54 protein-coding genes and 1 rRNA gene (1 of these 55 running past the window's edge) are annotated in these 57671 nt (G+C 37.0%); 27 read left to right on the top strand and 28 right to left on the bottom strand.

Going from position 1 to position 57671, the window contains the following annotated elements; genetic code table 11:
- Nucleotides 1–248: the 5' end (the start) of a protein-L-isoaspartate(D-aspartate) O-methyltransferase gene (locus G530_RS0111990; protein WP_026934768.1), read on the bottom strand. 394 nt of this gene lie to the left of the window's left edge; 248 of the gene's 642 nt are visible here — the first part of the coding sequence; the start codon lies at nt 246–248; the stop codon falls past the left edge of the window.
- Nucleotides 249–383: 135 nt separating this feature from the next.
- Here G530_RS0111990 and G530_RS0111985 point away from each other — a divergent pair, with 135 nt between their 5' ends.
- The 8 genes from G530_RS0111985 (at nt 384) to miaA (ending at nt 9569) form a co-directional block, all read left to right on the top strand.
- Complete coding sequence (locus G530_RS0111985) at nt 384–1349, top strand: Gfo/Idh/MocA family protein (protein ID WP_026934767.1); 966 nt, start codon at nt 384–386, stop codon at nt 1347–1349.
- A 117-nt stretch (nt 1350–1466) separates the two neighbouring features.
- Nucleotides 1467–2357: a 3-hydroxyacyl-CoA dehydrogenase family protein gene (locus G530_RS0111980; RefSeq protein WP_026934766.1), complete on the top strand. Its 891-nt coding sequence runs from the start codon at nt 1467–1469 to the stop codon at nt 2355–2357.
- 140 nt (nt 2358–2497) lie between these two features.
- On the top strand, nt 2498–3733 hold the full coding sequence (locus tag G530_RS0111975; protein ID WP_026934765.1) for a DUF1015 domain-containing protein: 1236 nt from the start codon (nt 2498–2500) through the stop codon (nt 3731–3733).
- Nucleotides 3734–3803: 70 nt separating this feature from the next.
- Nucleotides 3804–4463, top strand: coding sequence for a YggS family pyridoxal phosphate-dependent enzyme (locus G530_RS0111970; RefSeq protein WP_026934764.1), 660 nt, complete (start codon nt 3804–3806; stop codon nt 4461–4463).
- Nucleotides 4464–4478: 15 nt separating this feature from the next.
- Nucleotides 4479–5852 (top strand): exonuclease domain-containing protein, encoded by a 1374-nt coding sequence (locus G530_RS0111965; RefSeq protein ID WP_026934763.1) that lies wholly within the window; start codon nt 4479–4481, stop codon nt 5850–5852.
- On the top strand, nt 5845–7815 hold the full coding sequence (locus G530_RS0111960; protein ID WP_026934762.1) for a DUF3857 domain-containing protein: 1971 nt from the start codon (nt 5845–5847) through the stop codon (nt 7813–7815). Before G530_RS0111965 ends, G530_RS0111960 begins: the two co-directional genes overlap by 8 nt.
- Before the next feature lie 43 nt (nt 7816–7858).
- The gene (locus tag G530_RS0111955) at nt 7859–8668 is read left to right on the top strand and encodes an ion transporter (protein WP_035716394.1); all 810 of its coding nucleotides are present in this window, start codon (nt 7859–7861) and stop codon (nt 8666–8668) included.
- Nucleotides 8661–9569: a tRNA (adenosine(37)-N6)-dimethylallyltransferase MiaA gene (gene miaA, locus G530_RS0111950; RefSeq protein WP_026934760.1), complete on the top strand. Its 909-nt coding sequence runs from the start codon at nt 8661–8663 to the stop codon at nt 9567–9569. The genes G530_RS0111955 and miaA overlap by 8 nt, the downstream gene beginning before the upstream one ends.
- On the opposite strand, the gene G530_RS0111945 is transcribed toward miaA, so the two are convergent.
- The 14 genes from G530_RS0111945 to G530_RS0111880 form a co-directional block, all read right to left on the bottom strand.
- Nucleotides 9559–13677, bottom strand: coding sequence for an HYR domain-containing protein (locus G530_RS0111945; RefSeq protein ID WP_026934759.1), 4119 nt, complete (start codon nt 13675–13677; stop codon nt 9559–9561). The genes miaA and G530_RS0111945 overlap by 11 nt on opposite strands.
- A 255-nt stretch (nt 13678–13932) precedes the next feature.
- Nucleotides 13933–14655 carry a response regulator transcription factor gene (locus tag G530_RS0111940; RefSeq protein WP_026934758.1) on the bottom strand — a complete coding sequence of 241 codons (723 nt, stop codon included), beginning with the start codon at nt 14653–14655 and terminating at the stop codon, nt 13933–13935.
- 3 nt (nt 14656–14658) lie between these two features.
- Nucleotides 14659–16236 (bottom strand): sensor histidine kinase, encoded by a 1578-nt coding sequence (locus G530_RS0111935; RefSeq protein ID WP_026934757.1) that lies wholly within the window; start codon nt 16234–16236, stop codon nt 14659–14661.
- A 64-nt stretch (nt 16237–16300) separates the two neighbouring features.
- A complete protein-coding gene (gene coaE / locus G530_RS0111930) occupies nt 16301–16894 on the bottom strand; it encodes a dephospho-CoA kinase (RefSeq protein ID WP_026934756.1) in 594 nt (197 codons plus the stop codon).
- Complete coding sequence (locus tag G530_RS0111925; RefSeq protein ID WP_026934755.1) at nt 16891–17838, bottom strand: YbbR-like domain-containing protein; 948 nt, start codon at nt 17836–17838, stop codon at nt 16891–16893. Before G530_RS0111925 ends, coaE begins: the two co-directional genes overlap by 4 nt.
- Nucleotides 17825–18841 (bottom strand): glycosyltransferase family 2 protein, encoded by a 1017-nt coding sequence (locus G530_RS0111920; protein WP_026934754.1) that lies wholly within the window; start codon nt 18839–18841, stop codon nt 17825–17827. Before G530_RS0111920 ends, G530_RS0111925 begins: the two co-directional genes overlap by 14 nt.
- A 79-nt stretch (nt 18842–18920) precedes the next feature.
- Nucleotides 18921–19742, bottom strand: a complete 822-nt coding sequence (locus tag G530_RS0111915) for an enoyl-ACP reductase FabI (protein WP_026934753.1) — start codon at nt 19740–19742, stop codon at nt 18921–18923.
- A 275-nt stretch (nt 19743–20017) separates the two neighbouring features.
- Nucleotides 20018–21670: a DNA repair protein RecN gene (recN, locus tag G530_RS0111910; protein ID WP_026934752.1), complete on the bottom strand. Its 1653-nt coding sequence runs from the start codon at nt 21668–21670 to the stop codon at nt 20018–20020.
- A 58-nt stretch (nt 21671–21728) separates the two neighbouring features.
- Complete coding sequence (porD, locus tag G530_RS0111905) at nt 21729–22619, bottom strand: type IX secretion system protein PorD (protein WP_026934751.1); 891 nt, start codon at nt 22617–22619, stop codon at nt 21729–21731.
- Nucleotides 22612–23820, bottom strand: a complete 1209-nt coding sequence (coaBC, locus tag G530_RS0111900; RefSeq protein WP_026934750.1) for a bifunctional phosphopantothenoylcysteine decarboxylase/phosphopantothenate--cysteine ligase CoaBC — start codon at nt 23818–23820, stop codon at nt 22612–22614. The genes porD and coaBC overlap by 8 nt, the downstream gene beginning before the upstream one ends.
- A gap of 14 nt (nt 23821–23834) precedes the next feature.
- Nucleotides 23835–24161 carry a DNA-directed RNA polymerase subunit omega gene (locus G530_RS0111895; RefSeq protein ID WP_026934749.1) on the bottom strand — a complete coding sequence of 109 codons (327 nt, stop codon included), beginning with the start codon at nt 24159–24161 and terminating at the stop codon, nt 23835–23837.
- A gap of 11 nt (nt 24162–24172) precedes the next feature.
- The gene (locus tag G530_RS0111890; RefSeq protein WP_240472157.1) at nt 24173–24982 is read right to left on the bottom strand and encodes an outer membrane protein assembly factor BamD; all 810 of its coding nucleotides are present in this window, start codon (nt 24980–24982) and stop codon (nt 24173–24175) included.
- A gap of 138 nt (nt 24983–25120) precedes the next feature.
- Nucleotides 25121–25996 (bottom strand): 4-hydroxy-tetrahydrodipicolinate synthase, encoded by an 876-nt coding sequence (gene dapA / locus G530_RS0111885; protein WP_026934747.1) that lies wholly within the window; start codon nt 25994–25996, stop codon nt 25121–25123.
- A complete protein-coding gene (locus G530_RS0111880) occupies nt 25996–26526 on the bottom strand; it encodes a DUF6913 domain-containing protein (RefSeq protein WP_156888629.1) in 531 nt (176 codons plus the stop codon). Before G530_RS0111880 ends, dapA begins: the two co-directional genes overlap by 1 nt.
- Nucleotides 26527–26780: 254 nt before the next feature.
- Between G530_RS0111880 and G530_RS0111875 the strand changes: the two genes are divergently transcribed.
- Both G530_RS0111875 and G530_RS0111870 read left to right on the top strand, forming a co-directional pair.
- The gene (locus G530_RS0111875; RefSeq protein WP_026934745.1) at nt 26781–27548 is read left to right on the top strand and encodes a 5'-nucleotidase C-terminal domain-containing protein; all 768 of its coding nucleotides are present in this window, start codon (nt 26781–26783) and stop codon (nt 27546–27548) included.
- 5 nt (nt 27549–27553) lie between these two features.
- Nucleotides 27554–28465: a bifunctional metallophosphatase/5'-nucleotidase gene (locus tag G530_RS0111870; RefSeq protein WP_026934744.1), complete on the top strand. Its 912-nt coding sequence runs from the start codon at nt 27554–27556 to the stop codon at nt 28463–28465.
- Here G530_RS0111870 and G530_RS0111865 read toward each other — a convergent pair whose 3' ends face one another.
- Genes G530_RS0111865 through G530_RS0111840 form a run of 6 tightly spaced genes read right to left on the bottom strand, consistent with a single transcriptional unit; the run spans nt 28466 to nt 33815 of the window.
- Nucleotides 28466–29143 carry a M15 family metallopeptidase gene (locus G530_RS0111865; protein WP_026934743.1) on the bottom strand — a complete coding sequence of 226 codons (678 nt, stop codon included), beginning with the start codon at nt 29141–29143 and terminating at the stop codon, nt 28466–28468.
- A gap of 22 nt (nt 29144–29165) precedes the next feature.
- Nucleotides 29166–31160: an NAD-dependent DNA ligase LigA gene (gene ligA, locus G530_RS0111860; protein ID WP_026934742.1), complete on the bottom strand. Its 1995-nt coding sequence runs from the start codon at nt 31158–31160 to the stop codon at nt 29166–29168.
- Between the two features lie 17 nt (nt 31161–31177).
- Nucleotides 31178–31849 carry a VOC family protein gene (locus G530_RS0111855; protein ID WP_026934741.1) on the bottom strand — a complete coding sequence of 224 codons (672 nt, stop codon included), beginning with the start codon at nt 31847–31849 and terminating at the stop codon, nt 31178–31180.
- 2 nt (nt 31850–31851) lie between these two features.
- On the bottom strand, nt 31852–32454 hold the full coding sequence (locus G530_RS0111850) for an LOG family protein (protein ID WP_035716362.1): 603 nt from the start codon (nt 32452–32454) through the stop codon (nt 31852–31854).
- A gap of 3 nt (nt 32455–32457) precedes the next feature.
- On the bottom strand, nt 32458–33306 hold the full coding sequence (gene prmC / locus G530_RS0111845) for a peptide chain release factor N(5)-glutamine methyltransferase (protein ID WP_026934739.1): 849 nt from the start codon (nt 33304–33306) through the stop codon (nt 32458–32460).
- Between the two features lie 14 nt (nt 33307–33320).
- Nucleotides 33321–33815: a GNAT family N-acetyltransferase gene (locus G530_RS0111840; protein WP_026934738.1), complete on the bottom strand. Its 495-nt coding sequence runs from the start codon at nt 33813–33815 to the stop codon at nt 33321–33323.
- Nucleotides 33816–33843: 28 nt separating this feature from the next.
- On the opposite strand from G530_RS0111840, the gene ribD reads away from it, so the two are divergent.
- The 4 genes from ribD to G530_RS0111820 are packed head-to-tail and all read left to right on the top strand — an operon-like array spanning nt 33844 to nt 36962.
- Nucleotides 33844–34902 carry a bifunctional diaminohydroxyphosphoribosylaminopyrimidine deaminase/5-amino-6-(5-phosphoribosylamino)uracil reductase RibD gene (gene ribD / locus G530_RS0111835; RefSeq protein ID WP_035716360.1) on the top strand — a complete coding sequence of 353 codons (1059 nt, stop codon included), beginning with the start codon at nt 33844–33846 and terminating at the stop codon, nt 34900–34902.
- Nucleotides 34880–35488 carry an HAD family hydrolase gene (locus tag G530_RS0111830; RefSeq protein ID WP_026934736.1) on the top strand — a complete coding sequence of 203 codons (609 nt, stop codon included), beginning with the start codon at nt 34880–34882 and terminating at the stop codon, nt 35486–35488. The genes ribD and G530_RS0111830 overlap by 23 nt, the downstream gene beginning before the upstream one ends.
- A complete protein-coding gene (locus G530_RS0111825) occupies nt 35485–36357 on the top strand; it encodes an EamA family transporter (protein WP_026934735.1) in 873 nt (290 codons plus the stop codon). Before G530_RS0111830 ends, G530_RS0111825 begins: the two co-directional genes overlap by 4 nt.
- Nucleotides 36354–36962, top strand: a complete 609-nt coding sequence (locus G530_RS0111820; RefSeq protein WP_026934734.1) for an IMPACT family protein — start codon at nt 36354–36356, stop codon at nt 36960–36962. Before G530_RS0111825 ends, G530_RS0111820 begins: the two co-directional genes overlap by 4 nt.
- On the opposite strand, the gene G530_RS0111815 is transcribed toward G530_RS0111820, so the two are convergent.
- Nucleotides 36959–37357 (bottom strand): acyl-CoA thioesterase, encoded by a 399-nt coding sequence (locus G530_RS0111815; RefSeq protein ID WP_026934733.1) that lies wholly within the window; start codon nt 37355–37357, stop codon nt 36959–36961. The two genes, G530_RS0111820 and G530_RS0111815, sit on opposite strands and share 4 nt — an antisense overlap.
- Before the next feature lie 206 nt (nt 37358–37563).
- Here G530_RS0111815 and dnaA point away from each other — a divergent pair, with 206 nt between their 5' ends.
- From dnaA to G530_RS0111800, 3 genes are read left to right on the top strand one after another with little or no spacing between them, the layout of a single operon-like run.
- Nucleotides 37564–38991: a chromosomal replication initiator protein DnaA gene (gene dnaA / locus G530_RS0111810; protein WP_026934732.1), complete on the top strand. Its 1428-nt coding sequence runs from the start codon at nt 37564–37566 to the stop codon at nt 38989–38991.
- Between the two features lie 10 nt (nt 38992–39001).
- A complete protein-coding gene (locus tag G530_RS0111805) occupies nt 39002–39469 on the top strand; it encodes a low molecular weight protein-tyrosine-phosphatase (protein ID WP_026934731.1) in 468 nt (155 codons plus the stop codon).
- Nucleotides 39466–40194 (top strand): SAM-dependent methyltransferase, encoded by a 729-nt coding sequence (locus G530_RS0111800; protein ID WP_026934730.1) that lies wholly within the window; start codon nt 39466–39468, stop codon nt 40192–40194. The genes G530_RS0111805 and G530_RS0111800 overlap by 4 nt, the downstream gene beginning before the upstream one ends.
- Here the strand turns inward: G530_RS0111800 and G530_RS0111795 are convergent.
- The 4 genes from G530_RS0111795 to dapF form a co-directional block, all read right to left on the bottom strand.
- A complete protein-coding gene (locus tag G530_RS0111795; protein ID WP_035716356.1) occupies nt 40191–40859 on the bottom strand; it encodes a hypothetical protein in 669 nt (222 codons plus the stop codon). The two genes, G530_RS0111800 and G530_RS0111795, sit on opposite strands and share 4 nt — an antisense overlap.
- Nucleotides 40860–41055: 196 nt before the next feature.
- Nucleotides 41056–42099 carry an endolytic transglycosylase MltG gene (gene mltG, locus G530_RS0111790; protein WP_026934728.1) on the bottom strand — a complete coding sequence of 348 codons (1044 nt, stop codon included), beginning with the start codon at nt 42097–42099 and terminating at the stop codon, nt 41056–41058.
- Nucleotides 42089–42619, bottom strand: coding sequence for a GNAT family N-acetyltransferase (locus G530_RS0111785; RefSeq protein ID WP_026934727.1), 531 nt, complete (start codon nt 42617–42619; stop codon nt 42089–42091). Before G530_RS0111785 ends, mltG begins: the two co-directional genes overlap by 11 nt.
- Nucleotides 42613–43398: a diaminopimelate epimerase gene (gene dapF, locus G530_RS0111780; protein WP_026934726.1), complete on the bottom strand. Its 786-nt coding sequence runs from the start codon at nt 43396–43398 to the stop codon at nt 42613–42615. Before dapF ends, G530_RS0111785 begins: the two co-directional genes overlap by 7 nt.
- 133 nt (nt 43399–43531) lie before the next feature.
- On the opposite strand from dapF, the gene G530_RS0111775 reads away from it, so the two are divergent.
- The 6 genes from G530_RS0111775 to G530_RS0111745 all read left to right on the top strand — a co-directional run bounded on the left by G530_RS0111775 (nt 43532) and on the right by G530_RS0111745 (nt 51285).
- Entirely contained in the window at nt 43532–44935 is a 1404-nt protein-coding gene (locus tag G530_RS0111775; RefSeq protein WP_026934725.1) for a trypsin-like peptidase domain-containing protein, read from the top strand.
- Nucleotides 44936–45056: 121 nt separating this feature from the next.
- Nucleotides 45057–46505 (top strand): glyceraldehyde-3-phosphate dehydrogenase, encoded by a 1449-nt coding sequence (locus G530_RS0111770; RefSeq protein WP_026934724.1) that lies wholly within the window; start codon nt 45057–45059, stop codon nt 46503–46505.
- 199 nt (nt 46506–46704) lie between these two features.
- Nucleotides 46705–47298, top strand: coding sequence for a Z-ring associated ZapG family protein (locus G530_RS0111765; RefSeq protein ID WP_240472156.1), 594 nt, complete (start codon nt 46705–46707; stop codon nt 47296–47298).
- 41 nt (nt 47299–47339) lie between these two features.
- A complete protein-coding gene (gene trmD, locus G530_RS0111760; RefSeq protein WP_026934722.1) occupies nt 47340–48020 on the top strand; it encodes a tRNA (guanosine(37)-N1)-methyltransferase TrmD in 681 nt (226 codons plus the stop codon).
- A 117-nt stretch (nt 48021–48137) separates the two neighbouring features.
- A complete protein-coding gene (rplS, locus tag G530_RS0111755; RefSeq protein WP_026934721.1) occupies nt 48138–48494 on the top strand; it encodes a 50S ribosomal protein L19 in 357 nt (118 codons plus the stop codon).
- 562 nt (nt 48495–49056) lie between these two features.
- Nucleotides 49057–51285, top strand: coding sequence for an NADP-dependent isocitrate dehydrogenase (locus G530_RS0111745; RefSeq protein ID WP_026934719.1), 2229 nt, complete (start codon nt 49057–49059; stop codon nt 51283–51285).
- A gap of 51 nt (nt 51286–51336) precedes the next feature.
- Here the strand turns inward: G530_RS0111745 and G530_RS0111740 are convergent, their stop codons facing one another.
- Entirely contained in the window at nt 51337–51954 is a 618-nt protein-coding gene (locus G530_RS0111740; protein WP_026934718.1) for a DEAD/DEAH box helicase, read from the bottom strand.
- A gap of 207 nt (nt 51955–52161) precedes the next feature.
- Between G530_RS0111740 and G530_RS0111735 the strand changes: the two genes are divergently transcribed.
- From G530_RS0111735 to G530_RS0111720, 4 genes are read left to right on the top strand one after another with little or no spacing between them, the layout of a single operon-like run.
- A complete protein-coding gene (locus G530_RS0111735) occupies nt 52162–53388 on the top strand; it encodes a multidrug effflux MFS transporter (protein WP_026934717.1) in 1227 nt (408 codons plus the stop codon).
- A gap of 42 nt (nt 53389–53430) precedes the next feature.
- Nucleotides 53431–55806 carry a TonB-dependent receptor gene (locus G530_RS0111730; protein WP_240472155.1) on the top strand — a complete coding sequence of 792 codons (2376 nt, stop codon included), beginning with the start codon at nt 53431–53433 and terminating at the stop codon, nt 55804–55806.
- Nucleotides 55807–56616, top strand: coding sequence for a DUF4249 domain-containing protein (locus G530_RS0111725; protein WP_026934715.1), 810 nt, complete (start codon nt 55807–55809; stop codon nt 56614–56616). It begins immediately after the preceding gene.
- Nucleotides 56617–56838 (top strand): DUF6095 family protein, encoded by a 222-nt coding sequence (locus G530_RS0111720; RefSeq protein ID WP_026934714.1) that lies wholly within the window; start codon nt 56617–56619, stop codon nt 56836–56838.
- Nucleotides 56839–57388: 550 nt separating this feature from the next.
- Here G530_RS0111720 and rrf read toward each other — a convergent pair.
- Nucleotides 57389–57498 (bottom strand): 5S ribosomal RNA (gene rrf, locus G530_RS0111710).
- Nucleotides 57499–57671 lie beyond the last annotated feature (173 nt).

The raw sequence follows: 57671 nt of genomic DNA, 5'->3' as shown, positions 1-57671 counted from the left end.
TTCTCCCCTTTTTTAATTTCTAGCAATTCAGACTGAAAAGCCACCGTATATGGCTGGGATATGGTCTGATCTGCCGCAATAGGAAAAGCCTTATCCTGGTATGCATGATCCTCAAAACTACTATCCATGAACAGGTGGCGCGGAATCTTCCCAATAGCGGCTAGTACCTTCTCATCGGTGATCCCTTTTTTCTTCACGGTTCTCACCAATTGCTGCCTTTTCCCCTGGTGTCTGTAAGTATCTTTCAAGTTAGTATGCTTTATTCAGACTGTAAAATTAGGCATTCGTGCTGATTTATCCCAAGCAATTAGCCGCTGGGATTTGGCCCAATTTTATAAAGTATTTAATATCAAAATGCTATTTTTGTGAAAAATGCAAAAAATATGCTAAAAGCAGGAGTTCTGGGTGCAGGTCACCTCGGCAAAATTCATCTGAAACTTTTAAAGCAATCTGAAGAATATGAACTGGTAGGATTTTATGATGCGAATAAGAAAAATGCTGAAAAGATAGCATCAGAGTTCGGCTATAAAATGTTCGATGATCTTGATGAATTGATCGCTTCTGTTGACATGATAGACGTGGTAACTCCTACCCTTTCGCATTTTGAGGTAGCTAAGAAAGTGATCTCGGCCGGGAAACATCTTTTTATTGAAAAACCTATTACCAATACCTACGAGGAAGCGAAAGAACTTATAGAACTTGCCGTAAAACATGGCGTTAAAGGCCAGGTAGGTCACGTAGAAAGATTTAACCCTGCCTTCCAGGCGGTGGCAGATCGCATAGAAAATCCCATGTTCATCGAGGCACACAGACTGGCAGAATTCAATCCGCGTGGAACAGATGTTCCCGTGGTGCTGGATCTAATGATCCATGATATTGATGCCGTGCTTAGTGTAGTAAAATCTGATGTTAAAAAGATTAATGCCAGCGGAGTTTCAGTAATTAGTGACACACCAGATATTGCCAATGCCAGGATTGAGTTCGAAAATGGCTGTGTAGCCAATCTTACTGCCAGCAGGATCTCTATGAAGAACATGAGAAAATCGAGGTTCTTTCAGCGTGACGCCTATATTTCAGTAGATTTCCTGGAGAAAAAATGTGAAGTGGTGAAAATGAAAGACGCTCCGGAAGATCCTGATGATTTCGCCATGATCCTTCAGAATGCTGAAGGGATCAAAAAACAGATATATTTCGACAATCCTAATGTTTCCGCCAATAATGCCATTTTGGAGGAACTGGAAAGTTTTGCCGATGCTATAAATAATGATAAAGAACCTGTAGTTACTTTACAACAGGGTGCTAAAGCACTCCAGGTAGCTAACCAGGTGATCGCAAATTTTAATGTATAACACTTATAATTCTGAGACCTAAACCTGTCATCCTGAACTCGTTTCAGGATCTATTTAATGAGAAGCTGAAACAAGTTCAGCTTGACGAAAACTTCAGAATTCTTTAAATTTTATAAAATGAAAAACATTGCAGTTATAGGAGCAGGAACCATGGGGAACGGTATCGCACATACCTTTGCCCAGAGCGGTTACAAAGTTCAGTTGATAGATATTTCAGAAGAAAGCCTTAAAAAAGGGATGGATACTATTTCCAAAAACCTTGACCGTATGGTGGCTAAAGAAAAGATCTGCGAAGACCAGAAGAATGAAACGCTAGAGAATATCACTACGTTTACTGAAATTTCTGAAGGTGTTGAAAATGCAAGTCTTGTGGTTGAAGCAGCCACTGAAAATACCGACCTTAAATTAAAGATCTTCAGACATCTTGATCAAAGTACTTCTGAAGACACTATTTTGGCAACGAATACTTCTTCAATTTCTATTACTCAGATCGCTTCTGAGGTTTCTAATCCTGAAAGAGTGATCGGAATGCATTTTATGAATCCGGTGCCCGTAATGAAGCTTGTAGAGATCATCAGGGGTTATAATACTTCAGATGAAGTAACCAAAACCATCATGGACCTTTCAGAAAAACTGAATAAGGTACCGGTAGAGGTTAATGACTACCCTGGATTTGTGGCTAACAGAATTCTAATGCCCATGATCAATGAAGCTATTGAAACACTTTACAACGGTGTGGCCGGGGTTTACGAAATAGACACGGTAATGAAACTGGGAATGGCTCATCCTATGGGACCACTTCAACTAGCCGATTTTATAGGGTTAGATGTTTGTCACTCTATCCTTGAAGTAATGTACGACGGATTCAAAAATCCTAAATACGCACCATGCCCATTGCTAACCAATATGGTTAGAGCAGGAAAGATTGGTGTAAAATCTGGTGAAGGATTCTATGACTATTCTGAAAGTAGAAAAGCAGAAAAGGTTTCTTCTCAGTTTAATAGTTAGAAATTAGTATTTAGATATTAGTATTGAGTATTGAGATTTCTCCCTTTGCTCGAAATGACTACGGTAATAACCATAGTTAAGTCATTTCGAAGGAGTGTATAACCACAACTGAGAAATCTCTTTTAAGCAAAAGCATTAATTTGACCAAGATCCTCCCATTTAAAGCCGTAAGACCAGCGCCTGCTTATGCCGGCCTGGTTGCTTCACGTTCCTATGAAGATTATGGCGAAGAAGAGCTCAGGGCACAGTTAGAGTTCAACCCCTACTCTTTTCTTCATATCATAAATCCCGGTTACAAATTTCAGCATGAGATTGGCGGGGAAAAACGCTTTGGGATGGTGAAGAACCGTTATCTGGAATTTAAGGAGGAAAACACCCTTATCCAGGATAAACAACCTTGCTATTATATTTATAATATCAAGACCAGAGAAGCTTCCTGTTGTGGCATTATTGCGGCGACAAGTGTAGAGGATTACGAGAAAGATGTGATTCGCCGTCATGAGGACACTATTGCGCATCGCGAGGAACTCTTTAAAGAATACCTTAAGGTCGTTGGATTTAATACGGAACCTGTTTTGCTTACCTATCCAGATAATACGGTGATCAATGACCTGCTGCAGGAGCGTATGAAGACCAGGCCAGAATATGAATTTGCTACCAATAACAAGGAAACTCATTCATTGTGGCTTATAGATGATCCTGCGAATATTGAAAAGATAAAGGCAGAATTTGCAGCTATGGAGAAGCTTTATATCGCAGATGGGCATCATCGCAGCGCTTCCTCATGGCTACTGGCCAAAGAAAGCAGGGAGAATAATCCAGATCATACGGGGAGGGAATCCTATAACTATTTTATGAGTTATCTTATTTCTGAAAGTAACCTGAGGATATTTGAATTCAGCAGGTTAATTAAAGATCTGAACGGTCACTCCAAAGAAGAGTTCCTTATTCTGTTAGATGAATGGTTCCGAATTGAAAATAGAGGTTTAGAAGTTTATAAGCCCTCCAAAAAGCATCATTTTAACATGTATCTGGATGGTGAGTTTTACTCGCTCTACCTGCGGAAGACCAATTATGAATTTACCGATGCACTTAGTGAACTGGATTCTTATATTCTTTACGAGAAGATACTGAAACCTGTTTTAGGCATCAATGATCTTAGGTATGATAAACGCATTGCCTATATACATGGCCGGAATGATCTTATTGAATTGAAAACCCGTGTTGATACCGGTGAATTCAGGATAGGTTTTGGAATGATGCCCGCGGGAATTGAAGAAATCAAACAAATTGCCGATGAAAATTTGACCATGCCACCAAAAAGTACTTATATTGAACCTAAGTTGCGAAGCGGACTAACGATTTACGAATTCTGATTACCGTATCCTAACCACACCTGCCCAACTGGGTAATTTGAATCCTTAATTTAAAAAGCCAGAATAAAGGATGGATATTTCTGAAAATATTAAAAAATATAAAGACGAACTTCCTGAAAATGTGAAGCTCGTTGCCATTTCCAAGACCAAACCCAATGAAGATCTCATGGAGGCCTATAATGCCGGCCAGAGAATTCTGGGGGAAAATAAGATCCAGGAAATGACCGATAAGTGGGAAGAACTTCCCAAGGATATAGAATGGCACATGGTTGGCCATGTTCAGCGAAATAAGGTGAAATATATGGCCCCTTTCGTTTCATTGATACATGCAGTAGACAGCCTTAAGCTTCTGAAAGAGATCAATAAAAGAGCAAAACAGAACGAACGCACCATTAACTGCCTGCTCCAGATAAAGATCGCCGATGAAGATTCTAAATTCGGGATAACTTCTGAAGAAGCCAGGGAAATATTGAATTCTGAAGCCTATTCAAAAATGGAAAATGTAAAGGTGATCGGCCTTATGGGAATGGCTACTTTTACGGATGATGAAGACCAGATAAGATCTGAATTCAAATATTTAAAGTCAGTTTTTGATAAATTTAGAGACGAACATACAGACCTGGAGGAACTATCCATGGGGATGAGTGGTGATTATCAGATCGCTGTAGATTGTGGGAGCACTATGGTTAGAATTGGAAGTAGTATATTTGGGGCGCGAAATTATAATTAACGAAGGAGAGGATATTTGTACGCGATATTAGACATAGAGACGACCGGTGGAAAATATAATGAAGAAGGGATCACCGAAATAGCGATTTATAAATTTGATGGCCAGCAGGTGACCGATCAATTTATTAGCCTGATAAACCCAGAACAACCCATTCAGCCATTTGTAGTGAACCTAACGGGCATTAACAACAAGATGTTGACCAATGCTCCAAAATTCTATGAGATCGCGAAACGTATTGTAGAGATAACTGAGGATTGTATACTGGTGGCTCATAATGCTAAATTCGACTACAGGATACTACGTACAGAATTTAAAAGATTAGGTTACGAATATGAAAGAAAAAGCCTGTGTACGGTAGAATTATCAAAGAAATTAATCCCAGGACTTCCGTCCTATAGTTTAGGCAAACTGGTAAGATCTTTAGGGATTCCTCTAAGTGACCGTCACCGAGCTGCCGGAGATGCCCAGGCTACCATCAAATTATTCAAAATGCTCCTTATGAAAGATGTTGAAAAAGACATCATGAAAGAGCACGTGCGAAAAGTACCTAAACGAAATTTAGATACTAAACTGGTCTATATTCTAGAAGAATTACCTTCAGAAACCGGGGTTTACTATTTCCATAATGAGAACGGTGATATCATCTATGTAGGCAAATCGAGGAATATTAGGAAAAGAGTGAATCAGCATTTTACTAACGACAATCCCAAGTCGAAAGAAATGCAAAAAAAGGTCAATTCGGTCTCTTATGAACTTACCGGAAATGAATTGATCGCTCTCCTTAAAGAAAATCAGGAGATCAAAGAGATCAAACCTAGATACAACCGTGCTCTGAAAAGAGATATTTTCAGCCATGCGCTTTATCATTCAGTGGATGAAAATGGATATGTAAATTTCAATATTGGTCGGGCAAACAGGACAAAGAAAAACATCACCACTTTCAGCTCTCTAAGATCAGCTAAAAATTCCCTGACCAAATGGGTGGAGGAATACGAGTTATGTGAAAGGCTTTCGGGCTTGCATGGAGGAACAGGTAATTGTTTCGCTTACACCATCAAAAGTTGCCATGGCGCCTGTCTGGAAGAAGAAACCGCAGAAGAATATAATGATCGTGCAGAGAAACTCATTGAGAGATATTCATACGACAACCAGAATATGCTATTGATTGGCCGCGGTCGCGAAGTTGATGAGAAGAGCGCATTGCTTATTGAAGATGGCGAATTTAAAGGAGTGGGTTATTTTAATCTAAATCATCAGATCAATAACCTGGATATCATCAGGTCTATTATTACTCCCATGAACAATAACAGAGACGCAGAACATATTATTCAGAGCTTTTTGCGTAAGAAGCATAATTTCAAAATTGTACAATTATCTATACATGAGTAAATTTTATTTACGCTACCTACTACTATTTCTTCCCTACGTTTTTTTAGCTCAAGAATTTAAAACAGAAAATCTCACTCCATCAAAAGCTGATCTTGAAACCCAGGTTTATCATCAGGATACTACGGCGAATGCATTCTACATCCAGGAGAAGGGATTTAGTGAATTCGATAGAAATAGAGATTATAATATTGTTTTTAACTATTCAGCCCAAATAAAGATTTTGAATAAGAATGGTTTTGATGAAGCCACTATAGAGATTCCATTGGGCAAAAATGAAGATAGTAAAGAGAAAATTCTCAAACTTAATGCCGCGACCTATAATTTAGAAAATGGTGTTATAAAGAAAACACCTCTTTCTAAAACCGATATATTCACAAAGGAACTGGAGCATCATGACCTGGTTCGTTTCACCTTCCCAAACATCAAAGAAGGCTCCGTTTTGGTTTATTCCTATGAATTAGAAAGTCCATTTTTCTTCAATTTCACTACCTGGAAATTTCAGGATGATATACCAAAGGCCTATTCTGAATTTACCGCTCAAATTCCAGGGAATTATGAGTACAATATTAAAAAAACCGGATACCTGGAATTAACGGTAGACGAAATAGATATCGTAAAAAACTGTATAGATTTTGGAGCTAGTACCGAATCTGGGGATTGTCTAAAGTCTGTTTATGCAATTAAAGACGTACCGGCTTTTAAAACCGAAGACCATATAACCTCAGAGAAAAATTATTTGAGTTCCATCCAATATGAGTTAATGCAGGTTACTCGTTTGGATGGTTATGTTAGAAAATATACCAAAAACTGGGAGGATGTAGACCAGGAATTAAAAGCAGATAAAGGTATTGGAAGACAGTTAAGGAGAGGAAATATAGCTAAAGGGTTACTACCGGAAGATATTAGTTCTTTACCTAACAATATTGAAAAAGCAGGTTTGATCTATGATTTTGTTCAGAAAGAGTTTACCTGGAACCATAAGTATCATATCCATAGAGATATTAATTTAAAGGATATCCTGGTATCCAGAACAGGAAATGTCCTGGAAATAAATGCACTGCTTCATAACATCTATAAAAATGAAGGTTTTGAAGTTTTACCGGTATTGGCAGCGACCAGAAATAAAGGATTTCCCACGAAGGTTCATCCGGTTTTAAGTGATTTTAATTATTTCTTTATTCAGCTTTCTATCGGTGAAGAAAAGTATCTATTAGATGCTACAGAGAAAAATATTGATTTTGGGAGATTACCATTTCGAGCCTTAAACGGATACGCCAGGCTAATGGATTTCGAAAACGGTAGCTCATGGATCGATATTACTCCTAAAGATTATTCCCGTGTTATTTTCAACGACTCCATTAAGATAAATAAGGATGGTACTTCCACTGGATTTAGCCAACAGATTATAGATGGTTACCACGCATATAATATGCGGAATGAGCTTGAAAATACCAACACAAATGAAATCTTCAGTAAACTTGCGCTGAAAACTGAATCTACAAATGCCGTAAAGACCGAAGTCTCAGGAGTGAATGATCTTACTGAAGATCTAAAAATAAGATATGATCTTCAGAATAAAAGTCAGAAAATTGGAGATAAGATCTATTTTAATCCCTTCAATTTTAAATTTATTGACCGGAATCCCTTTCAACTTCAGGAAAGAAATTACCCGATAGATTTTGGCTACCGGGATGTATATTCTTACAGTTCTATTATCGAAATTCCAGAAGGATATAAGGTCACAGAGCTTCCAGAAACTAAAGCTATAGCAATGCCAGGGAAAGCTGGTCGCTTAATATTTTCTGTTAATAAAAAAAATGAGTCTGTGATCCACGTAAATTGCATGTTAAGATTTTCATATGCCTCATACCCACCAGAGTATTATGAAGCTATTAAGCTGTTTTTTGACTCCATTTTGGAAGTCCAGACCCAATCATTGATCATAATTGAAGAAAATAGTTAAATTTGACTAATTCCAAGTTTCAGATTTGAAAGAAAAAAAATCAATGCCCCACTGGAAATTCAAACTTCATGAAGTTATTTATGAGGCTGATACTCCTGCAGGTAAGGTATTTGACATAGCCTTACTCTTTGTTATTATTATTAGTGTAATCCTGGTAATGATGGAAAGTGTAAGCTCTCTCCTGGAAAAGTATTCTTATGAATTTTACGTGGCAGAATGGGTGATCACGGCAATTTTCACTGTAGAATACATTCTAAGAATAGTCGCTATTAATAAACCTAAACGATATATTTTTAGTTTCTACGGGATGGTTGATCTACTTTCAACTCTACCTAGCTACATAGGCTTTATTTTTGGTGGTGCGAATCTACTTTTCGCGATCAGGGCTCTTAGACTGTTGCGTATTTTCAGGATCCTGAAAATTACCAGATATATTGGAGAATCCCGCAAACTCGTGAATGCTTTAAACAATAGCAGGGCAAAGATCTTCGTCTTTCTGTTTGCGGTATTTATTATTTGTATCATCGCCGGTACCTTAATGCACCTCGTAGAAGGAGAAGGTGGTGGATTTGATAATATCCCACTAAGTATTTACTGGTGCATCGTGACCTTAACTACAGTTGGTTTTGGTGATATAGCCCCAATAACACCTTTGGGCAGGCTTATAGCTTCTTTTATAATGATCACCGGTTACGGTATTATTGCGGTACCTACCGGTATCGTTAGCGCTGAATATAGCAAAGCAACAGAGAAGCCAATTAAGAACACACAAGTATGCCCCAATTGTAATGAAAGCAGGCATTTAGATAATGCCGAATTTTGTCATAAATGCGGATATCTTTTAAATGAATAATTATCTTATTAATGTTATTGGTCCTACCGCAATTGGTAAGACCTCCCTTTCCATAAAAATTGCCCGGCATTTTAATACTGAAATTATTTCAGCAGACTCCAGGCAATTCTTTAAAGAGATGCAGATAGGAACTGCTGTACCAGATCCTCATGAATTGGAGGCTGCACCTCATCATTTTATTCAGCATATTTCTATAGACGATAATTACTCTGTTGGTGATTTTGAAAAGGAGGCCATTAATAAACTGGAAGAACTTTTCCAGGCGCATGATATAGCCGTAATGGTGGGCGGTAGCGGACTATATATTAAAGCAATTACCGAAGGCCTGGACAATTTCCCTGAAGTTGATCCTGAAATCCGTAAAAACCTCAACGGTCATCTTGAAGAAGATGGTATCGACTGGCTACAACAAAAACTCTTTGTCCTTGATCCTGAATATTACAAAACTGCTGATGTTCAAAATCCGCATCGCTTAATAAGAGCTCTAGAGATCTGCATTGAAACAGGTAAACCTTTTTCAGAATTTTTGAACCAGGATAAACCTGAGCGAAATTTCAAAATTATTAATATAGGTCTTTCTGCAGATCGGGAATTAATCTATGACCGCATCAATCGCCGGGTAGATATTATGATAGAAAATGGCCTGGTTCAAGAAGCAAGGACTCTATACCCAAAACGAGATCTTAACGCACTGAATACGGTTGGGTATAAAGAATTATTCCGGTATTTTGATGGTGAATGGGACCTGGAAATGGCAATTTCTGAAATTAAGAAAAATACCAGAAGGTTTGCCAAAAGGCAATTAACCTGGTTTAGAAAAGATGACGCTATTAAATGGTTCGACTATAATGAAAATCCTGAAGTGATCTTTAATTATATTGAAAGTAAGATCAATATTTAAAAATAAATCTTTTGGTAAATGTTTTTTCATTTGTCACGATCTTTAGCACATAAACTGCTTCCTGTAAAGGACCTAGATTCATCGAATATTCGGTTACCGTACTTTCAAAATCTTTAGCCGCGATAAATCTTCCGCGGTGATCAAAAACTTCAACTCTTTCAATCACTACATCTGCTGGGGTAGCAATTTTAAAGCTTCCTATATTCGGATTCGGATAAATAAAAATATATTCAGACCCAATTACAGGATCATCACAGAACCCCTGTTCATCAGTTATCGTAACTACGGCGGTACCGGTAGAAATGTTCCCGTTGCTATCTTCTGCGGTTATCTGGACTAAATTCTCTCCAAGGTTTTTACAGGTATATGTTAACTTACTTAAAACGTAATTTACTTCTGAATCACAATTATCAAAAGATCCATTGTCTATATCTGCAAAGGAAATTAAAGCGATCCCATCTGAATCTATTGCCGCACTGGTATTTTTCAAATTAAGAGCGGGAGGTGTATTATCTTCCAGAGACAGAATAAAACTACAGGAATCGTTAGAATTATTGTCACTTACACTAATAGTCACCTCGGTTTCTGCAGCAGTAATAATCGTACCCGGAGCCGGGGTCTGCATTATCTCAAATTCTCCATTGGAATTTATTCCAGCCTGGGCAGTATAATCTGGCAATACAAACTCACAGTTTTCATCCCAGGCTGCGGTAATATCCTCCGGACAACTAATACTAATTTCTCCCTCACGTACAATATTCACCTGAAAATCACAGGATGTTGTATTTCCTGCAGAATCCCTGGCGGTCACAACGACATCTACATCTTCGGTAATCTCCGTTCCTGCAACCGGCTGCTGGGTTATAGTAACTTCTCCGCAATTATCTGTAGCCTCTGTAATTGCAGTATAATCAGGAAGAATGTAACTTTCACCATCTCCTAAATTTATAGTTTCATCTGCTGGACATTCTATTACCGGATCTACTTCATCTTTTGGCGTAAGATAAATATCACAGAAAACAGATTCACCTTCAAAGGTTGCAGTCACTCTTACATACGGGTCGACATTATTGTCGAATATGGAATTGATTTCTAATGATTGTTCTATAATAGCCTCATCATTAGAAACGTTTATAGCTTCTGAAAGATCTGGTACTCGGTATTCACAATTCTCATCTGCGAAAATGGCAAAATCTCCCGGGCAATTAAGAATTAGATCATTCCCCTGAACTATAGTTACATCAATTGTAAAAAGACAGCTCCTGGTGTTATCTGATCCATCAGTCACTCTAACCGCAACATCTGTGGTTTCATTAATAGGCGTTCCCGGTTCTGGATCCTGCGTATATTCAAGATCTGCATCGCAATTGTCAGTTGCCGTAAAGTCATCCCTAAAATCCTGTAAATTCCAGAATGAACCTTCGGCGATCGTAATTGATAGATTGCGGTTGCTGCAATTTTCAAAATTTGGCGCGGTATCATCGATCGCTGGAACTTCAAATACACAATCCCCTACAAAATCACCATTTTCTCCGTCATACACTTCTAGAGAAACACTTAGAAAATCCTCATTTTTCACATATTCCGATGAAATAAATGGTGTATTACTAAAATTTTGAAAATTCGTGATTAATGAACTATAATCTAGAACTTCATAATCACATTCGCTATTTTTAATTATGGGATCGATTTCATTAACAACCGGGCACTCAAAACTTGGTTGTGCAGATTTAATGAGCCTATAAGTCACTTCACAGGTTTCCGTATTATTATAAACATCTGTTGCGGTTAGAACAATTTCATAATCTCCCTCTTCAGTATATTCGGTTCCTGGTAAAGGATCCTGGGTAAAAACGAGATCTTCATAGTCAGAACAATTATCAGAAATACTATATACTTCTGAAAAATCCGGTAGTTCATAAACTCCGCTTGCTGGTATTTCCCTGGTTTGCACACCTGCAGGACATATGATCAAGGGTTCACCAACATCTACAACTGTTACGTTTACGGTACATGAATATGGTTCACCAGTTTCCTTATCTGAAGCACGTATAGTTAAAGGATTAGTCCCGATATCTTCACAGGTAAATTGTAGAACTCTCAACGCCAGATCAAGGTTTGAAATGTCACTGGTAATAAATTCTGAAGTCTCAATTTCTGTGACATTAGAATTTTGTGCATCCTCTCCCAGTCTTACGGTGAGATCACCTATACATTCAAGTTCATATTGTTGTTGTTCTTCTAATGTCAATTGGAAAGTACAACTGTCTCTTAAACCTGCGGAATCTTCTACAGTTATGGTCACGACTTGACTCTCTGTTATGAAATCTCCTTCCTGCGGACTTTGAGTAATTATAAGATCATCGCTTGATGTACAATTGTCTGAAACTTCAACCTCATCAGTAAAATCTGGCACCTCATAACCTGTAGCGGAATCGAAACTTTCTACTTTATTATCTGGACAGATTATTTCTGGATCTTCTGCATCTATTACCGTAATGGTAAAACTGCAATAAACAGCATTATTAACTCCATCATTTGCTTCAAAAATTATAGTCGTCACACCAACTGGAAATTCATCTCCAGAATTTAGATCTGTATTACCATCAATCCGTGTAGGTGTCACAGATTCATTGTCATCAATAACCGTTGGAGTATCAAAAGTTACCACTGCTCCGCATTGTCTTGGATCGTTATTTCTAATAATATTTCCTGGGCAGTTTTTAAAGACTGGCGGAGTATCCTCTTCATCGGCAGGCTCTACGGTTATTTTGAAAGTGCAGCTTGTGGAGTTGCCAGCGGAGTCCGTCGCAGTAAATTCAACCATATTTTCGCCTACAGGAAACTGACTACCAGAAGCCAAACCTGATGTCCGGCTTACCGTTACTCCACATAAATCTGTAGCAGTAGCATTATTATAGGTAACCACAGCGTAATCCTTACCAGCGTTAGCCTGCACTGTAATATCTACAGGACAGGTAATAACGGGATCGGTGATATCAAATTGCGGTTTTCGTTCATATAACAAAAGATTAAAATCTATTCTAGAGTTATCAACTGGGAAAGACAAAATAGGATTTGCATTGTCTACATACATTTTATTTTGACAATAGCCAAAAGCAATATCAACAGGCAGTTTTAATTTGTCTTTTGAATAATCATAAAATGCTGCAACTAAGTTCCGGTTAGGATCAAAAATTTTAATATTAAATTCCTGAGCACTTACACCAGTAAATATACCAATGGCTAGACCAATAAATTCTGAATCACTTAGATCTTCATAATTTAAAATTTGCTCAAAATCAATATAGTCTGCATAGTCAATAATATGTATATATCCATAATTATCAATTTTAATACTACCTGGAGTTCCTAACGTTGATGTTTCACCGTTGATCTCTATTTCTCGATCATTTAAAGTTTCTAAATAACTGAAATTCGAGTCGAAAACTAGTACCTCCCCATCATTCCCGGAGTGACTAACATATAAATTTCCATTAAAATCGACCGCTAATCTATATGGTATTTCAAGTTCATGATTAATAGTTCCTTTAAAGGGAGGTTCTATCATATTCCCAATATTATCATAAACCCTAATTTCACTACTTTCAGTACTTTCTGTACCACCTGGAGAATTATAAAGAGCTACATAAATATTATCAGAATTATCCAAAGCTATGCCTAATGGTCTAAAATAAGAGGTTAGAATGGTTCTATCATTCAAAGACTGGCCAGCGCGATCGAAAACCCGAATTTTCCCATTGTTCTGCCAAGGCTCTTGATCTTCATAATCAATTATGAAAAAATTATCATTGCTATCGATAGCAAAATCCAAAGGAGCATCTAACTTATTAGCGCTAATAAATTCTTCTTTATTATTTCCCTCAGAATCATATTTAAAAACTCCATTTCCGAAAGTAAGTTGGTAGATATTCCCATTAGAATCTGTCTCAATTGCAATAGTTAGATTACTATTTTCGTCTTTGGTTACAGAACCTAAATCTTTAAAAGAATCGTAATAAAATTCAGGTACCGTATTAGCAGGATCCTGCCCAAAAACATTTCCTGAAAAATAGAAGAGAAAAAATATAAAGGTAACAGCCTTCATAAGAGAAGATCTCTTAAAATAACATGTATCGGCTGTGCTTATCAAGTTTGGGCGTATTTGGTGTACGCCATAAAGATAAGTATTGTAAGAAAACCGTTCTTAAATTTATGCTAAGATTACGGAATCAAAATTCATTTAAGAACTCTTAAAAAAATAACCTGGATTTATCGGGAGCTATAGATCCAAAATCGAGATATGATACTGCATCATGGTCTCTTCCATGATGCAGTACATCCCGGAAACTGAAAAATTAGATTATGCTCCGGTCTCTTCCTTATTCTTTACAACAAGTCTGAAACCTTCTCCATGGATATTCAAAATCTCCACGTTTTCATCTTTTTTCAGGTATTTTCTAAGTTTGGCGATATAAACGTCCATACTTCTGGAGGTGAAATAGTTATCATCTCTCCAGATCTTGGTTAATGCCAGTTCCCTTGGCATAAGATCGTTTTCATGCAAAGCCAGTAATCTTAATAACTCATTCTCCTTAGGAGAAAGTTTTTGTGGTTCCTCATCTCTAAAAGTCAGAAACCTTAATTTAGAATTCAGGTGGAAATCACCGATCTCAAATTCAAATTGTTTTGAATCTGCAACGCTATCTGTAGCCTTACGCTGCATGATCGCCTTGATCTTCATCAAGAGAACTTCACTATCAAAAGGTTTGTTCAGGTAGTCATCTGCCCCTACTTTATATCCTTTTAATACATCCTCTTTCATAGCTTTAGCTGTCAGGAAGATAATCGGGATTTCTTCGTTTTTATCACGAATTTCCTTGGCTAAGGTAAATCCATCTTTATAAGGCATCATTACGTCTAGGATACAAAGATCGAAATCGTCTTTCTTGAACTTTTCGAATCCTTCCATTCCATTCTTGGCGTGAGTTACCTCGTAATCGTTCATTGCGAGATAATCTTTAAGGACAGTTCCAAAGTTTGGATCATCCTCTACTAACAAAATTTTCTTGTTTTCAGTTTCCATATATTAAGATATTAGTGGTAGTTTAATTATAAAGGTACTTCCTTTTCCTTTTTCGCTAGATACGGTTATTTCCCCATGATGGTCATCAATAATTTGCCTTGCATACGCCAGACCTAATCCATGACCTTTTACATTGTGAATATCACCGGTATGTTCGCGATAAAATTTTTCAAATATTTTCTTCTGTACCAGCTTGTTCATTCCAACTCCCTGGTCTCTTATTTCACAATAAATATAGTTCTTTACATTTGTAGTGTAAATGTCAATTTTTGGAGCATCCTCAGAATACTTGATCGCATTATCGAGAATATTCACTACAACATTTGTAAAATGATCCTGGTTTGCCAGAATTGAAGATCTAAGCGCTCCAAAATGAGTTTGCACGTAACCTCCTCTATCTTCAATAATCAACTCCACGTGAGATACTGCATCATGTATGATATCGTGCAACTGATGTCTTTCCTTCTTTAGATCAAGTTCGTTCTTTTCCAGTTTAGAGATACGCAGCACATTTTCTACCTGTGCATGCATTCTTTTATTTTCGTCTCTTATCATTTGCAAATAACGAGAAACTTTTGTCTGATCATCAATAACCTTTGGGTTCTTAATCGCATCTAATGCCAGATTTATCGTAGCAATAGGGGTTTTGAACTCATGGGTCATATTATTAATAAAATCGGTTTTGATCTGTGATATCTGTCTCTGCTTGATCAATTGTGAAAGCGCACTGGAATATGCAATTACAATGATAAGCGTAAATATGATCGAAAGACATGCCATCAGGATCACCGATGATAATACCGCTTCTTTCTTATTCGTAAAATTAACCAGTAACTGGTACCCACTTTTCCCTGCATTATCCATAAATAAAGGTACGGCATATGTTGCAGGATGATCCAGACTAAAGTTTTCTGAATGGAGATTAGTCGCAAACGAGTTATTATAAATTCCAAACTCAAACTCTGTCTTAAGGTTTCTACTCTGCAGTTCTTCTTCCAGTAAATCTGAAATAGTTTCTTCTGATACTCTTTTATGTACTGGCAACCTAACTACGAGCTCTGAAATAGCCGATCGCAGAATGTCCTTTTCTACCTCCTCCATTCTGGACATTCGTTCTATGTGTTCTATTCGTTGCCTCGCACTTAAATTATCACCGTCAAGCTTGTTATTCCTTACAATATCAGTCACCCGTTTATTGATCATTCGGGTAAACTGTATACTATCCTGAGCAAACTGCAAAAATCCGGATGAAACCTTATAATCTTCCTCTAAAATAGTTTCCGTATTAAAATAGGTCTCGTTTCTATTTTCATCTCTGTTAGAATAAAAATATTCAGTCAAAGTTCTATCACTCAGCCTGCTATTTACGCTATCAGGATTTTTAAACTGGAAGTAATATCTTTCAAATTCCCTTTTCTGAATCTCTTCAGAAACGTTCATTAAAACTTGTTTAGCGTTATAAGAAAACTGTTGTTCACGATCATCTATAGTGCTTTTAATCCAATATCCCTGAACGAAAATAATACCGATAAGTGACAGGCTCATTAGGGCAACGAGAAGGACGAAAAGCTTCTTATTCATGCGGTCAAAAGTAATATTTTAACATTTAGACGTTAAAGTGTTTAACCAAATGTTAACAGAACTTCTAAGAATTTTTGCCTGCTTTTAAGATTTCGAAGTGAATATGTTCAACTTGTAGTTTTGTATCAGCCAGATCCTCGTTATTTATTATGAAATCTGCGAGTTGAGATTTCTTTTCATCGCTCCATTGATTGTCCATACGTTGCTGGATCTCATCCTGGGAACTTTTATCTCGCTTTTGGAGTCTTTTGATCCTAATTTCTAATGGTGCAGTAACCAGTATATTTAGGTCACATTTTTTATACCCCCCTTTTTCAAAAAGGATAGCGGCTTCGTAGATCACATATGTTGTATGTTGCCGTTGTAACCACAGCTTAAAATCTTCTTCTACTGCAGGATGGATTATTCTATTTAATTTATCGAGAAGCCTTTCATCGCTAAAGACTTTTGATGCGATAAATTTTCTTTGGGGAGTATTTCCGGAATAGGAGGATTCTCCAAAAATTGAAATTATCTCCTCCCTGATCTTTAGAGAGTTTTCCATCAATCTTTTTCCAGCCTCATCTGCTATATAAACAGGAATATCCAGCTTTTTAAAAAAACCAGCAACAGTGGTTTTTCCGCTGCCAATTCCTCCGGTAAGGCCTACTACCATCATCGCTTAATCACAAATTGAATACGCCGTTCATTTAAACGTATATTATTAATAAAATCAGGCTTCTCTACGATCTTGGCGATCATATAATCATCACCTTTTTTCACCTCCCTATAATTACAAATCACTCTAAAATCTGCAGCACTTACACTTTCAAATTGCTTAAGATTTACCTGGTAGTAAACGATCACTGTTTTAGGAAAATAAGCCAGATTGAGACCTTCAGGTACATTGGTCACCTCTACGGCAATCTCTGCACTTCCTTCAGTAAATTTCTCTACCTTCTGATAATAGCCTACACTGTTGTCATAAAAACTTAATTGACCAAGACCCGAGGTGTCTATATCTACTTCCCCGTTAAGATCCATGTTTACTTTATTTAACTTTAGAGACCTGGTATAAACGGTATTTATACTGTCAATGATCTTTTCCGGTCCGCTCACTTTTACCGAATCTGGCTTTAATCTAACAGATTCTTCCGCAGAAAAACCTACTGCATAGTTCACTTCAATTCTTGGCTCAACCTTAAGCATCTTTTCCTTTTTAAATTGAAAAGGCACCACGATCTCTTCCTGAACGATCAATGAATTCTCGAAATCTATCTTTAATTGCTGTTCTATGTCTGAAAGGTGATTCTGCAGTGTATAAACAAGTTCACCATTATTTTGTTTTGCTTTGGAAAGATCTACCTGAAGTTGCGGATTGAATATTTTATAGTAATAAATATTAAAGCCATTATCCTGTAGCTGAAGATCCACATGATCTGGCCGGTCGTCTGAAATACTCTTATCTAAAGGCGCATTTATATAATTAACCGGGATTTCTATAAGCTGGGTATAGGTTTTTGAAAATTGAACTAATACCCATACCACGGCAGAGAAAATCAGAAAAAAACTGAATGTTTTTATACTTGCTCTTTTAAATCTAGGTTTTCTACGCACCGACATTTCTTTTAAAGAATAATTGAGGAAACTCTTTTTCTGGCTGCTTATTCAAAATACTGGTTTTAAAGGTCGAATTTAAAAATCCGAAACCGTATCCCGTAAACTGAACCATCACCGCTCGTATGGCCAGAATTCCTATAAAAATACTTCTATTCTTAATACTAGCATCGATGCCTATAACCAGAAAATAGATCAGGTAGGCGCCAATAAAGAAGTACTCCCCGATAATTGCCATGAATATAGAAAATATCAGGCCAATTATGAATAATGACGGAAACCAATAAGTGATCTTTGAAGAACCGGGATGCCATTTGTTAAGAATTGGTCGCACCATTCCGAATTTTTTCACCTGAAGATAGAATTTACTCCAATCTATTCTTCGCTTATGAAATACTTTGGCTTCATTGATCAAACATATTCTGAATCCGGCTTTCTTTAATCTCAGGCTAAGATCTGGATCTTCGCCGGGATGGATCTGCCCGAAACCCTGACTGGCTTCAAAAGCTTTTCTGCTAATTCCCATATTAAAGCTACGTGGCTGGAATTCATCTACAGATTTCTTTCCACCTCTAATCCCACCGGTAGTGAAGAAAGAGGTCATCGTATAATCTATTGCTTTTTGCACATTACTAAAAGAAGGATGCGCGGCATCCGGGCCACCAAAACAATCACATTTTTCAGCAGAAAGAAAACTATGCACTTCTTTTAAATAATATTCAGGAAGAATAACATCTGAATCCAGGATAAGAAAATAATCTGCCCGGGCCTTTTTCATTCCGTAATTCCTGGAATCACCGGGTCCTGAATTCGACTTGAAGTAATAGCTAATATCAAGATCTTCTGAAAATTTAGTCACCACCTCATCTGCCCTAATAGTGGAACCATCCTCTACGATCACAACCTCAAAAGAAACCTTTGATATCAATTTCCTCATACTTTCCAGCAACTCCCGAATTTCATCGGGACGATTATATACCGGAACTATAAAGGAATACTCTGGTTGCATGTATAAGGTTTAAAAAAAGAAACTGCCGAAATCTGATCTATTAAGATACAGTTTTTCGGCAGTATAATATGATTTTTTTCTAGTCCTCGTCTGGAGTAAAAGCCTCCATCACTTCCTGGCTAACTCCCGTATTAGAGAATCCACCATCATGGAAAAGATTTTGTAAAGTCACCTTTTTAGTAAGGTCTGAGAATAATGTCAAGGTGTAGTTCGCACACTCTTCAGCAGTTGCATTTCCCAGTGGAGACATTTTTTCAGCAAAAGCGATAAAGCCATCAAATCCTTTTACTCCCTGTCCTGCAGTAGTTGGAGTTGGTGATTGTGAAATGGTATTTACTCTTACCTTTTTGTCTTTTCCGAAGAAATAACCAAAACTACGTGCAATAGACTCTAAATATGCCTTATTATCTGCCATGTCATTATAGTCTGGGAATACTCTTTGCGCGGCCATATAACTAAGGGCCACGATGCTTCCCCACTCGTTCATAGCATCTTTCTTGTAAAGAACCTGCATGGTCTTGTGGAAAGAAACTGCAGATACGTCCCAGCCTTTAGTGGTGTAATCGTAGTTCATATCTGTATAATGATTTCCTTTTCTAACATTTACAGACATCCCGATAGAGTGAAGAACGAAATCGATCTTACCTCCTAATATTTCAGTTGCTTTCTCAACAAGGTTTTCAAGGTCTTCAACTTTTGTTGCATCTGCAGGAATGATCTCTGATCCAGTCTTTTCAGCAAGATCCTTAATACTTCCCATTCTCATGGCGATTGGAGCGTTTGTAAGAACAAAAGTCCCTCCTTCTTCATGAACTTTTTCAGCAGTTTTCCAGGCTATAGAATTCTCATCTAATGCACCGAAAATTATTCCTCTTTTACCTTTTAGCAGGTTATATGACATGTGATTATTATTTTGTGGTTGTTAAGCCTGTAAATATAACAAAGTTGTTTGAATTCAGTAAGGAGTATTAAGTATTGAGATATTAGAATCTAGACTTTTGATCTATCTCGATATACTCTGCTAAAAATTTTTAACTAACATTTGCTTTTTCAAAATGGAAAATAGCAAAGCAATTTCAAAATAACTCCAACTATAAAGACGCCATTTTAGCTTTTTGCTCCTTTGCGGAAAGAATATCGACTCAATTTTCAATACCAAAATCTAACTTCTAAAGTCTAATTAAGCAAAGCCTTAGCATGTGCCCGGGCCGAATCACTTTTAGTATTACCACCAAGCATTAATGCCAGCTCCTCAATCCGGTCATTTTCTTCCAGGCGAACGATCTTGGTTTGAGTAGCGATCTCGTTATCTTCTTTAAAGATCTTGAAGTGAGTTGCTCCTTTGCCGGCGATCTGAGGTAGATGAGTAATAGCGATCACCTGCATGTTATTCCCCATTTTTTTAAGGATTTCACCCATTTTTTTGGCGATCTCTCCCGAAACTCCGGTATCAATTTCATCAAAAATTATAGTTGGTAAATTACTTTGTGCGGCAAGAATACTTTTTACCGCCAGCATGATACGGGATAATTCTCCTCCCGAAGCTGCTTTTTTGATCTCCTTAAAACTTCCTCCTTTATTAGCGGCCAGATACCATTCCAGTCTATCCAATCCGTTGGACAGGAATTCTTTTCCCATTTCCAGTTCAATATTCAATCTGGCATTAGGCATACCCAGATCTCTGAGGATCTGTTCTGTTTGTTCTATAAATGCAGGAATGATCTTCTCCCGATTCTGGTGAAGTTTACCAGCTGTAACTTGTAATTTCTCCTCCTGATCTTTTATAGCCTCCTGAACATCATTCAAAGCTGATTCTGCATTCTCTGTTACCGAAACTTTTTCCTGAAGGTCTTTGATGATAGCCAGAAGTTCTTCAATATTCTCGGCATTATGCTTTTTCTGAAGGTTATAAATAATCTGAAGTTTTTGATTAACCACTTCAAGCTCTTCCGGGTTAGCCTCTACTCTATCCAGAGCATCGGTCATTTCTGCCTCCAGATCATCAAGCTCAATGATCACACTTTGCACGCGCTCATGAAAATTCTCATAGTTTGCAGAAAACTGCGCAATTTTAGATAAACTAGACCTAACTGCTTTAAGATTATCAAGGCTACCTATCTCTTCCTGCTGCAGCAGGTTAACGGCTGCACTTAAATTCTCTGTTAACTCCTCAACATTGTTCAACTCCTCGTAACGCTCTTCAAACTCTTCCAGCATCCCCTCCTTTAAATTCGCTTCTTCAAGCTCATTTAGTAGAAAAACATTGTAATCATATTCTTTTGCTGCCTGAGACTGCTCTTCCTTGAGTTCTTCAAATCTATTCAAAAGAACCTTATATTCTTTCAGCTCCTTTTTATACTGAAGGATAATAGGTTCATTCTTTGCAATGGTATCTATTACATTAAATTGATATTCAGCATTCCCAAGGCTCAGGGTTTCATGCTGACTATGAATATCTATTAAGTAAGTTCCTAGTTTTTGAAGCGCAGTAACCTTTACCGGAGTGTCATTTATGAAAGCCCTGGATTTTCCTGATGGAAGGATCTCACGTCTTATGATACTTTGTTTCTCGTAATCCAGATCTTCCTTTTTAAAGAAGTTTTCCAGTTTATAATTGGAGATACTAAAACTCCCCTCTATGATACATTTCTTATCGGCATCACGAATAGAGCTAAAGTCTGCACGATCACCCAGAAGAAGTCCCAACGCACCTAGCATGATAGATTTACCAGCTCCGGTTTCTCCCGTTATAATGGTAAAACCTGGTTGAAGACCTATATTAATATCTTCAATTAATGCGTAATTTTTTATAGATAGAGATGTAAGCAAATCGGTTAAAATTTGTGCTAAATATACGTGAGAAAAAGATTGAAATCAACCTAAAAGACTACTGAATATTTCTCCAGTTTCTGGCATACCGTGGCGCTATGCTATTTAGAGTTTCTATAAGTTCTGCAGTGTCTTCATATGGAGGTCCTCCAGAGTAGACTGAAGATATTTCATCTGCCTTGGAATCAAAGAATGTTCTCAGTAACAGCGAATTATTACGCCTGTTATTCATCACCTTTAATTTTTCAAGAGATTCGGCGATCATATTTTTTCCAGCCAGGACATCTTCATGCATAACGTCAAGTCCCAGACGGTGATATTCATATAAAGCAGTTCTGTATTCAGCATAGGTATTTGCCAGCAAGTCTGTATTTAACCTGAATCTTGAACGCTGACCGTCTGAACCTCTCCAACCTTGCGAGTTACCCTGCTGAGCATTGGTTACAATTCTATTGGCTTCTTCATAAAACGTTGTTCCCCCTTCTGGAGCGAAAGTATCAGCGTCTAAACCCAGGACGGTATACACATAGAATGAAACTACCGAAACCAGGTTTGAGGTATAAGTATTCTGACTATAATTTAATGGCTGGTATTCGCGGTAATTAAATGAGAATTGTTCATCATTAAAATTAAAAACTGGCGTGATCATAGAAGTTCCGTAAACAGGCCTGGAAGATTGCACCTGAATGGTTCCATTAAAACTTTCACCTTCAAAACTGGTGATCGTAATGAACATGCTACAATTTATACGTTCGTGAGGCTGGAATTTCCTTTCGGTCCAGGTGGTTTGATTTACAAATTCATTTAAAGCTCGTTCCAGAGTTTTAAACACCGAAAGATTAGCCTGACCAGCTTGCTCTGCGTTGACAATAATTTCACAATTAAGCTGTTGCGCAGAACTAAGCTGCACTAACAGAAAGAACATTATGAAACTAAAGATCTTACGCATTTAATAAATTTACAATTTCGTTTAAAATATCCCCGGCTACTTCCTTTTTAGATTTTAGCTCGAAATCCTTTTTAAGATTTGGATAAATAACACTTATCTTATTGGTATCACCCTGGAAGCCTGCTCCTTTATCGTTTAGTGAATTTAAAACAATAAAATCAAGATTCTTCTTTTTAAGCTTTTTTCTTGCGTTTTCTACCTCATTGTTCGTCTCCAAAGCAAAGCCAATGAGCTTTTGGTTCTTTTTGATCTTCCCAAGACTTGCTAGAATATCTTCTGTCTTTGTAAGTTCTAAAGTTAAAGAATCGTCATTTTTCTTGATCTTCTGGTTAGCTACCGTTTTAGGTTTATAATCGGCTACGGCAGCGGCAGCAATAAAAATATCAGCATCTTCAAAATTAGCGTGGGCAGCTTCGTACATATCCCGGGTACTTATAACCCTGATCAATCTTAATTTATTCTCATCGATACTCAAGTGGGTTGGACCGGAGATTAAGACGACCTCAGCTCCTAATTGCATTGCGGCAGTTGCGATCTCAAATCCCATTTTCCCACTGGAATGATTTCCTATAAAACGAACAGGATCTATAGCTTCGTATGTAGGACCGGCAGTTATAACGATTTTCCTTCCTTTTAAAGGTAGATCCTCAGAATAGTGCGCCTCAATAAACTCAAGTATTTCTTCTGGTTCAGCCATTCTGCCTTCTCCGTGTAATCCACTTGCCAGTTCTCCAGAACCCGCAGGAATCATTAAGTTCCCGTAATCCTGAAGCACTTTTAAACTATTCTTTGTGGAAGGATGCTTATACATATCAAGATCCATCGCCGGAGCAAAAAAAACAGGACATTTAGCTGATAGGTAAGTCGCCAGTAAAAAGTTATCGCTATTGCCCGAAGCCATTTTGGAAAGTGTACTGGCCGTAGCAGGGGCTATAAGCAAGAAATCGGCCCAAAGGCCGAGTTCTACATGATTATTCCATTTCGCATTCTCATCCTCTTCATCTGTAAACGAAGAAAAAACTTCGTTTTTAGAAAGTGTAGAAAGAGTTAGCGGAGTAATAAATTCTTTAGCGGCAGGTGTCATTACGACTTTCACGTCTGCACCAGCCTTTACAAATAAGCGTACTAGAGCGGCAGTTTTAAAAGCAGCGATACCTCCGGTAACACCTAATAGAACTTTTTTCCCCTTAAGTACAGACATATTTGAGTCCAGATCTATTCTTCGGTATCTTTTGTGTTACGGTAGTAGATCTTATCTTCTAACCATTCCTGGATTGCCAGTGACTGTGGTTTAGGTAATCTCTCGTAGAATTTAGAAACCTCGATCTGCTCTTTGTTTTCAAAGATCTCATCAAGAGAATCATTATAAGTAGCAAATTCATCAAGTTTCTCCAATAATTCCTTCTTGATTTCACCGTTGATCTGCCCGGCTCTTTTAGCAACTATCGAGATCGCTTCATAAATATTTCCGGTTGGTGCATCTACCTTATTCCTGTTAATAGTGGTAGTGTTCACCGGTGCATCAATTTTCTTAAAATCCATCGTTCCTATTATTAAAAATTCTGTAACCTTTTGTCAATTTCTGATAGGGAGTCTTCTAACTCAGAAGTAAATTCTCCTTCAGGGTAATATTTTTTATATGCCTTAGAAAACTCTACAGCTTCTTCCAGACGCTCTTCCATTAAAATCTGATAACTATTCACCGCCAGTTTATAAGCGGAATCATACCTGTAAAAATAAGCAGCCTCTCTAAAAGGTGATCCAGGATAATTTGAAATAAAGTTATTGAAAGAAGCTATCGCAGCTTTATAGTATTCTGTATGATGATATTGCTTGGCAATTTCGTATGCTTTTTTCTCCAGTTTAACTCTTAACTCGGTTGCCTTTTCATTAGCTGCCGCAGTGAATTCGCCTTCTGGATACCTATTAAGGTATGCCTGTAACTCTTCAATTCCTTTATCTGTATCTGTTTGATCGAGGTCATATCTCGGGGAACGATAAAAGTAACATACCGCTCCTTTATATGCAGCTTCTTCTGCTTTTTGACTATTAGGATAAAGTTGTAAAAATCTTTCGAACTGAAAAGGTGCATTAAAATAATCTCCTAACTGGTAATACGTATCTGCCAGCAAGAAAACAAGTCTTTCCCCCTGTGGCTTTCCGCGGAACTCAGGCTCGATCTGCTCCAGTAATCTTAAAGCCTTTTTCAGCTTTTTATTAGAGTCTTCTTCTTTGCCTTCATTATACAATTCTTCTGCTGCCGTATATTTTTCAGCAGTTTCTGTACTTTTAAGTAACCTTTGGTACTCACTACAAGACACAGTAAGCATTAGCAAACCTAAAACGAGAATTCCTTTTTTCATGATACGTAAAAACATCTGGCAAAAATACATTTTTTGTTACTATAAAAAAAACTTTCCTAAACTACTCAAATAACCCTTATATCAAGGGTTTATTGTTACAGGAGAGTTCTTTTGTGAAAAATTTTATGGATATATTTCCTAAAAGCTTTCTACAAAACTATTAATTCTGCTGGTTAGGCTTTCTGAAGCTTCCACGAGCGGAAGTCTCAAATAATTAGCCACCATTCCTTTTTTAGCCAGTAAAGCTTTAATGCCAGCAGGGTTCCCTTCAGCAAAAATTAGATCTATAGAAGGAGCTATTTTATAATGTAACCGGTATGCCTCTGCAACTTTACCATCCAGACCTGCTCTTACCATATCTGAAAAATCTTTCGGCAGCCCCTGTCCTATCACAGAGATTACACCTTTCCCTCCAGCAAGTATCATTGGTAATGTGATCATATCATCCCCGGAAATCACTTTAAAATCTCCTGGCACCAAACTTATAAGTTTCATAGCCTGAACAATGTCACCCGCTGCCTCTTTTACCCCAATAATATTATCGAAGTCTCTGGCAATTCTATTCACAGTTTCCGGCAATACATTAGAAGAGGTCCTTCCAGGCACATTATATAAAATCACTGGAAGTGGGGAAGCTTCTGAAACTGCTTTGAAATGACGATATATACCTTCCTGTGTTGGCTTATTGTAATATGGCGAAACCGAAAGGATCGCATCAAAACCATCAAGGTTTGAGGTTTTAAGTTCCTCTGCAACGGCAACGGTATTATTTCCTCCTATTCCAAGTACAAGTGGTAATCTACCGGCATTAGCTTTCTTTATAATCTCCTTGATCAATTCTTTTTCATCCTGGGTTAGGGTTGCACTTTCTGCAGTAGTTCCCAGAACCACTAAATATTCAATTCCGTTTTCTATCTGATCTTTAACCAAATTAGCCAACGCATCCGTATCTACAGATAAATCCTCTTTAAATGGAGTAATAAGTGCTACTCCTGTTCCTACAAAGGCTTCCATCAATTCTTCTTTTTAAAAATTCTATAATATTTTATTACCTCCTCCAGAAATTCCTCTTTATTTCCAGAGTTGATCTCTACGTCATAGATCCCATAATCATCTGGTTTATTGCCTATTTTCACTCTGCCATAAGCCTCTGCTGCAAGCAAAGAGCCTAGCTGATTCTTTTCTGAAAAATAACAGATTATAAAATCGTAGTGTTCCTGGATAAAACTCTGTATCCCTGCTGATTTAAATTCACCAGAAAAAGTTACTTCCTTTGGATCTAATACTTCTATTTGAAGTCTATCAAGGTCAATACCAGAACCACAAACTACAATTTTTAAATCTGCTTTTTTATGCTCCAGCTGCTTGTGAAGATTTAAAAATTCATCATTGTTTTTAAAACTTTCGGCATCTGTGATAAAACCTATTTTATCTAAACTTTCAATATCCAGTAAAGGTTTATTTTTTAAAACCTTTCGGATCTTCTTAGCATAGAAAAAATGTTTCAGTTTAGATGAGATCATCACTTCAATTAAGTGGCGCAAATGTATATAATTTATACAAACATAAAAGCAGTTAACAGGACGGGAACGTCTGTAAATATTAGAATTTAACAGCTTTGTACATTTTGTTAAATTTGAGGTGATTACACAATATCTCGAAGGATAACTGAAATAATATATCATACCTTTTTGCTACCTCAAAAAATTTAAGCCTTATAGGCTCAAATCGACCAGGTTTTAATTTTGAACTATTTCAGCCTCCTAAGTTTTATATATTTGCAAAATACTACAGCCCCATGAAGACAATAAGAATACTATTGATCGCCTTTTCAGCTTTATTACTATCATGTAAAGAGAGTAATAAAGATCAGCTTTCCATTTCTGAAATCAGCTCTGAAAGAATTCAGATTGATGAATCCATAAAAGGCGATGAGGATATTAATAAATTTATTGCTCCGTTTAAGGAACATTTGAACAACACACTGGATTCCACCCTGGCCTACAACCCGAAATTACTTTCAAAAAATGACGGAGATCTGAATACTGCGATCGGTAATATGATGGCAGACGCTTTGATGCTCCAGGCCAATCCGGTAATTAAAAAAAGAACAGGAAGAGACATAGATTTTGCGTTGCTAAACCACGGTGGAATTAGATCTGAGTTACCACAAGGAGGAGTCTCTACCAGGTCTGCCTACAATTTAATGCCTTTTGAAAATGAGATCGTGGTCGCAGAGCTTTCCGGAGTAAAAATAAAGGAAATGCTCAGGTATCTTGAAAAAGCTAAAACAGCACATCCTGTTAGCAAGGAAATTCAGATTAGAGCAAATAAAGACTACAGTATTTTTGAGGCTAAAATAAAAGGTGAGCAAATAGACAAAAACAAGACTTATCTGGTAGCTACTTCAGATTATTTATATAATGGAGGAGATAACATGGCGTTTTTTAAAAATCCAATAAACCTTTACAGTACGAACTATAAGATACGCAACGCATTAATAGATTATTTTACCAGTGTAGATACTATAAAAGCTGATATCGACAAGCGTTATATTAGAGAATAAGGAGCATGAAAAGAAAAGATTTTATACAGAATACGGCAGCAGCCACAGCATTCTTAAGCCTGGGAGGAATTTCATCTCTTTCATTTAATTCGAAAGCCGAAAAACATATTACCATATTGCATACTAACGATGTGCATAGCCATATTGAACCTTTTGGACCCGATGAAGGTAGAAATGCCAATCTGGGAGGTGTTGGTAGAAGAGCAACTTTAATTGAACAAATAAGGCGCGAAAACCCAAATACATTATTATTAGACGCAGGTGATATTTTCCAGGGTACCCCCTATTTTAATTTTTACGGAGGGGAACTGGAATTTAAGCTGATGAGTAAATTAAAATATGACGCTGCTACCATCGGAAACCATGATTTTGATAATGGGATAGACGGGCTATACGCTCAATTACCTCATGCAGATTTTGATTTCCTGATCTCCAATTACGATTTCAGTAATACGGTCATGGATGGGCAGACCAAAGACTACCGGGTATACAATAAAGACGGAGTTAAAATTGGTATTTTTGGTATAGGTATAGAGCTACAAGGCCTTGTGAATGATAATCTATATAAGGAAACCAAATATCTGGATCCTGTTGAAATGGCCACAGAAGTTAGTAGCAAACTGAAAAATGAAGAGAAGTGCGATATCGTAATTTGCCTTTCTCACCTTGGATACGAATATAACGGCAATAAGATCTCAGATAGAAAACTAGCACAAGCCACAGAAAACATCGATCTAATCATTGGTGGTCACACTCACACTTTCTTAAAAAAACCAACTGTAGAAAAGAACAAAGCCGGTAAGGATGTATTAGTAAATCAGGTTGGATGTTATGGTCTTTACCTGGGAAGAATAGATTTTTACCTGGATGCAGACAATAATCTAAAAGGCGACGGTGTAAAAATAGCGGTAAACTAATTACTCTACCGGAAAATCGAAATATGTATCAGGATATGGTTCGGCATCGTAAGTGTAATGCCACCATTCTTCTGAATATGATCTAAAACCGTATTTTCTCATCACTAACCTGAGAATTTCCCTGTTCTGTTTTTGCTCGGCGGTGATCTGTTGCGTGTTATGATGTGAGATCTCACCAAAAAAATCGTAAGGTCCACCCATATCTACATTCTCACAACCTTCAACCTTGATCATAGTTAAATCTACCGTACTACCTCTGGAATGTCCAGATCTGGTCGCGATATAACCTAATTCAAACAGGTTTTGTTTCTTTACCTCGGGATAGAATTCAGATTTCATTAAAGTATCCTCCTTACGTCTAGCCCAATCCATAAAATGATTCACTGCTCGTTGCGGCCGGTAGGCATCAAAGATCTTCAGCATAAAATCCTTCTTTATCAATTCTTTCTGAACTTTTGCCAGTGCAATAGCCGCAGGTTTACTTAGAATTGCCTGATCGGCATTATACCCGGTGATTGGTTTTCCTACAAAATTATGTTCTCCAGCATAACGTATCTCATAAACGATATCTGGAATAGCTTCATCTAAATAGACAAAGCCTTCCGGAATTTCCTGGGAATTTATGGTCGAAGTATAAAAAGTAACCAGGCAAATAAAAAAAGAAGCGTAAATTTTCATTCTATAAATAATAGATAAAATCTTATTCCAACATTTTTAGAAAATCATCTTCGCTAATTATATTGGTTCCAACTTTCTCTGCTTTAGCCAATTTACTCGGACCCATATTAGCTCCAGCAACCAGATAATTTGTTTTTGAAGAAATTGAACTGGAAACTTTTCCGCCATTATCTTCGATCATTTTCTTAAGGTCATTTCTGGATACCTTTTCAAATACCCCTGAAATTACAAAACTATTACCGCCTAAAATATCGGTTTGGTTAGCTAGCTTCTCCGCTGAAATTTCCAGTTGCAATCCATGATCCTTTAATCGATTTACGATTTCCCTGTTAGACTCCGCTTTAAAGAAGTCTACCACACTCCAGGCTATTCTTTCCCCAATCTCATCTACATTTACCAATTCTTCTTCGGAAGCTGCAGCAAGAGCGTCAATATTCTTGAAATGTTTAGCGAGTTTTTTAGCCACTGTTTCGCCTACATATCTAATTCCTAATGCAAAAAGTACTCTTTCAAAGGGAATTTCCTTAGATTTCTGGATACCAACAATAAGATTATCCGCAGACTTCTCTGCCATTCGCTCTAAAGGAAGTACGTCTTCCTTTTTTAAAGTATAGAGATCGGCATAATTTTCAATGAGTCCGGCATTTACTAGCAAGGCAACTGTTTCCCCACCCAGACCTTCAATATCCATCGCTTTCCTGGAAATATAATGTTGAATACGGCCTATGATCTGCGGAGGACATCCATTGGTATTTGGACAATAATGCTGCGCCTCTCCTTCATTTCTAACCAGTTCGGTTTCGCATTCGGGACAATGAGTAGCATATTGGGTTGGATCACTATCCGGGTCTCTCTCGGTGAAATCTACACCTACAATTTTAGGAATAATCTCTCCTCCTTTTTCAACAAAAACAGTATCTCCTTCACGAACATCCAGTTTCTCAATTTGATCTGCATTGTGTAAAGAAGCTCTTTTCACGATGGTTCCCGCCAGTTGAACAGGATCCAAATTAGCTACCGGAGTGATCGCACCGGTTCTTCCTACCTGATAAGTGATCCTATTTAGCTTAGTACTCTCCTGCTCTGCCTTGAATTTATAAGCCATTGCCCATCTCGGAGATTTTGCGGTATGGCCTAATTCTTCCTGCTGATAGAAATCATTAACCTTCACCACCACCCCGTCAGTTTCATAAGGAAGGTCATGACGATGCTGGTCCCAGTAATTAATATACTCTAGTACTTCTTCTATGGAGTTTTTAAGTTCAGACTCCTGCGGAACTTTAAAACCCCATTCCCGGGCTTTTTCCAGACTTTCAAATTGAGATTTTACACCTGTATTTTCTCCTACTATACTATAGAGCAAACATTCTAAAGGCCTTCTGGAAACCTCAGCGCTATCCTGCAATTTTAAACTTCCGGAAGCTGTATTTCTTGGATTCGCATAAGGTTCTTCTCCAATATCAACCCTTTCAGCATTCATTTTCGCAAAGCCTTCATAAGGCAGAACGATCTCTCCTCTAATATCAAATTTCTCCGGAAAATCACCATTCAGTTTTAAAGGTACAGAGCGAATAGTACGCACATTATTAGTCACATCATCTCCCTGGAAACCATCACCACGAGTGACCGCCCTGTCTAACGTGCCATTTTTATAAGTTAAACTTATAGAAGCTCCATCATATTTTAATTCACATACATATTGAAGCTTTCCATCTACAACCTTCCTGATCCTGGTCTCCCATTCTTCCAGCTCCTCTTTAGAATAAGAATTAGAAAGCGAATACATGCGTTGATCATGAACTACCGTATTAAAATTCTTGGTAACGGCGCCACCTACTCGCTGAGTAGGAGAATTGAGATCTTCAAATTCCGGATGTTTTTCTTCAAGCTCCTGAAGCTCCTTTAGTTTCATATCAAAATCATAATCACTTATTACCGGCTTATCGAGTACGTAATAATTATAATTATGCTGTTGCAATTCTTCGCGAAGATCACGAATTCTCTTTTCAACGTCCATGTAAAAAATAGTTGGTATTAGTTTTCTGAAATTTTAAGCTCATTCTGGCTAAAATTCAGTTGAAATGTTTTTGAATGATGCTCGAATTTCAATTTAAAATCTGAGCTATATGCTTTGTCATTGGTAGGAAACCAATCTTTCTTTTCATTATTAATGGTAATAAGCAAACCTGAAGCTTCCCCAATCGCACAAAATCTTTCGAAATCTCCGTCAAACTGGGCCAAACCACAATCTAGATTCAGTTTCTTGAACTTCTCCTTTATATGTTGAGTTACCAGACCAATTTCTGCCACCCCTATTACATTTCCAGAATTGAAAATTGCTGATTCTGGTTTACTAAAATCCCTTCTGGATATAAATTCCATTATATTCTTATCCCTGTCGTAAAAATAGATGGATTTAGCCTGCCAGTTGGGAAAGTCAACGATCTTATCATCATTGAAACCTATAACCGGAACAATATTATCCAGCCATTCCAGAGCTACTTCTTCCTGCCTGTCTGGGATATGAAAGGCGATATGATAAGGAGTTGCATTTTCTCTGAATTCAAACCTCAGCCTGGAATATCCGGCTATAATTTCAAAACTATCTTTAGAATATTTATCAATATCAAAACCCAATTCATCCCTGTAGAATTCAAGCTGATCCTTGATATTTGAGGTGTATATAGTGAGTTTTATAATTTTCATAATTACGTCTGATTCTTATTCATCCATTTTGGAACTGGCTGTGGTTCAAACTCCCTCATCTCCTGTAAAAGATCTTCAAAATTATCTGAGACCAGTAAAATATCAAGATTTTCTCTTTTGAGAAGACCTTTATCACACATTTTATTCAGCATCTGGATCAGGTCATCATAAAAGCCTCCAATATTGAGCAACCCTATTGGTTTTCTATGTAGCCCCAATTGCGCCCAGGTAACGATCTCAAATAACTCCTCAAAGGTACCAAAACCTCCCGGCAGCGTAAGAAAAGCGTCACTTAGCTCGTGAATTGTAAGTTTGCGCTCGTGCATATCCTCTGTAGTTATTAGCTTATCCAGGTTAGTATGCACAACTTCCTTCGTTTTCAGAAAATCCGGGATCACGCCGGTCGCTATACCATCATGGTCCATAATTCCATTAGCCACCTGCCCCATCAACCCCAGCTTGCTTCCGCCGTAGATTAGCCTGATGTCATTTTTAGCCATTATCTTTCCAACCTCAAAAGCTGTATCGTAGATCTCTTTATCGTTTCCATCGCTGCTGGCACAGAATACAGCCAGACTATGGATATTATTTAATTTTTTGCTCATACTTTATTTCCTGGTCGCTTTCAACATGCGATAATTTCCAAAAATATCTTTTTTCAACTCAGCTTCAAAACCTAAATTTTCAACCATAGTCTTAGTTTCCTCACTTAAATACTGGTTGATTTCGAAATACAAAGCTCCGCTCTGCTCTAATGAAGTCATCGCAAGACTTGCTATTTTTTCATAAAACACCAAAGGACGTACATCTTCAACATAAAGAGCCAGTTTTGGTTCAAAATCCAGGACATTCCTGTGCATGTCTTTCTTTTCTAATTCTCGTACATAAGGCGGATTGGAAACTATGATATCAAACCTTTCTTCTAAACTATCCAGGGAAAGAATATCTATATTCTGAAAATTGACCCTGGTATTATTTAAATCCGCATTCTTTTTTGCCATGGCAATAGCTTCCGTAGAAATATCAAAAGAACTAACTACAGAATCAGGCAGATTTTTAGCCAGGCTAACAGGAATACAACCGCTACCGGTTCCTATATCTAAAATCCTTAATTCCTTATTTGAATTTTTATGATCTGAAATTATCCATTCTACCAACTCCTCTGTTTCTGGCCTGGGAATAAGAACATTTTTATCTACATAAAATTCTAAACCGTAGAATTCGGTTTTTCCGGTTATATACTGGATCGGCTCATGATCCTGTAATCGAAGTAATGCTCTTTCAAATTTTGACATTTGACCTTCAGAGACCTCCATATCTGGTTCTAAAGCAACATCTATCCTACGTCTACCTAAATAATGATCTACGAGAATATAAAAAAAGGATTCAATTTCGGTTGGAGGGAATTCATCCTTTAATTTTTCCTGGAACTGAACTTTTAATTGTGAAACCAGCATAACTTTTACTGAATTTAATTGAGTTCGAGGTCTTTGATCATGAACACCGTACAATTATAATGACCAGTATTACCCAATGGCTTTTCTATAACCTCAAAACCACTCTTATTATACAACTTTCGGGCATTTTCCATATAAGGCAGGGTTTCGATATAGCATTTTTTGAATTTTTGATCACTCCCAAATTGAAGACATTTATTGATCATATCTGTCCCTATTCCTCTCCCTCTTGCTTCAGGGAGAAAATACATCTTTTGAAGTTCACAAACTTTTTCTTCGAGCCCGGTTAAAGGTGCTATTCCAGCTCCTCCTATAATTTTAGAATTCTCCTCCACGACGAAATAAGCCTGTCTCTTTCCTTGATATTCGCTGGTCATATCGTCCAGGGCTTTATCCTCATAGGCGGTTCCTACTTTTGGAACTCCCATTTCTACAAGTACATTTCTAATTAAGTCCTTAACCTGCTGATTGTCTTCGGGTTTTATTTCCCGAATTTTCCATGTGTTCATTCTGCCTAATTAATTCTATTTTTGTGCTGTGAATATACACGAAAAATACATAAAACGCTGTATAGAACTGGCCCAAAACGGACTCGGAAACACCTATCCTAACCCCATGGTTGGTAGCGTTATAGTGCATAAGAGCAAGATCATTGGTGAAGGCTGGCATCAAAAAGCCGGTGAAGCTCATGCAGAAGTAAATGCTATCAATTCTATAGAGGATAAAGAGCTTCTTAAAAGCTCTACGATCTATGTAAGCCTGGAACCCTGTAGTCATTTTGGAAAGACACCTCCCTGTAGCGATCTTATCCTTGCAAAAGGAATCAAAAAAGTGGTAATAGGAACCATGGATCCATTCGCAAAAGTAGCCGGGAGAGGAATAAAAAAATTGCTTGAGGCGGGATGCGAAGTAAAGGTTGGAGTTCTAGAAGAAGAATGCTTAGCATTGAACCAGCGCTTCTTCACCTATCATAAAAAACACAGACCTTATATTATTTTGAAATGGGCTCAAACTCAGAATGGATTTATAGCTCCTGAATTAAAAGATGGTAATAGACCTGTTTGGATCACCAATAAATATTCAGGCCAATTAGTTCATAAATGGCGGAGTGAAGAAGTTTCTATTCTGGTTGGAACAAACACAGTGCTTAAAGATAACCCATCTTTAAATGTAAGAAAATGGACAGGCAATGATCCGGTTAGGATCATCATTGATAAAGACCTTAAAACACCAGAAGACTTTTCTGTATTAAATGGTAAAATTAAGACTATAATCATCTGCGAGAAGAAACCTAAAAGCTCAAGATACGAGAATCTCATTTTTGAAAAAATTCAATTTTCAGATAATATATCAAAGGAAATCTGCGCGGTGCTATATAAATATGAGGTCCAATCGGTGATCATTGAAGGAGGAAGCAAGACACTTCAGCAGTTTATAGATGCCAGACTTTGGGATGAGGCAAGAATTTTTACGGGAAAGGCAGAATTTCAAGCTGGTACTAAGGCACCTTATTTTAGTGGGAAATTAATTTCAGAAACTGAAATTTCTGGAGATAATTTAAAAATTTACAAAAATGATCAAGGCGATAATATTTGATTTTGGTGATGTCTTTATCAATCTAGATAAGGAAGGCACTAAAAGAAAATTAAGTGAAATGAATGTAAAGGATCTTCCAGAATCAATTTCTGCGAAGAACAGGGAATATGAACAGGGATTTGTCACTTCAGATGAAATTTCAGAACATTACCGAACCCAATTTCCACAGATAGAAAAAGAAGATTTTCTTAATTCCTGGAATTCTATGATCCTGGAATTCCCAGAATACCGTTTAAAATTCATTCAGAAACTTTCAGAAGAAAAAGACTATAAACTCATATTATTGAGTAATACGAATGAAAACCATATTGAGCATATAAAAACCAAAGTTCCTTTTTATGAAGATTTCAAAAAATGCTTTGATGCCTTCTATCTATCTCACGAAATAGGAATGCGTAAACCAAATCCAGATATCTTTGAATTTGTGTTGGATGCGCATGACCTTGAACCAGGTAACTGTCTTTTTATCGATGACACTAGGGAAAATACAGAAACTGCATCCAGACTTGGACTTCATACCTGGAATATTGAGCCAACTCACGAGGATGTAATTGACCTCTTTACCACCAAAAAAGATTTATTTTGATTTACCTGCTGCTAAGCGTTTTATCTTCTACCATCATTTTTGTGGTATTTCGATTGTATAAAAAATACGATGTCAACACCCTACAAGCCATTATTGTAAACTATTTTATAGCCTGTACCGTTGGTTTTTTCGGATACATAGACGGCTCAGATTTCACCCATGTTCCAAAAGAAAGTTGGTTTCCCGGAGCGTTGATGTTAGGATTCCTGTTTATCGCGGTATTCAACCTTGCCGCAATTACCACCCAGAAAAGCGGTTTATCTGTAGTTGCCGTGGCTACAAAAATGTCTGTAGCAATTCCAGTTTTATGCGGTATTTTTCTATATAATGAAAGCACCGGGATATTAAAGATATTAGGCATTCTGCTAGCTCTGGCCGCAGTTTACCTAACCTCTATCAAATCTAAAGAAGGGATTAGCATAAAGAGTAAAAACCTGATATTTCCTTTATTAGTATTCCTGGGGAGCGGAATTATAGACACCAGCTTAAAGTACCTGGAAACAAGCTATGTATCAAAGACAGATGTAGGCCTGTTCTCATCTTCAATTTTTGCAACCGCGGGAACAATTGGAATAATTATTCTAATCGTACAGGCATTTATGGGGAAGTTAAAGATCACCGGCAAAAACATTCTTGGAGGTATAGCGCTAGGGATCCCAAACTACTATTCTATCTATTTCCTGGTTATGGCTCTTAGAAGTGAGGGATTTGACAGTTCTACCATATTTACCATGAACCATGTTGCTATAGTAACTTTCTCAACACTGGTTGGTATTGTTCTATTCAAAGAAAAACTTATTCGCAAGAACTGGATAGGTCTGGGACTGGCAATTCTTAGTATAATTCTTGTAGCAAATTCTGCAATATGAAAGATACCTATCAAAGCATTACCACGGCTTCACCTGAAGTTCTTTTTAAAGACCGGAATTCAAAATTCTTTGGCTATGCTTTCCCTATAAAGTCTGAAGAGGAAGCTAATGAGCACCTGGAAGAATTAAGGTCCAGGCATCATAAAGCCCGGCACTGGTGCTATGCATGGCAGATTGGTAAAGAAGAATTTCATTACAGGGCTAACGATGACGGAGAACCTTCTAATTCCGCAGGAATGCCTATATATGGGCAAATCCAGTCTTTTGATGTTACCAATATCCTTATTGTAGTGGTTAGATATTTTGGAGGAGTTAAGCTGGGAGTAGGCGGACTCATTAATGCCTACAAAACTGCGGCCCAAATGGCTCTGGAATCTTCAGATATTCTAAAAAGAACTATAGATGAAGTATTCGTGGTTAAGTTTGATTATCCCGAAATGAATAAAGTCATGCAGGTGATCAAAAAAAATAATCTAAATGTTATCGATCAAAAGCTGGAAATAGATTGTAAGATTTTTCTAGCAGTTAGAAAAAAAGATGCCGAAACTATCTTCTCAAAATTCGATAATACCTATAAAGTAGAGATCTCTAAACTGGAAGATTAATCTCTCAATTTCTCCAGGATATATTCAGGGCAACGTATAGGTCTGCGAGTTTTTGAATCCATAAAAACAAGAACAGAAGTAGCAGAAGTTACCAAATCACCCTGTTGATTAAATATCGAATAGTCAAATATAATTTTAACATTTGGCATTTCGTGAAGTCGCGTTTCAATCGTCAATTTATCATCAAATGTAACCGGTTTGATATATTTTAAATTTAATTCGTATACCGGCAACATTATCCCTTCCTGTTCCATATTTTTGTAAGATATACCTAAGGTGTCTAACCATTCAAGTCGGGCAATCTCAAGGTATTGCGGATAATTTCCATGATGTACCACACCCATTTGATCGGTTTCGGCATATCGGACTTTAACAAAAGTTTTGTGTGATTTCATGTAAAAAAAGTAGCCTTTTAGAGAAAGGTTTTTTATATTCAGGCTCGGAAGTAAGTATGCATAAATTTTTCTTAAAATTCAACCCCTAAATGGTTTTTTTTTTACATTTTTTGTTCACATATTTGTTCCGCTCGAGTTGGAGAACAAGTTGATCCAATTTCCAATTTTAGAACTTACTACTAACCAAAATTAACGTTTAACTAATAATGTCAAAAACTGCGCAATCGGTTTGGAATAACTGTCTGTCATTTATTCAGGATAACATTACCCCTCAAGCATACAAAACATGGTTTGAACCTATCCAAGCAGTGAAACTTACAGATTGTGCCTTAAGCATACAGGTGCCTTCTAAGTTTTTCTACGAGTGGTTAGAAGAACATTATGTAAAGCTTCTAAAAGTTTCACTTACTCGTGAACTTGGCGACAAAGCTAAATTGGTATATGTGATCAAAATGGAGAATACTTACGGTAACAAGCTACCTTTTACCGAAAAGATCCCAAGTACTCAAAGATCACAGATGGCTTCACAGGAAGTAGACGTGCCTATTAAAAATAAAAGTCCAGAGCTTAAGAATCCTTTTATTATTCCCGGAATCAGGAATGTAAAGATCGAATCTCAGCTTAACCCTAATTATAATTTCGAGAATTTCCTGGAAGGGGAATCCAACAGACTCGCAAGATCAGCAGGGCTGGCTGTAGCAAACAAGCCCGGAGGAACCTCTTTCAATCCACTTTTAATATTTGGTGGAGTTGGACTTGGGAAGACACACTTAGCACACGCTATAGGTGTTGAGATAAAAGATAAATATCCAGAAAAAACAGTTCTTTATATTTCTGCTGAAAAATTCACCCAGCAGTATATAGAATCTGTAAAGAAGAATAACCGTAACGATTTCATTCACTTCTATCAGATCATTGATGTGCTTGTAGTAGATGATATTCAGTTACTTTCAGGAAAAGCTGGTACACAGGACGTATTTTTCCACATTTTTAACCATTTACATCAAAACGGCAAACAGGTTATCTTAACCAGTGATAAGGCTCCGGTTGATATGCAGGATATTGAACAACGTCTGCTTTCTAGATTTAAATGGGGACTTTCTGCTGAACTTCAGCATCCAGATTTTGAAACACGTGTTTCGATTATCAAGAATAAACTTTATCGTGATGGTGTTGAAATGCCGGAAGATATCGTTGAATTCCTGGCTAATAACATAAAAACAAACATCAGGGAACTGGAAGGAGCAATAATTTCTCTTATCGCTCACTCTTCTTTCAACAAGAAAGACATCACCCTGGAACTTGCGAAAAAGATCGTAGATAACTACGTTAAGAATACAAAACGTGAAGTATCTATAGACTATATTCAGAAAGTTGTAAGTGATTATTTCCAGATGGACGTAGACACATTGCAGTCTAAAACCAGAAAGAGACATATTGTACAGGCCAGACAGATCGCTATGTTCTTCGCAAAGAAGTTCACCAAGGCATCTCTAGCCAGCATTGGATCTCAAATTGGAAGTCGTGATCATGCTACCGTATTGCATGCATGTAAAACAGTAGACAACCTTGCTTCAACAGATAAGCAATTCAAAAAGTTTGTTGAAGACCTAAACAAGAAGCTCACATTATAAAATTCAATTTATGAAAACCAGGGTATTGATGGTGTGCCTCGGCAATATTTGCAGATCACCACTAGCCGAAGGTATTCTAAAATCTAAGGTAGATCAATCTAAAGTCTTTGTTGATTCTGCCGGAACTGGTAGCTGGCATGTTGGCTCAGAACCAGATCGCCGATCTATCGCTACTGCGAAAAGATATGATTTGGATATTACAGATCAACGCGGGAGACAGTTTTCAGCAAAAGATTTTAATGACTTTGATCACATTTTTGTAATGGATAATTCCAATTTCAAAGATGTTATTTCTATGGCCGAAACAGATGAAGATCGCCAGAAAGTACACTTGATCCTTGAAGAGATCTTTCCGTCAGAAAATGTAGATGTCCCAGATCCATATCACGGAGGGGAACAGGGTTTTGAAAATGTATACCAAATGCTGAATGAAGCCTGTGAAGAGATCGCTGAAAAACTGAATAACGGAACATTATGAGTTCCAATCATAAAAACTACGGCAAGTTATATTTGATTCCGGTAGGCTTAGGTGATTCAAGCCCCGATAAAGTATTTCCTCCTCTAAATCAAAAGATCATCGAGGGTATTGATGATTTTATCGTTGAAAATGAAAAATCTGCCCGACGATTCATTAAACAAATTCTTCCTGAAAAATCACAGCAGGGTTTGAGATTGAGTGGGTTGAATAAGTTCACCGAAGCTTCAGAATTACCAGGTTTTCTAGATGCGGCAAAAGAAGGAAAAAATGTAGGTTTACTAAGTGAAGCTGGTTGTCCCGGAGTTGCAGATCCCGGAGCAGAAATTGTTAAACTCGCGCATAGATTCAATATACAGGTGGTTCCACTAATTGGTCCCTCCTCTATTCTACTGGCCATGATGTCTAGCGGCATGAATGGCCAAAGCTTTACCTTTCATGGCTATCTGCCAATTGATAAGAAAGAGAGAAAACACGAGATAAAACAGCTTGAAAGAATTTCGCTGGAAAAAAACCAGGCACAGATCTTTATAGAAACTCCCTATAGAAACATGAAGTTTTTAGAAGATCTAATCCAGAGCCTTCATCCTGCAACTAGAATTTGTGTTGCTTGCGATCTAACTTTAGAAACCGAATTCATCAAAACAGCGACCGCTTCTGAATGGAAAAATATAAAAACCGATCTTCATAAAAGACCGGCTATATTTATTATTCAAAAAGATATTTAAGCTGAAAGATCGTCGAAGTCTACTCTGGCATTCTTTTCTGTCTTTACAAAAGAAGTATCATAACCACCAAAACGCTTCATATAGGTTTTGATAGTTGTGCCAAATGCATCGCTAAAAGCCTGAGCTCCCCAACTACGAAGATATTTTTTAACACTACCAGGTCCGGCCAAATGCGCCGCAGCTAAAATACCAGATTCAGTAATTTCAACTCCATTGATGGTCTTACCCACAAAACGTTTGATATCCCTCTGTAGTATCCACTTATTTCTGGAAGCATTGGCATAAAAGGCCGCTTCCTGAAGTGCTGGTGAATTAAGAAATGAAATACTATCGTATATCCCAACGAGCTTTAAAGTGCCTTTCCCAAACTGGTACTTTCCAAGATAACCATACTCATTGATAGACTTATAATCCCCTCTGGATTCTTTAAATGCCAAAGCTTCTTTAAAGCCTACGTAAGACTTACCGAGAAAAGGTGAAGTGTTAGAGATTTCGAATTCTGGAACTAGTTCATCCCTGAGGTCTGCAACCGTATATTCCAGATCCAGATCATAAGTGGAATAATCTTCCAGATCCAGATTTGCAGCTTTTTTAGTTGAAAAACTAAAAAATATTGAGCCTGCTGCAAGAGGCAAGATTGAAAATTTTGCAATTTTCTTTCTCATCATTTTGGTTTTTGAAAGGTTAATGGAAGACCTATATCATAAGTCATACCCCTTTCATATTCGCCGGGCAAATGTATAACAAATTTTAATAATCTGAATTACAGTATGTTAAAGGTTTTTTAAAGTTATTCTCCTTTTAACTAAACAATAACTAACTGTAAATCAAAAACTTAAAGTTTCCTGAACAAAAATTGGTTTATCTTTTTATTCCCTGCTTATTGATCCAGCGAACATATTCCTGCTTATTTCGGTTGTGCTGGGCGAGGTTTTTGGCAAATTTGTGATAGCCGAAATTTTGCACATCGGCCACAAAATAAAAGAAATCATGATCCTCATAATTAAGTACCGCCTCTATTGATGAAATATCTGGCATCCAGATGGGACCTGGAGGTATTTGTTTGTATTTATATGTGTTATACGGAGATTCCAACTCAAGATCTTTATAAAGCACACGCTTGATGATCGTATCAAAATTACCGGTTTTTTCCTTAATAGCATAGATCACAGTTGGATCTGCATCAAGTTTCCAGCCGTTTTTATGGCGGTTCATATAAACTCCGGCCACTTTTGGTCGTTCATCTACTTTTGCCGTTTCCTTTTGAACAATAGAAGCCATAGTAATTACCTCCTTTGGAGTTAAACCAATGTCTTCAGCTTTTTTTAATCTCTTTTCGTTCCAGAACCTGTCATATTCCTGCTTCATTCTACTACGGAATTCATCTGCAGAGGTATTCCAATAGAACTCGTATTGATTTGGAATGTACATTCCCAGAGCCGTACTTGATTCAAAATCATTTTCTGAAAGAAACGCCTGGTTTTTAAATGATTTCAGCAAAGCTAAACTGTCTGCCTCTATCTGTTTTGAAATTCTTCCAGCCAGGTTCTCTAACCTTTCCTGATTATTAAAGATCACTTTAACCGGCCTGTTGCCACTTCTAAGCCTATTCACCAGTTCATTGTTATTCATTCCTTTTTCAAGGAAATATCTACCAGGTCTAACATTTCCGGCATAACCCTTCTTCTGTGCTACGAGATCAAATGACTGTAGGTCCTTTATAAAAGGACGTATAGAATCTAATACTGTCTCATAGGTCGCTGCTGAGGGAATATAGACAACCTGCTCTTTGGCTTCAAAATTTGTATTGGAGGAAAAAACACTGTTATAAAGATAATAACCAAAGATCCCAAAAGCTATCACCCCAATAATGGTAATAGCTATAATTATTTTTTTAATGTACATTATTTATTAATTGATATAGCCATTCATCTTTAAACTCGCCATTGAAGAAAGTCCAATCCTTTTTTAACCCTATTTTTCTAAATCTGTTATTCTCAAAAATACGCTTACTTTCCTCATTACTAGAGGTAACACTGGCATATACCTGATGTAGGCCTAAATGTGTAAAACAATAATCGCAAAGCAATCCTAAACTTTCTGAGCCAAACCCTTTTTTGCGATCTTTTTTATTTGCGATAAGAATTCCTATTGCTGCCCGCTTATCTTTTGGCTCAAGATCGTAGACATCTATTAAGCCAACCTGCCGGCCCCGCCTGGTACATATCACCAGTCTTAATTGCTTAATATCATATATATCACGGTGGGCATTTTCTATATACTGTCTTATGAGGAATTTTGAATATGGTGCCTGGGTAGAACTGATCTCCCAGAAGTCTTCATTGTTTTCTATCTCATGAACAAAATCCAGATCTTCCGGTTCAAGCGCCCTTAGATAAACTTTTTTTCCCTGTAATGTTAACATGCAATTTCACCTTTAAAAACCTGAACTGCCGGCCCGGATAACCAAATATCGGTAAAGCCTTTATCAGTTTTTTTGAAAGTTACTGAAAGTTCTCCACCCGGTGTTTTTAAATTCACTTTCTCTGAAGTGGTTTTACCAGATTCATATGCTGCCAGTGCAACAGCGGTAACTCCGGTTCCGCAGGAAAGCGTTTCGTCTTCCACTCCCCTTTCATAAGTTCTAACTGAAAATGTATCAGCAGAAACACCTTCAACAAAATTCACATTAGTACCAGCTTCACCATATCTTTCAGAATACCTGATTTCTGCACCTTCTTTCTTAATATCTTTCAGTTTAATCTCTTCAGAAAATACAACATGATGCGGAGAGCCAGTATTTAGAAATAAAAAATCTTCGTTATCTGAAATTTCACTAACATCCTTCATCTTCAGACTAACTACACCATCATTAATAGTTGCTTCATGAACTCCGTCTATAGCAGTAAACCTGGCAGTATCGCTGATTATCCCTAAATATTTGGCGAATGCAACCAGACATCTGCCTCCGTTACCACACATACTACTTTCGTTACCATCGGCATTAAAATAGACCATTTTAAAATCGTCTTTATGATCTTCAGAATTTTCCAGAAGTATCAGTCCGTCAGCACCTATGCCAAATTTACGATCACACAAGTGATTGATCAATTTGGTATCATTTTTGGATATTTTATTTTCCCGGTTATCGACCATTACAAAATCGTTTCCGGTACCCTGATATTTATAGAATGTCAGCTTCATATGTCATTTTAAAAGTGCGACAAATATACAATATTGAACAGGAAATCGAGGCTGTTAAATAGCTGTTAAAGTATGTGCCACTTATAATATCTAAGAAGTCGAAAAGGTTTAATTAATTAAATATCATCCGAAAATGAAAAAAATAGCAACATTACTATTTGTTTCCATCCTTGGGGGCGTTCTTACACTTGGTAGTTATAAACTGTTTTTTGATGAAAATCCCGAGCAGTTTCTCCCTCAAGACAGTTCACAGCAAAATACATTTTTACCTGTTACTAATAATAACAGAGCATATGGTACTAATGTCGATTTTACGGCCGCCGCAGAGAAAACGATTCACGCCGTTGTCCATGTAAAAAATGTAGCTGTCTTTAAAAATGGCCCAAGAAGCATTTGGGAATATTATCCGTACAACAATAATGGCGGAAGAGCTCTTCAAGGTGCCGGTTCTGGTGTTATTATAACCCCAGATGGCTACATTGTTACTAACAATCATGTCATTGATGGAGCAAGTGAGATAGAGGTTACACTTAATAATAATAAAACTTATAAAGCAGAAGTAATTGGTAGTGATCCTATATCTGATATCGCCCTTATAAAGGTAGACGCAGAAGAAGATCTGCAATATATACCTTTCGGTGATTCAGATAATATGGAAATTGGCGAATGGGTCTTAGCCGTAGGTAATCCTTTTAATTTGAAATCTACTGTAACTGCAGGGATTATAAGTGCTAAAGCAAGAGACCTGAACATGAGAGATAATTCGCCTCAATCTTTCATCCAAACCGATGCTGCGATCAACCCTGGAAATAGTGGTGGCGCACTGGTAAATATAAATGGAGAGTTGATAGGTATTAATACGGCCATTAGCTCACCAAGCGGTAGTTATATTGGTTATGCTTTCGCTGTACCTTCTAACAATGCCAGAAAGATCGTTGAAGACATCATGGAGTTTGGTGATGTTCAACAGGGAATTTTAGGCATTAGAGGAAGAAGTCTAAACAATGAGATCATAAGGGAATATGACTTAAACACCTCTCAGGGCGTTATGGTCGCCGAAGTTACTCCAGGAAGTGGAGCTGAAAAATCCGGGATTCGTCAAAAGGATATTATTAGAAAAATAGACAATATCGAGATCAATAAATTTTCAGATTTAACCGGCTACATTAATTCGAAAAGACCCGGAGACGAAGTTCTTGTGAAATTAATGCGTGATGGCAAAGAAAGAGAGGTAAATGTAGAACTCTCGAAACTTGATACTTATAGAATGACCGCATTGGGGTTAGAAGTTGCCAATGCTTCTCCTGAAGAATTAAAAGCTTATAAGGCGCCAAACGGGGTGAGAATAAACCGTACGCTAACTGATGGTTTACCTTCTGCCGATCTTGTTGGAGGAATAATTTCAGAAATTAATGGTCAAAATGTTAGCTCAGTAAGAGATGTTGAAGAGATCATGCAAAATCGAACCAGATCTAATCCTATAGTGATCGTTTTTTACACTCAAAAAGGTGAAAAACAACGTATGATCTGGAAATAAAAATAAAAATTCTAACTAGAATCAACCCTTCCCGTCAGGAAGGTTTTTTATTTAGAAAAGGCTTTACGAAAACGTTTGAAATATATACTTTTGGCGAAAATTTATAACAACATAACTCAACATGGACTTTAATAAAGTTTACGAAAAGGAACTTTCTTTCCAGGCAGATCGCCGTAAAGCTACCGTAGAATTCATAAACATTGTAAGTGACCTTTGGTATGATAAATCAATTGAACTTGTACTTTTCAGAAATCAGCTAATAAACAGAAATGTTAGTGATATTCTGGATCTGCATGAGTACGCTGCTGAATTTGTTGGAAAACCTATTTCCATATTTGATTCCGTAGAAATAGCTAAGGCTATACAAGATCTAAATTTACCACCTGCAAAATTAGATATTGGTAAACTTACCTACGAGTATCATTTAGATGGACAACCGCACAGCAATGCCATGGCTTTTGTATCTAATAACTTGAATGATGCAAAACAAACTGAATCTGTAACACCTAAAGATGTGGTGCTTTATGGGTTTGGTAGAATTGGAAGACTGGTTGCACGTGAACTAATGACCAGAACCGGAAAGGGAAACCAGCTTAGACTCAGAGCTGTTGTTACCAGAGGTAAAGTTGACCAGAGCGTACTGGAGAAAAGAGCTTCATTATTAAAAAGTGATTCTGTTCACGGGCCTTTTAGTGCAACTGTTAATGTAGATCTGGAGAAGTCAGCACTTATTATAAACGGTACTACCGTACACATGATCTCTGCAAATCAGCCTGAAGATATAGACTATACAAAATATGGAATTAATAATGCCCTTATTATAGATAATACAGGTGCATTTAGAGATAAAGAAGCTTTAAGCAGGCATTTAGTTTCCAAAGGAGCCGCTAAAGTACTATTAACGGCGCCAGGAAAAGGAATTCCAAATATTGTCCATGGCGTTAACCAGAAAGAATATTGTCCTGATGAGATCGATATTTTCTCTGCGGCTTCATGTACAACCAATGCCATTACCCCGGTATTAAAAGCTGTTCAGGATTCCCTGGGTGTGGTACACGGTCACCTTGAAACCATTCATGCTTATACCAATGATCAGAACCTGGTAGACAACATGCATAGTAAATACAGAAGAGGTCGTGCCGCTGGACTCAATATGGTAATTACTGAAACGGGTGCTGGTAAAGCGGTCTCTAAAGCTTTACCTGTTTTTGAAGGTAAATTGACTTCGAATGCTATTAGAGTTCCCGTTCCTAATGGATCTTTAGCTATTCTTAATCTTGAAGTTGAAAAAGGAACTAGTCTTGAAGACGTAAATGCTATCCTTAAGAAATATGCTCTAGAGGGCGATCTTGTGGAACAGATCCAATATTCGGTAGACAATGAACTGGTCTCTTCAGATATCATTGGTTCATCTGCTCCGGCGATATATGATAGTAACGCTACCATAGTTTCTGCAGACGGAAAAAATGTGATTCTATATATATGGTATGATAATGAATACGGCTATAGCCATCAGGTAATAAGACTTGCAAAATATATCGCTAAAGTTAGACGATATACTTATTACTAGAATAGATTATTTTTTAGAAAAAAGACCCTGCCATTGGCAGGGTTTTTTTATTTTTGCAGCACTTTGAAAACATAAAAATCTGATTCAAAACAATTTAAATTTTACAAATAGCGAATTTCTTCCCGAAAATCTGAAATATACTAACCCATCCGTTCGCTCGTTGTTTTTTATGAACCAAACAAAATCAATCCCCAGGAAAATGAGTAACAAATTTTACATTGTAGCTGCTTTTGTTATTGCTAGTGTATTTCAGATGAATGCCCAAACAGACAGCCTTAAAACAGAAACTCCAATTCAGGATGAGTTTTCTGCATTAATTCAGGAATCTAATAACTATCAGGGTTATAAGGTTGTAGATTATGATAAACTTATTGAGTTAAGAAACACTACCAGAAGTTATATCACAGAATTAAAAGAAGAGATCATAGTACATAAAAATACTGTAGATCAACAAAATGATGAAATTCAGAAATTAAAATCTGAACTCGATTCTACCCAGGAAGATTTTAACAGAGTATCTGAAGAAAAGGATGCATTAATGTTCTTAGGCATGCCTTTTAGTAAAGGCGGATACAAAGCGATGATGTGGGGTATTGTAGCCGCACTTGTGGCCATCTTACTTATTATATTTTTCAGATACAAAAGTTCTCACGCTGCAACGAAAGATGCTCAGCAAAAACTTGATGAAACCGAAAAAGAATTCGATGCCTACCGAACCAAAGCCCTTGAAAAAGAGCAACGTCTTGGAAGAATGTTACAGGATGAACGTAACAAGGCAAGCGGAACTCCTTAATTCATTTCGGCTCCATAAATAACCCACAACGAATCTTACCAATGCGCATAGATATAATTACTGTAGTTCCAGATATTCTTAGAAGCCCCTTTGAAGCATCAATTCTTCAAAGAGCTATAAAGAAAGGACTGGTAGAAATACACCTGCATAATCTCAGGGATTATACTACAGATAATTACAAGCAGGTTGATGATTATCAATTTGGTGGTGGTGCTGGAATGGTTATGATGATAGAGCCTATAGATAAATGTATCACTAAGCTTAAGTCTGAACGGGAGTACCAGGAAGTTATTTATATGACTCCAGATGGAGATAGACTTCAACAAAAGATGGCCAATAGGTTATCTATGCATGAAAATATCATTATTCTCTGTGGTCATTATAAGGGTGTAGATCAAAGAGTAAGAGACAAGTTTATAACTAAAGAAATTTCTATTGGTGATTATGTGCTTTCCGGAGGCGAATTGGGAGCCGCAGTTTTATGTGATTCTATCATTAGATTGATCCCCGGCGTTCTAGGCAATGAAACCTCTGCCCTTACCGATTCATTCCAGGATAATTTACTTGCACCGCCGGTATACACCCGTCCGGCAGAATACAAAGGCTGGGAAGTACCAGAGATATTGACATCAGGAAACTTTCCGAAGATCGAAGAATGGAGAGAAAATGAAGCCTACGAGCGCACAAAAAGATTAAGACCAGACCTTTTAGAGGACGAGTAAATATTTCTCTAATAGGCTTGTAGAATAATTTAAATTGCTTAATTTTGCACTCATTCTAAAATAACCTCTGGCGATAACCGTGAATGTTGTTTTGGATTTTACTTTAAACTAATACAAATGGAATCGTTAGTAAAATACGTTCAGGACGAATTCGTAGATAGAAAAGATCTACCAGAATTTTCAGCAGGAGACACTATCACTGTTTATTACGAAATTAAAGAGGGACAGAAGACAAGAACTCAGTTCTTTAGAGGTGTTGTTATCCAAAAAAGAGGTACTGGATCTTCTCAAACTTTCACTATTAGAAAAATGAGTGGTACTGTAGGTGTGGAAAGAATTTTCCCGGTAAACCTTCCAGCTATCCAGAAAATTGAGATCAATAAGAAAGGTAGCGTTAGAAGAGCTAGAATCTTTTACTTTAGAGGTCTTACTGGTAAGAAAGCTCGTATTAAAGAAGCGATTAGAAAATCATAATTCTTTTGATAGAACAACTAAAGCCTCGATTTATCGGGGCTTTTTTTATGGTCTCATTTTAGATTTTTTATATTACATTAAAATGTTAAATGCTTTCAATCAAAGCAGGATTATAACTATATTTAATATAGAAAATTTGCCTGCATTAAAATGACAAAAGAATTTTTAGTGATGATGATTTTCCCGTAAAGCAAGTTCTTTACATAAATCTTTTACCTTCTATATAACACCTTAATATTTTGTATTATCAAAATTAGTTTGAAAGGTAAAAGTAGATTCGATTTTAATTCCTTTAAAATTGAATCATTTTTGGAACAGTCATGCAAGAAAGCTTTTTAGCTTCTTATCATCAAAGTGATAGTTTGCTGTTTCAATTGAAGCCATTTCATTTTAGCAATTAAGATGAAATGGCTTTTTTATTCAATTATTTATGATTTCTTAACAGGTGAACACCCCTTTAAACTTAGGATAAAAGCCGCAAATACTGTATATTGCGCGAGAGATAACACCCTGGTAATTTCCGGGGTTTTCTTTGAATATATTACAACCAAAAACTTAAAAAATGTCACAGAAAGAAAAAATAATTTATACTAAAACAGATGAGGCTCCAATGCTGGCAACTTATTCGTTCCTGCCAATTATTGAAGCTTTCACAAAAGCTGCAGGTGTAAGCCTGGAAACTCGTGATATTTCTTTGGCAGGAAGAATCCTTTCTCAATTTCCAGATTATCTGAAAGAAGATCAAAAGGTTTCTGACGATCTTGCTGAATTAGGGGAACTAGCGAAGCAGCCTGAAGCAAATATTATAAAACTACCAAATATTAGTGCCTCAATTCCGCAGCTTAAAAATGCGATCTCTGAGTTACAGTCTAAAGGTTTCGCTATTCCAGATTATCCAGATGAGCCTGCTAATGACAAGGAGAAGGAGATCCAGGCTCGTTATGATAAAATTAAAGGTAGTGCTGTAAACCCAGTACTTAGAGAAGGAAATTCAGACAGACGTGCTCCAAAGGCCGTTAAGAATTTTGCTAAGAAAAACCCTCATTCTATGGGTGAATGGAGTTCAGATTCCAAAACTCATGTTGCCACTATGAGCGAAGGAGACTTCAGGTCTAATGAAAAATCTGTAACGCTTGCTGAGGAAGACACGTTAAAAATTGAATTCACTTCAGAAGATGGTGAAAAGAAAACCCTAAAGGACAATCTAAAGGTTCTTAATGGTGAAGTAGTTGATGCTACAGTGATGAGTAAAAAGGCACTTCTTGATTTTCTTCGCAAAGAAGTTAAAGATGCTAAAGAGAAAGATGTTCTTTTCTCTCTGCATATGAAAGCTACCATGATGAAGGTTTCAGACCCTATCATTTTTGGACATGCCGTTGAAGTTTTCTTTGAAGATGTTTTCGAAAAATATGGTGAAGAGCTTGAGAAAGCTGGAGCTGATCAAAATAGTGGACTTGGTGATGTCCTGAATGCTATTGAAACCTTGCCTTCAGATAAAAGAGATGAAATTAAATCAGCCATAGAAAAAGACCTTAAAGACGGTCCGGATATCGCGATGGTAAATTCAGATGAAGGAATTACCAATTTACATGTACCTAGTGATGTCATTATCGATGCTTCCATGCCGGCGATGATTAGAACTTCAGGTCAAATGTGGAATGCTGAAGGTAAAACTCAGGACACCAAAGCAGTGATCCCTGATAGTTCTTACGCAGGACTTTACCAGGCAACAATAGATTTCTGTAAAGAACACGGCGCTTTTGATCCTACAACTATGGGTACAGTTCCTAATGTTGGATTAATGGCTCAAAAAGCTGAAGAATATGGTTCTCACGATAAGACCTTTGAAATTCCAGGAAACGGAACGGTAAGAGTGATCAATTCTAAAGGAGATACTATCCTGGACCATAAAGTTGAAGAAGGAGATATCTGGAGAATGTGTCAGGTAAAAGATGCTCCAATCCAGGACTGGATCAAACTTGCTATTTCCCGGGCCAAAGCTACAGGAATGCCTGCAGTTTTCTGGTTAGATAAGAATAGAGCACATGATGCTGAATTGATCCAGAAGGTTAATAAATATCTTCCAGATCACGATACCGAAGGTTTAGAGATCAAGATCATGGCTCCTACCGAGGCAACAAAATATACTTTGGAAAGAGTAAAAGATGGCAAAGACACTATTTCGGTAACAGGAAATGTTCTTAGAGATTACCTAACCGACCTCTTCCCTATTCTGGAACTTGGTACAAGCGCAAAAATGCTTTCTATCGTTCCATTGATGAATGGTGGTGGATTATTTGAGACCGGTGCCGGTGGATCTGCTCCAAAACACGTTCAGCAATTTGTAAAAGAAGGACATTTAAGATGGGACTCTCTGGGAGAATTCCTGGCATTGGCTGTTTCTCTAGAACATCTTGGGAATAAATATGATAATTCTAAGGCGCTGACACTTGCAGATGCTCTTGATGAAGCTACCGAAAGGTTCCTTAATGAAGGTAGATCTCCTTCAAGAAAAGTAAATGAACTTGATAACAGAGGAAGCCATTTCTATCTTGCATTATACTGGGCTGAAGCACTTTCAACTCAAACCAGCAATACAGATCTAAACATCTATTTTGGAAGAATAGCTAAAATGATGGAAGATAACCAGGAGAAAATCCTGCAGGATCTTTTGGATGCTCAGGGATCACCTGTTGATATTGGTGGTTATTATGAACCAGACGAAGAGCTTACTAAAAAAGCAATGCGTCCAAGTAATAAATTAAACGAGATCCTGGCCACAGATGCCTAATCGAATAAATATTCAATGAAAAAAGCCTCCGCTGGTAGTGGAGGCTTTTTTTTATTTAGAAACTTTAATTACTTTGGCTCTTTCCATAAAAGTATCCTGTAATCTTTCCATTTTAGGGACCATCTTTTCACCAAATACAAGATATTGGCATTTACTGATACTTAGCGGAATCCTTACAATTTCATCTATATTTCCGGGTTTAGATAGAAATTCGGCATCTTCAAGTATGAAAAGCTGTAACTGTCCTAAATGAATTCCAGTCATAGAAAATAATTTCCCTAATCTTTTTGGTGTAGCGATAACAATATCTACCCCATAGTAGATCGCATCTTTTTGATCATCTATATTCTGCTCTTCATAAGCGCAATATATACGGAGATCCATTTCTCTGGTAAACTTTTTGAATTTTTGTTCCAGTTCCAACGCTGCTTCTTTATCTTTTACATAAATAAGTGCCCTTGGAGAATCTTCAAAAGCTTCAGAATTCAATTTCTGGATCACACTAATGATCATCGCCGTAGTTTTACCACTTCCTTCAGGAGCGAGACAATAAAGATCTGCCCCACTTTTAATTTTTGGCAATGCAGTTTTTTGAAAAGCCGTGGGACTTTCAAAACCTAAACGCTCAATTGCTTCTTTTAGAGGTGGATTTAATTTCTTGAACGACATAATTATAATTAGAATTTGATGATCATTTTTATCCGAAATATCCAGTTGAATTTTCCAAGCCAGATTATTCCCGCACAAAGGTCGGACTTTATAATTTGATAGGCCGTCTATCTATTCTACAAATAAAACTAAATCGAAATAGTTTAATCTTTCGTTAAACAGCTTCTGAAATTAGACCAAATTAGCCGGTTTCCTGAAATTTGCAGAATGCACCTAAAATCTGGAGAAAGGAATAAAAAACAGGAATACATTATTCTTCTGGTTCTTGGAACTCTAATTGCTCTTGGACCTTTTTCTATAGACGCATACCTTCCTGGATTTGAAAGTATTGCAGAAGATTTTAATACCTCTATTAGTCAGATCGGGCTTACCCTTACCAGCTATTTTATTGGTATCTCAATAGGACAACTGGCGTATGGGCCAATAATGGACAAATTTGGCCGTAAAAAACCCCTATTAATAGGTTTAGTCATCTACTTACTTTCTGCTCTTAGCTGTATGTATTCGCCAAACCTGGAATGGTTAATTGTTTCCAGGTTTTTCCTGGCAGTAGGTGCTGCAGCAGGAATGGTTGCTGCAAAAGCCATAGTACGCGATATATTTCCGGTACACGAAGTGGCAGGAGCAATTTCAGTATTAATGCTCATTATGGGTGGAGCACCAATCATTGCTCCTACGGTTGGAAGTTTTATCATAGATTCTTTCGGCTGGGAAATGATCTTTCTATTTCTCGCTATTTTCTGTCTGTTAATGATAATAAGTGTAACTAAATTTTTACCGGAAAGCATAGTCCCTGATAAGTTGGTAGACCTAAAACCAAAACAGGTTGCGATCAAATACTACGGAATATTAACTCATCAGAAATTCTGGAGTTTTGCCATGGCAGGTAGCTTTACCATTGGAGCCATGTTTGCATATATCTCTGATGCACCTAAATTATTCATGGGAAATTTTGATCTTTCTCAAAAGGAATTCGGGATCCTATTTGGTATTAATGCAGGGGGGTTAATTTTAGGCAGCCAGATAAACCGATTATTCTTAAGAAAGTTCACCACATTACAAATTACCTTATTCAATAGTGTGATCCTGGTAATTTTAGCATCCCTTTTTCTCATCAATTCATTATTGGAATTAGGATTTTTACCAACTGTGATTCTATTGTTCCTTATGCTATTCCTACTTGGTTTTCAGAATCCGAATACAACAGCATTGTCTCTGGAACCATTCGAAAAGAAAGCCGGTAGAGCATCTGCATTAATAGGTAGTCTCAAAATGATATTAGGTGCGCTAACTTCCTTCATGGTAAGTCTGTTTCACTCCTCCAGCTCTGTACCATTAGCAGTAATTTTATTAAGCTGTCTATTTATAAGTTTCATACTATTATTCAGGTTTTCTAAAAAAGAGAAGCGTAGCTTAAGCTTAAGTGAGGCATAAACTTTTTTATTAACTGACTAAATTCTATTTTTAAAGAAAAAATTGAAATACCGCTACTTAGCCTTTCTGCTTATATCCCTGTTTCTTTATTACCCAATCAATGCTCAGGAACTATTTACTTTAAATGGTGTGGTCACTGATGCTTCGAGCAATGAAACCCTTATTGGGGTAAACCTCATAATTCCCGAAGCCAAAACCGGAGTGGTAACCAATGATTATGGCTATTACTCAATTAAATTACCCCAAGGGGTCTATGAAATTGAGATCACGTATCTGGGATACCGTAGTATTATAGAAACTGTTCAATTAGATACAGATAAAAAGCTGGATTTTCAATTATCTGAAGCTTCAGAAAATCTTGAAGAGGTTGTAATCACGAGCGATATAGAAGGTTTAAATATTAGAAAACCTGAAATGAGCGTAAATAAATTATCCATTAGTACCATTCAGAAACTACCCGTAGTTTTTGGGGAAGTAGATGTGGTTAAATCTCTATTATTGCTCCCTGGGGTTTCTAATGCGGGAGAAGGTTCATCTGGATTTAATGTTCGCGGTGGTGCAGTAGATCAAAACCTGATCTTACTGGATGAAGCGACAATTTATAATTCTTCGCATCTATTCGGGTTATTCTCGGTTTTCAATCCAGATGCGATCAAAGATCTTAAATTATATAAAGGTGGAATTCCTGCCAAATATGGAGGTAGGGTTTCTTCTGTTCTGGATATTTATCAGCGGGATGGAAATAGTAAAGAATTTAAGATGCATGGCGGAATAGGTGCTATTTCCAGTCGTTTACTTGCCGAAGGCCCAATCGTAAAGGATAAGGGGTCCTTTTTAGTGGCAGGAAGAAGTTCTTACGCTCATTTATTCCTGAAGTTAACAGATAATGAGAACTCAGCTTACTTCTATGATCTGAATACCAAGCTAAGTTACAACCTGGACGATCGTAATAAGCTTTTACTTTCCGGATATTTCGGGCGGGATGTGTTCAATATTAGTCAGAATTTTGAAAATACTTATGGTAATGCAGTATTGAATCTAAGATGGAACCATATATTTTCAGATAACATATTTACCAATCTTTCCGTGATCTACAGCGATTATTATTATGGATTGAATCTCAATTTTGTCGGCTTTAATTGGGATAGCGGAATAAAAAACCTGAACATCAAGTACGATTTCAACCATTATATCAATGACAATCTACAGTTGAAATACGGAATTCAGAATACCTATTATGAGTTCAACCCGGGAGAAATAGAACCAATTGATGAAGATTCTGGAATTAATTATTTCAAGTTGAATAATAAATATGCTTTTGAAAATGGTATCTATATATCTGCAGAACAAAAATTAAGCGATAAATTTTCAGCTGAATATGGATTGAGACTCAGTAATTTTTTCAGATTAGGTCAGGATGAAATAAATATTTATGAAAATAACAACCCGGTTGAATATGATCCAGAAAGAGATATATATCGAGAAGCTGATATATTAGAAACTCTGCAATCATCAAGGGGTGATATTATTGAAACCTTCACTAATTTAGAGCCACGTATTGCAGTATCATATGCCTTGAATGACGACCAGTCTTTTAAAGCGAGTTATAATAGAATGACTCAGTATCTTCATCTAATTTCGAATACCAGTTCCCCCACTCCATTAGATGTTTGGGCACCCAGTGGTGATTTTATAAAACCGCAAAAATTAGATCAGTATGCAATCGGGTATTTCAGGAATTTCAGAAATAATAATTACTCGCTGGAAGTCGAAAGTTTTTATAAAAATATAGATAATAGAATAGACTATATAGATGGCGCAAACCTTATTGCTAATAATGCCATAGAAAGGGTTGTTCTTAATGGCGAAGCTCGTGCTTATGGTTTAGAATTATTGCTGAGAAAAAATAAAGGTCGATTTACCGGTTGGTTAGGATATACCCTTTCCAGATCTGAGCAACGTACACCTGGAAGAACTTCTATAGAACCTGGAATTAATAATGGTGATTGGTATAGAACTAATTATGATAAGACTCATGATCTAAGTATGACCGGGAGTTATGACCTGAATAAAAAATGGCAGCTGAATGCCAATTTTATATTTCAAACAGGATTAGCCACTACTTATCCAACTGCACAATATGACTATGAAGGTATTACTATTCCTGTTTACGGAGAAAGAAACGGAGACAGGTTACCGGAATATCATCGCCTGGATCTATCTGCTACTTATAATCCAAATATTGGTAAAGACAGGAAATTTGAATCTTATTGGAATTTTGGGATCTATAATGTTTACAATAGACAGAACGCCTATTCTATTAGCTTCAGAGAAAATGCAGATACTGGTCAAAATGAAGCGGTAAGGTTATCTTTATTTGGTATCATTCCTTCAATAACCTATAATTTTAAATTTTAGATGAAAAAAATTAAATTTTATATACCATTTTTAGCTTTACTGATCCTTTCGTCATGTGAAGAGGTGGTGCAGGTAGATTTAGAAGAAAGTGAACCAAGGCTGGTGATAGAAGCTTCGATCATCTGGCTTAAAGGTACAAGTGGAATGGAACAACGTATTATATTAACTGAAACTTCTCCTTTTTATGACGAAGAAGTAATTCCTGTAGAAAATGCTCAGGTAAAAATCTCCTCTGTTAATGGTGAAATATTTGATTTCAGTTATTCCCAGCAGGGTAATTATATAAATACTGGTTTTGATCCACAGCTTAATGAGATATACGAATTAGAAATTATTTATAACGATCAGGTTTATACTGCAACGGAGACTTTATTACCTGTAGTCCCTATAGATTATGTTGAACAAACAGAATCCGGAGGTTTTGCTGGAGATGAAATTGAAGTAAAAGCGTATTATACAGATCCTGCTGAAACTGAAGACTATTATCTGTTTAAATTCTTTAATGACGATGTAAGTCTGGAATTCTATGAAGATGAATTTACTAATGGAAATCAGATTTTTGGATATTATTCTGATGAGGATATTGAAGAGAATGATGTGATCCAGATTGAGATCCAGGGTATATCTAAAAGTTATTATGACTATCTTTTTATATTGCGTTCACAGGTTGGATCTAATGATGGGGGGCCATTTGAAACTATGCCCGCAACGGTAAAAGGCAATATTGTTAATCGAACAAATCCAGATAACTATCCACTAGGATATTTTAGATTATCTGAAGCTGATTCTACATCTTATACAGTACAGTAAATGAAACATACTAATAAAGAAGTACTATCAAAAGGAATAAAATATCTGGCCGGGGCTCTACCCTTAGCTCTTATTGGCCCCTCTATTCTTTACAATGCATTCAATAACCAGGATCATCCACTTTATATTGCTGTACTAATATTAGGTATCATAGCGACTTTCGCTTCAATCTTTCTCATGTTCAAAGGAATAATGACCATTATAAAGGCTCTCTTTGATTAATTTAAATTACCGATATCTAATTATAGAATAGTCCTTACTCATCGCAAGCACATTAGTTACTTAATAAGCTAGTACCATTATTGTCCAAATAAAGATATTCTTCATTAATACTTCCGCAAATACCGGCAAGATCATTCTCTTCCGAATAGGCCAGATGATAATCCATATCATTACTATTCAATTCAATTTCATAACATCAACCGGTAGTTATTTCATCTGCGTGTGATATACTTATTTTAGGAAATGATTTTATAGTATGCCTGGCAGGGCCTATCATCTCTGTTAGTTTCTGAATTTTGTAAGCTTCCAGTCATTTTATATGAACTCTACTTTTGCGGAAAAGTATCAGCGGATATCTTCTCTATCTCCAACTCATCAGAATTTTTAGAACCGGATAAAACTGCAAAATTTAATAGGGAGAATAATTTTAAAAAATCGATTGTTTAGTTAGCTCTGTATATGAGATGTATTATAAAAGGAAAAGCTGCGTGTAAATTTCAATATAGGGTATAAAAAAACCCTTCATCGATATGATAAAGGGTTTTCAAGAAGAAGGCGGCGACATACTCTCCCACAATACAGCAGTACCATCTGCGCTAACGGGCTTAACTACTCTGTTCGGGATGGGAAGAGGTGAGCCCCGTTGCTATAGCCACCTTAAAAGGTAAGTTATAAGCTTAGGCTTAAAACTGTGTCTCTCGACACTAATATCTTTGACATACTTAAGAAACAAAAAATAAGAAGAACTGATAATGCACTATAAAATAAGCATTTGGCGGTCTCGAAGTTTTGCAGCTTCGAGACCATCGCGCATCAAGCTTTACGGAGTATTA

Source organism: Christiangramia echinicola DSM 19838, assembly GCF_000423065.1.
GTDB lineage: Bacteria > Bacteroidota > Bacteroidia > Flavobacteriales > Flavobacteriaceae > Christiangramia > Christiangramia echinicola.
Note: the sequence above shows the minus strand (reverse complement) of the source record. Positions and strands in the feature narration are given on the sequence as shown.

Excerpts from the sequence above, each read along its gene's own strand:
- G530_RS0111985 (WP_026934767.1), top strand. The coding sequence starts at position 384 with ATGCTAAAAGCAGGAGTTCTGGGTGCAGGTCACCTCGGCAAAATTCAT.
- G530_RS0111980 (WP_026934766.1), top strand. The coding sequence starts at position 1,467 with ATGAAAAACATTGCAGTTATAGGAGCAGGAACCATGGGGAACGGTATC.
- G530_RS0111970 (WP_026934764.1), top strand. The coding sequence starts at position 3,804 with ATGGATATTTCTGAAAATATTAAAAAATATAAAGACGAACTTCCTGAA.
- G530_RS0111960 (WP_026934762.1), top strand. The coding sequence starts at position 5,845 with ATGAGTAAATTTTATTTACGCTACCTACTACTATTTCTTCCCTACGTT.
- G530_RS0111955 (WP_035716394.1), top strand. The coding sequence starts at position 7,859 with ATGCCCCACTGGAAATTCAAACTTCATGAAGTTATTTATGAGGCTGAT.
- miaA (WP_026934760.1), top strand. The coding sequence starts at position 8,661 with ATGAATAATTATCTTATTAATGTTATTGGTCCTACCGCAATTGGTAAG.
- G530_RS0111945 (WP_026934759.1), bottom strand. The coding sequence starts at position 13,677 with ATGAAGGCTGTTACCTTTATATTTTTTCTCTTCTATTTTTCAGGAAAT.
- G530_RS0111940 (WP_026934758.1), bottom strand. The coding sequence starts at position 14,655 with ATGGAAACTGAAAACAAGAAAATTTTGTTAGTAGAGGATGATCCAAAC.
- G530_RS0111935 (WP_026934757.1), bottom strand. The coding sequence starts at position 16,236 with ATGAATAAGAAGCTTTTCGTCCTTCTCGTTGCCCTAATGAGCCTGTCA.
- coaE (WP_026934756.1), bottom strand. The coding sequence starts at position 16,894 with ATGATGGTAGTAGGCCTTACCGGAGGAATTGGCAGCGGAAAAACCACT.
- G530_RS0111925 (WP_026934755.1), bottom strand. The coding sequence starts at position 17,838 with ATGTCGGTGCGTAGAAAACCTAGATTTAAAAGAGCAAGTATAAAAACA.
- G530_RS0111920 (WP_026934754.1), bottom strand. The coding sequence starts at position 18,841 with ATGCAACCAGAGTATTCCTTTATAGTTCCGGTATATAATCGTCCCGAT.
- G530_RS0111915 (WP_026934753.1), bottom strand. The coding sequence starts at position 19,742 with ATGTCATATAACCTGCTAAAAGGTAAAAGAGGAATAATTTTCGGTGCA.
- porD (WP_026934751.1), bottom strand. The coding sequence starts at position 22,619 with ATGCGTAAGATCTTTAGTTTCATAATGTTCTTTCTGTTAGTGCAGCTT.
- coaBC (WP_026934750.1), bottom strand. The coding sequence starts at position 23,820 with ATGTCTGTACTTAAGGGGAAAAAAGTTCTATTAGGTGTTACCGGAGGT.
- G530_RS0111895 (WP_026934749.1), bottom strand. The coding sequence starts at position 24,161 with ATGGATTTTAAGAAAATTGATGCACCGGTGAACACTACCACTATTAAC.
- G530_RS0111890 (WP_240472157.1), bottom strand. The coding sequence starts at position 24,982 with ATGAAAAAAGGAATTCTCGTTTTAGGTTTGCTAATGCTTACTGTGTCT.
- dapA (WP_026934747.1), bottom strand. The coding sequence starts at position 25,996 with ATGGAAGCCTTTGTAGGAACAGGAGTAGCACTTATTACTCCATTTAAA.
- G530_RS0111875 (WP_026934745.1), top strand. The coding sequence starts at position 26,781 with ATGAAGACAATAAGAATACTATTGATCGCCTTTTCAGCTTTATTACTA.
- G530_RS0111870 (WP_026934744.1), top strand. The coding sequence starts at position 27,554 with ATGAAAAGAAAAGATTTTATACAGAATACGGCAGCAGCCACAGCATTC.
- G530_RS0111865 (WP_026934743.1), bottom strand. The coding sequence starts at position 29,143 with ATGAAAATTTACGCTTCTTTTTTTATTTGCCTGGTTACTTTTTATACT.
- ligA (WP_026934742.1), bottom strand. The coding sequence starts at position 31,160 with ATGGACGTTGAAAAGAGAATTCGTGATCTTCGCGAAGAATTGCAACAG.
- G530_RS0111855 (WP_026934741.1), bottom strand. The coding sequence starts at position 31,849 with ATGAAAATTATAAAACTCACTATATACACCTCAAATATCAAGGATCAG.
- G530_RS0111850 (WP_035716362.1), bottom strand. The coding sequence starts at position 32,454 with ATGAGCAAAAAATTAAATAATATCCATAGTCTGGCTGTATTCTGTGCC.
- prmC (WP_026934739.1), bottom strand. The coding sequence starts at position 33,306 with ATGCTGGTTTCACAATTAAAAGTTCAGTTCCAGGAAAAATTAAAGGAT.
- G530_RS0111840 (WP_026934738.1), bottom strand. The coding sequence starts at position 33,815 with ATGAACACATGGAAAATTCGGGAAATAAAACCCGAAGACAATCAGCAG.
- G530_RS0111830 (WP_026934736.1), top strand. The coding sequence starts at position 34,880 with ATGATCAAGGCGATAATATTTGATTTTGGTGATGTCTTTATCAATCTA.
- G530_RS0111820 (WP_026934734.1), top strand. The coding sequence starts at position 36,354 with ATGAAAGATACCTATCAAAGCATTACCACGGCTTCACCTGAAGTTCTT.
- G530_RS0111815 (WP_026934733.1), bottom strand. The coding sequence starts at position 37,357 with ATGAAATCACACAAAACTTTTGTTAAAGTCCGATATGCCGAAACCGAT.
- dnaA (WP_026934732.1), top strand. The coding sequence starts at position 37,564 with ATGTCAAAAACTGCGCAATCGGTTTGGAATAACTGTCTGTCATTTATT.
- G530_RS0111805 (WP_026934731.1), top strand. The coding sequence starts at position 39,002 with ATGAAAACCAGGGTATTGATGGTGTGCCTCGGCAATATTTGCAGATCA.
- G530_RS0111800 (WP_026934730.1), top strand. The coding sequence starts at position 39,466 with ATGAGTTCCAATCATAAAAACTACGGCAAGTTATATTTGATTCCGGTA.
- G530_RS0111795 (WP_035716356.1), bottom strand. The coding sequence starts at position 40,859 with ATGAGAAAGAAAATTGCAAAATTTTCAATCTTGCCTCTTGCAGCAGGC.
- mltG (WP_026934728.1), bottom strand. The coding sequence starts at position 42,099 with ATGTACATTAAAAAAATAATTATAGCTATTACCATTATTGGGGTGATA.
- G530_RS0111785 (WP_026934727.1), bottom strand. The coding sequence starts at position 42,619 with ATGTTAACATTACAGGGAAAAAAAGTTTATCTAAGGGCGCTTGAACCG.
- dapF (WP_026934726.1), bottom strand. The coding sequence starts at position 43,398 with ATGAAGCTGACATTCTATAAATATCAGGGTACCGGAAACGATTTTGTA.
- G530_RS0111775 (WP_026934725.1), top strand. The coding sequence starts at position 43,532 with ATGAAAAAAATAGCAACATTACTATTTGTTTCCATCCTTGGGGGCGTT.
- G530_RS0111770 (WP_026934724.1), top strand. The coding sequence starts at position 45,057 with ATGGACTTTAATAAAGTTTACGAAAAGGAACTTTCTTTCCAGGCAGAT.
- G530_RS0111765 (WP_240472156.1), top strand. The coding sequence starts at position 46,705 with ATGAGTAACAAATTTTACATTGTAGCTGCTTTTGTTATTGCTAGTGTA.
- trmD (WP_026934722.1), top strand. The coding sequence starts at position 47,340 with ATGCGCATAGATATAATTACTGTAGTTCCAGATATTCTTAGAAGCCCC.
- rplS (WP_026934721.1), top strand. The coding sequence starts at position 48,138 with ATGGAATCGTTAGTAAAATACGTTCAGGACGAATTCGTAGATAGAAAA.
- G530_RS0111745 (WP_026934719.1), top strand. The coding sequence starts at position 49,057 with ATGTCACAGAAAGAAAAAATAATTTATACTAAAACAGATGAGGCTCCA.
- G530_RS0111740 (WP_026934718.1), bottom strand. The coding sequence starts at position 51,954 with ATGTCGTTCAAGAAATTAAATCCACCTCTAAAAGAAGCAATTGAGCGT.
- G530_RS0111735 (WP_026934717.1), top strand. The coding sequence starts at position 52,162 with ATGCACCTAAAATCTGGAGAAAGGAATAAAAAACAGGAATACATTATT.
- G530_RS0111725 (WP_026934715.1), top strand. The coding sequence starts at position 55,807 with ATGAAAAAAATTAAATTTTATATACCATTTTTAGCTTTACTGATCCTT.
- G530_RS0111720 (WP_026934714.1), top strand. The coding sequence starts at position 56,617 with ATGAAACATACTAATAAAGAAGTACTATCAAAAGGAATAAAATATCTG.